The sequence below is a fragment of the Pedobacter aquatilis genome (assembly GCF_032678425.1).
GTDB lineage: Bacteria > Bacteroidota > Bacteroidia > Sphingobacteriales > Sphingobacteriaceae > Pedobacter > Pedobacter aquatilis_B.
On sequence record NZ_JAVTSG010000001.1, the window covers coordinates 1,095,758 to 1,153,428 of the forward strand.

The window sequence follows — 57,671 nt, forward strand, 5'->3', positions numbered from 1 at the left end:
CAAACCTTCCGGAAGACGAAATCCATTTAGGGTATTTTAAGCTGGATAAGTTGTAGGTATGGTTAATTTAAGGTTAAGGACATTTAATTTGCCGGCAGAAATAAGTAAAGCATCAATAACGCTGGAAGTATTGAATAGATAGCATAAAACATCCAGGGGTTGACAAGCTTTCGGTGATCAAGTTCTTTCAGAATAAGTTTGTATCGGTCAGCTCCAAAATATTTATAACTCAAATAAATATCATAGCCAATCAATAAAACCCAGAGCAAAATTTCGGCAAGGCTAATGGTGCTGGTGAGTTTTCTTATAACCAGAATTAATAGTAAAATATTAATGATAATAATACTATTTGTAATACGAGTGACTACATTTTTCTTTGCTTCCGCCCAAGCTAAGCCAAAGCCTTTTCCAAACATTTTAAAGATAGCGTAAAAGTAAAATTTACGAATTGTCAGCATTTGTTTTATCTATAGAGAAGAGTCGCGGCAAAACAATTCGCATAACGGGTCCAAATGATTTATTTATATTAAATGATACTTAGTTATAGTAAAAAAATCAAATTTAGTTCTACTAGCTATTCATGAAAGTATTTCAAAGTTTTTTTCTGAGGTTTATAATCCTTATGTTATCTCTAACCGCTCGAATCAGCCTGATTAATTTATCTCAGAATACAAATCTGTAAATTATTAAGTTTCGACATACCCACGCTAACCTTTCTAAAAGCCAAGCTTTATTAAAAAATATAAGTCTTAGGCAGAATAGAAAATAATAATCACGAAATCACCAGAAACAAAAAAGCCTCAACTTTTTCAAGTTAAGGCTTTTGTTGCGGAATGGACGGGACTCTGATTTGAGGCCATATCCGCCATTAATGCTATTTAAACGATGATTTCTGGCTTGAACTCACCGAATAACTCACCGACTTTTACCTTTTATATAGTTGCAAATGCTAATATCAAATATAGGCTATTTTCCTAATCAATGCAAAAATATCAATATCCGATTTTCACACCTATTGCTTGCCTTCTGTCCCGCGGTATGAAGCAGCATTAAATTAATAGATTTGAAACTTATAAACAAATATCACCAACAGGTATGTATACTTCTCTTGTTAAAAGTAGACAATAGCATTACATATAATTAGAAATGGAATAAGTTTTAAAAATTATACTCCGTATCTTTGCACCCGAAATGTTCAAAAGATTGTTGGCCATATTACTCTTAGTTTCCCTTATCGGTTCCAACCTCTCGGTATATTTTGTCTATGCGGGTTTTGTGGTGAACCAAAAAGAGATCGCTGCCACCCTTTGCGTAAATAAAAGCAGACCCTGGATGCATTGTAACGGAAAATGTTATCTAATGAGCAAATTGAAACAGGCAGAAGAGAAAGAGAAAAAACAGGAAAGGGAGAATCAGCGTACAGCGTTTATGCTCGCTATGCCTTGCCAACCGATTTCACTTGCATTCATTTCTTTTGCACCAGCAGAAGTTCACTATCCCATTGGAACGCAGAAACCAATAAGTGCTTTCTACGCTATTTTCCAGCCGCCCAAACTTACTTGATAAAAAATAGCTATGCAATTATCTCAATGTATAGCTTTTGATTTGTCTTCCGGATTAAGGTTTTCTGTAGAAAAAGAATTCGATTCCGGATTACACAATTAAATAATTTTAGTGTGGTTTATTTTTAATTTCCATCATGAAACCCTCGTTTTTTGTCGTGGTGATATTTCTGTTATCCCTCGGATTTACTTCCTGTACACAGCAAGAGGATTACAAGCAGGTGCGTGCTGAAGTTGTTGCTATTCACGACAAGGTGATGCAGGATGCAGACATGGCCTATATCCAACGCAAGGCCCTGGATTCGGTTATTCATCAGATGAAACCTGCTGAGGTCTTACGGGTTCAGGCTGTTTTATCAGAAATCGACAAAGCGAATCATGAAATGGAAGAATGGATGGAGCATTTCGAACCTGATGTAACAGGCAAGAGTAATGAACAGTCGGTAAGCTATTTTAAAGCTGAACTGGGCAAGGTGAAAAACCTGGACCAGCACTACAAGCGGGCGATGACCCGTGCTGACTACTATCTCGACAGCCTCCGACTGATCAAATAAAATAACCATACGAAATATTCTTTAACCCGGCGGGAGATTGGCTTGCCTCTTTTACCAGCTCAAACTGGTAAAGCAGGCTCAATTTTATACCTGCCTGTAACGGGATTCCGCAAGGTTCCCGAAAAACAATTATGAAGTTTCGTATTATATTAATAATGTTCTTATTCATCCAGGCTATAGCCTATGGTCAAACGATCAGTGGAAAGATCAGAACAAAAAATGGCACCCCGCTTGCGGGTGCAACTGTCAGCATATTAAACAATAACCAGGTTACGGCAAGTGATGCTGAAGGGTATTTTAAGTTTCAGCTGCCAGCAGGACATTATGAGGTGTCGGTAAATGTAATCGGTTTTGCCAGCCAATCCAAAATTGTAAGACTTACATCTGGAGGGGCCGCTGAATTAAACTTTGAACTGGCAACTGCCGAAAATCAACTGAGCCAGGTTGTCGTTACGGCAGAAAAAAGACAGCAGGACGTACAGAAAGTTCCTGCCGCAATTACTGTTCTCGATGCCAGGCAAATCAAAGAATACCGCCTTTGGGACATTACAAACCTAACGGCCATTTCCCCGGGCCTTTTTACTGTTGAGCATGGCAATAGTGCCAGCTCAAACTTTTTAAATATCCGTGGGGTGATGGGCTTTTCAAATGAACAGGCCGTTGCAACTTATGTTGATGGGGTATACCAGTTTGACTATTTTTCTGCACCTGTACAGTTCAACGATATCCAGAGCATCGAGATATTACGAGGGCCACAGGGCACCCTTTACGGCAGAAATGCATTTGGCGGGGTCCTCAACATCACGACCAAACAGCCGACAAACCGACCTTCCGGATATGCGGAAGTTACATTGGGAAATTATGGACAACAGCGTTATACCGCAAGCCTTGCAGGGCCAATTATCCCAAACAAACTTTTTGCCGGTGGTGCCTTTACCTACAATCACCGGGGGTCAGTTTATTATAATGAATTTACGCAGAGTGGCTTCGACCGGCGTGAAGATTATTCAGGGAACTTCAACCTGCGTTATTTGCCATCGGCAAGCTGGTCAATAGCTTTTAATGCTAAAGTAGAAAACGACAACGACCGCGGAAGTTTCCCATGGCTAGGTTCTTACCAAGAAGTGCTTGAGAAGCCTTATCAGGTCAACACCAACAACACCAATGTTGAGCGGAGAAAAAACTATAACACTTCTCTAGCGGCAAATTACTATGGACAGGACTTCAATTTTACGGCAGTATCATCCTATATCGACTGGCATGCCTATTACGAAGGTGCTGGCGTGGATTACGATTTCAGTCCACTCAACGCACTGAGTATAGCCCCTGATCAAAGGCAGCATATCTTTACGCAGGAAATCCGTTTCAGTTCACCTTCCAAAAATCAAAGCAGGCTGCAATGGGTGGCAGGAGCTTATGGCTTCACGCAGAGTACCAGGATGAATGCGCCAACATTTTTTGGACCGGATTACATTCTTTTCGATCCGTCCTCGGGCGCCCCGTTTACTTCGACAAGTGTCAGCAAGGGACGAAACAATGGCTATGCCTTTTTCGCACAGGCCACCTATTCACTTAGCGATCAGCTCAGTTTTACCGCAGGGCTGCGTTATGACCGGGAAAGACGCAAACTCGGTCAGCGGACGGATTTCCAGAAAGACCCTGACCCTGTAGTTATGGGAACACAGCAGGATTATCAGGCGAAATTTAATGCCTTTACGCCAAAATTTGTACTGAGCTACCAGGTGCAAAAGGATATGATGCTCTACACAAGCTATGCCAGGGGATTCCGGGCAGGCGGGCTCAATACGAATGCCACCGATCCTGCGCAGGTACCCTATGCACCCGAACATTCGGATAATTATGAGATCGGCTGGAAGAACATGCTTTTTGAAAAAAAGCTCAAACTCAACCTAACGGCCTTCTACCTCCAGCAACACAATCAGCAGATTAGTACTGCCATGGACGGCATCAATGCCCTTATCCTGAATGTTGGGGAAATGCGCAACAAAGGCATCGAGCTTGAAATGACAGCGCTACCAGTTAAGGGGCTACAGATCGACTGGAATGCAAGCTTTTCGCATGCCCGGTATGCTTCTTTGTTACTATACAGCGCTGAGGCTGATGCAGTAGTCAACTTTGAGGGCAATAGGCCAATCAATACACCACCAATAAGCTCCATGCTAGCCGCTCAATACACCTATGATTTTGCAAGAAGCAAACAACAGTTAGCCGCTTTTGCCAGGGCCGAATACCGCTACCTTGGCCGTTATTATTTTGATTTCATAAATGGACTTAACCAGCCAGGGTATAACCTTTTTAATTTTAAGGCGGGCATTTCGACCAGGCGTTTTGAACTCAGCGGATGGATGAGAAATGCTGGTGGGGCAAAATATATTGCCTATGGCTCGTTCGGCTCTTTCATGCTTGGCAGTCCAAGAACTTATGGTACAACGCTAACCGCTAAATTTTAAGCTAATGAAAAAACTTATCCTAATTGCCCTTACCGTTATTTCTGTGCTGGGCTGCAAAAATAAAAACAAGGAAGAATCAAACGAATTCCCAAAACCGAAAACAAACATCAAAACGGTTGGTATCCTGCTTTACGATAATTATGCAGTATTGGATGCGATGGGTCCATACCATGTTTTCAGTGAACTCATGGGCGCTAAAGTATTCTTTGTCGGTGTCAAAAAAGGAACAATTGCCACCGCCGGGATGAAAGTCTGGTGCGACACTTCTATCAATGAGGTTAAGCAGCTGGATATCCTCGTTATTCCGGGAGGCTTGAATGAAACCTATACCTTAACCAAGGATACCAAATTACTTAACTGGATCAGAGAAATAGATGCAGGCTCCAAATATACTACCAGCGTATGTACCGGTGCCTGGATACTGGCCGCAACCGGGCTGTTGAAAGATCGGGAAGCGACCACACACTGGTTTGGTAAACAGTTATTGAAAGATGAATTTGGGATTACCGGACAGAACAAACGCTATGTCCAGAGCGGAAAATATTTTACCAGCGCAGGTGTTTCGGCCGGTATTGACATGAGCCTTGCAGTAGTAAATGACATTATGGGCGAGAAATATACCAAAATGGTTATGCTCGACTTAGAATATGATCCACAGCCTCCGGTAAAAGGCGGCCGGGAAGACAATACCGATGCAAAGATCGTATCAGACATGCGAAGCATGTACAACGGTGCATTGGAAACAGTGCTGCACCCGGGCGCAAGTTCAACCGGTATAAAAATCGACAATAAGATCGACCCCGTGTGCCATATGGCAGTCTCCGCAGGCGTAAAAGATACCGTGCATCATGAGGGCAAGATTTTCGGCTTTTGCTCATCCAGTTGCAAATCACGTTTCAAGGATGAACCGAAGGCCTACCTTCCTGTAAAGTAAAAAAATAAGAATTCCAATAGCATTTTCCCGGAAGGCCGCTGCAGGCCTTCCTCCCTTTGTACATGAAAAAAATACTACTATTTACCTGCGCTGCGACGCTTATACATCTGGCGATCCAGGCGCAGGTCCGTCCCGAAAACAAGAAAGATTCGCTCAAAGCGGTAAAAGATACCACGGTTAAGGTCCTTGAGGAAGTGACGGTAAGTTCCAAATATTATCGCAGGTACAACCTCGGACAGTCTTCAGCGGGACTGAAACTGACCACGCCGCTGCTCCAGTTGCCGCAGAACATACAGGAAATTGATAAAAGTATTTTGCTTGACCAGCAGGCGATCAATATCAATGAAAGCGTAACCCGAAATGTGAGCGGGGCGATTCGCAACAATACTGCAGATTTTTACGGACCTTTTATCTTTATGCGTGGTGCGGGCGTGAATACCCTGCGCAATGGTGTAGATATTTCAATGATCTATTATGGCCCCATGCCAGAGGATGCCGCAATCATGGACAGGGTGGAATTCATCAAGGGGCCTGCCGGGTTTATGAATGCCATCGGTGATCCTGCTGGTTCTTTCAACGTTGTGACCAAGGGTCCGGACGGCACAAAAGCTAACAATGTCAGTTTCACAGCAGGCAGTTTTGACCTTTATCGCCTGAGCGGGGATTTTCAGGGAAGTTTTGACAGAAACAAAAGATGGCAATACCGGTTGAATGCAGTGGGACAAAAAGCAAATTCCTTTCAGAAATTTGCTTTCAATGATAAAGTGGTGATCAATCCTGTGCTCAAATTTGCGATATCAGAAAAATCCTCGATTACCGCAGAATACATCTACCAGAAGCAGCAGTTCCTGCAGTACCTGCTTACCGTGTTTACCCCGGATGGCTTTGGTTCGCTGCCCAGGGATTTCAGTATTGCAGACCCGGGCAAGGATCCGGTCAGTGCATCAGAAAACAATGGCTTTTTGACCTATCAAAATCAACTTGGCAAAAACTGGCACCTGACGGCCAAAGGCGTGTTTGCGAGAAGCCACCTGGACGGGAATTACTTTTTTGTTTCGAGTTATAATAAGTCAGCACCGAACCTATTGCCACGCAGGGTAACCTATGAACGGTTCAATACCGATGTTTATGCCTTTCAGGCATTTTTGAACGGGGAGGTAAAGACCGGAAAGATCAGCCACAAAATATTGGCCGGACTTGATGCCAACCGCAAGAACCTGCTGGCCTATTCGGGCTACAACGATAAAACATCAAACCAGACGCTTTACTATCTGGATACCAATAACCCAGTGTATGGAATCAATTTTGATTCAAATAGGAAAACCGGTGAGCTGAAGGATATAGCAACCAACAAGCAATCTGTGGAATACTACGCCGCTTACCTGCAGGATGAGCTCAATCTCTTGAAAGATAAACTTCGCCTTACGCTAGCCGCCAGAGTGACGGGATCTAAAAGTTCGGTCAAGGTTCCCACAGTAAGCGAAGTGAGGGACTGGGTAGTTACGCCCCGTGCAGGGATAAGCTATTCTATACTGAAGGATTTTGCCGCGTACGCGGTGTTTGATAACACCTATACCCCGCAAAGTGGCCTCAGCGCAACCGGCGGCGTATTCGAGCCCCTCAAAGGTCAGAATTTTGAAGCCGGACTGAAAAAAGACTGGTGGGGTGGCAAATGGAATACCACGCTATCTTTCTACAGGCTTACCAGGGACAATATTATTGTGACCGATCCAGCCACCTTACAGCAATCACAGATCGGACAAACCAGGGCAAAAGGAATAGAGTTTGACCTTAAGGGCGAGGTTATAAAAGGGCTGAATGTCGTAATCAACTATGCCTACACCGATGCTGAGGTTTCAAAAGATGCCAACTCAGCCCTGGTTGGCCTCCCAGTCCCGTACCTGACCAAACACATCCAGAATACCTGGCTAAATTACAGGCTTCCTTTCCAAAGCCTTGGTGGCCTTACCCTCTCTGGTGGTTACCAGTTGCAGACGGGTCGTTCGGGCAGGTATTCACTTGAAAACAACCTGGGGCTTGCGCCGGTTTTCCGTTTGGACGGTGGTTTGGGCTGGTCAAACAGCAGGGTCTCTGTCAATGCGATCGTAAACAATATACTCGACCGGAATAATTATGGCAGTGCCTGGATAACCCCCGTTTCCGCAAATCCCGTTGGCCTTAATGCCTATGTGCCATTTGCGCCTAGGGAATTCAGGTTGACCGTTGGCTATAACTTTTAGGAGAAAGGTATGAAAATAACGAGCAGACTCACCAAACTGGCTTTTTCCCTTCACGGCTGGCTTGGCCTTTTGGCCGGGCTGTTCTTTATCTTCTATGGGCTTACCGGCTCCATGCTCATGTTCCGCGGGGAGCTCGACCGCTATTTCAATCCGGAGCTGCATAACCTCACTCCACAGGGAAAGATGCGTGGTATCGACGGCATATACAGGCAGATCCTCCGCAGTCATTCTAACCTTAAAAAAATCGTGATGCATGATTTTCCGCTTAACGAGCGTGACAGCTATGAGTTTATGATCTACCGGAATGAGCAGTCCATTACTGAAAACTACCTCTACTATATCTGTGTTGACCCATATTCAGGGAAAATACTTAAAGAGGGCAGTTACGGCGACCTGCAGCCCTCGTTTTTCAGGTGGCTTTACTCCCTGCATTACAGCCTGCAACTGGGCATTCCCGGAAAGTTTTTCTCTGGGCTAGTTGGTCTCATCATGCTGTTTTCACTTATTACCGGGATGATCATCTACCGGAAACACTTCTGGGATGCGCTTCGCTTTAGGGCTGGGCTCAATTTCAAAAATACAAGGACTACAATCTCATCCATCCACCGGATCGTAGGTGTTTGGGCCATGCTGTTTACCGCATTGCTGTTCTTTACCGGATTTTGGATGGACAAGGAACATTTCTCTACTTCGAGCTGGAAAACAAACCCACCCATAATCAATATAGCCGTTAAAGTAAACATCGATTCCCTCGTAGACCGTTCCAAAAGACTTGTAAAAGGGTTTGAACCAATTGCGGTGAATATCCCCACAACGCCACACGTTCCTGTTCAAGTCCGAGGGCACATGCCCAGTAGCGGTTATGGGCTATACCGGGGTAAAGCCAGTGGATTTTCATTTGACGCACAAACCGGGGAAGTACTAAAGACCTCTTCGATCGAAAAGCAGCCATTTGCAGCAAGATTCGAGGCCTGGGTTTATCAGCTTCACATTGGGGCATTCGGAGGCATTGTTTTAAAATGGTTCTATGTTTTGCTGGGCTTGCTTCCGGGACTACTTTCGCTAAGCGGGGCACTACTCTGGATGAAAAGAAAGCGTTACGTTTAGCAAAACTTCTTCACAATATGAAATTTTGCGGTCCATGAAAATAATCTCTCGTAATAATCTAGCCACTTTATCAAAGACCTTTTTACTCAGCCCTTTCGGTAACCTTAGCAGAATGATCAAAATCTAGTCAACAAATCTTTAATGACTTTGGGCAGAGACTTGATGATACACTTTCACCAGAATATGCAGGCAAAAGCAACGGCTTGAGTTTATAAGTAATATTGGCAAAATCAATTCGTAGAGGCTAGACACAATAAAAGGGAAAAGGCCTGAGCCGTTCCCTTTTATTGTAGGCCGCAAATGAGCGTTGGGAAAATTATATCATTAAATTAATTACATTCCTAATTCAAATCCTCCATTTCTACCCCTGTCTTTTTTTTGCTTTGGCTGTTCCTGTACCTGCGAACGAATCTCTTGCTCATGTTTTTTATCGATTTCATTACAGAGGCGCATTACCCATTCCGGCAGGTTTTCTGCCTGGGCTGTTACGATTCCGTTTTTGATGGTGAGCAATGCGTTCATTTTAAAAGGAGATGATTGCTCCATTGTACTCTCGAAGACGTCCACCGAACTGAACTTGTCATAATAGTTTACCAGATTCTCCAATCCACCTGAAAAATTCTTACCAACGTTCTCCGCATCCACAAAGTGCCCGCCCGCTTTTACCCGCACGTCAACCCTGAAAAGAGAATCAGTCAAGGATGGAAGACCAATGAAAATCAGTCGGGTCTGGTACCCTGCCTTTTTAAATTGTTTGACACTGTCCATAACATCTGCAGTTCGAAAGTTTGTCTCAAATGCGAAATCGTTTCCCGTAGTGATGGCATGTTCTTTTCTTTTTTGAAAGACAATACCGTTTGCTGCATCATAAAGCGTTCCACTATCGGTCATTGGATATTGATGCCTCAGTGAGGCCATTTCTTTGTCGCCGTCAAAGATGTCTGTACCTGGAGAAACAAATGTCTCGGACAGCGTCGATTTGCCAGCTCCATTGGGGCCGGCCAAAACGTAAAGCTGTAAAGGATTCATGTTAGTGCAGTTTTTTGACTAGAATAATCTTACCTGTTTTTGCATCCATACTCACTAATTCCTTATGGTCTATATATTCGTTTATATAGAGTTCTGGTGAAGTGCAAAGTTCATTTTTGTATACCCGGTAAGAGCCCTTCTTCAGGTTCGCCTGTTCCACCTCCTGTAACTTGTCCTCTAGCAGAACTGATTTCTCTTTAAGGGGAAGTTCATGAAAGGGTACAAAAGTTAACGCGGCCATAAGCTTGTAAAGTGGACTTTCTGGATTTAATGCCGGTTTCAGTTTTAGCCAATCACTCAATGGCACCATGATGCCCTGAGGGATTTTGAAAGCATCTACAAAAATGCTTAATGCCAACGGCTGGAAATCCGGTATGATCAAATTTACATAATTTTTCATGCTTTTTCAAATTTTGGTTTTGCTTTAGTGTTTGTAGAAATAATATGCCAGCCAAATCGTAAAGGCCAGCAATAGACTCAGTACCGTAAAAGCGGTAACAACGCGCCGGGTGGGTTTTGCAAAATGATGGTGGTGCTCCACCTTAACGATATGTGGCATTCTGGAAACAAGTTCCCTTATTTTTTGCATAGATACCTCCATTTGCTTTTGGCATCCGCTGTCAAGGAAAGATTCAATCGCTTTCCTGGTTAATTTCAAATCGTTAGAGTAGTCTGGGATGCTGATTTTTGGGTAATCTGGGACATCTTGTTCCAGTTTTTTGATCCTTAACTCATGTAATCTTTGCGTGTCCAGTATGATATCTAATTTCTTATCCTGTGCATTCATAATCCGTTTATCTAATTAGTTGTTGAGAATGATCCTGATGCTGTCCTTTCTTTTTCTTCTTCTTTTTAAACATATGTCCGGGTTGGGGGTTGCTTGGCGAGGCTACCGGGTCCAGCATGATATCAAGGAACCCTGCTGTTGTGGAACCAACCTGCTTTAACATCATAGTGGTATTGTCAAATGCTGCTTCGGAGATTTGCCTGGCCAATATCGGAGCGACCTTGTTCAGATCATTATGAAACTTGATACCCGTTGAAAGTGCATCGAGTTGTTTGCGTTGTTCAATAGTTCCGTTTTTTAGGATATTTGCATAGTCTAAGGTATCCTTTAGACCCCTTTCAAAATTGAAGGCTTTGTCGAACAGCGCCTCTCCGCAACGCTTGAAAGCCAGCCGGTCAAATTGCCCCATCTTTTTGGAATGTTCTATATTTCTTCCACGTGAGGTATTCATTGGGCTGAGCTTGATTTTATTGGAAATATCCTTGCGGCTAACAATAACCTGGATGTGCCGTTGGTCCCCCGTTTTGAGCTCCCCCCGTTTTTTCTTCCCATCTTTTACCTCTTTGTCGCCGTGCCCATAATAGCGGTTGTGTTCTAATTTTGCAAACCACAATAAATCCTGGTTACTATTGATACCAGGCCTGTTAAAATTCCGGGCATATTCATCCATGACCATTTCTGTATAGGCTTTCAATGCAGCTGAAATGCCGTCCGGACCAAATTTTTCTTCCATGTGCTGCAGTTCTTTTAGGCTTGGACTGATATTGATCAGATAGAATTTGGCATCATTTCGACAAAGCTTTGCAACGTTGGCATCAATTTGTTGACGCACTTCAAAAGGTTCCAATCTTGGACTACTCTGATTGAACCACAGTTCAGGACTGTGGCTTAGGTGAACCCGGTTTTCTTTCTCAAGATAATTCACCAGGCTGGAGCTGCTACCTTTGTTGTCTGCATTTTGCTTGTCTGTAATATTGATATACATTTCTATAGCAATTTTATGTGTGTTATTGTAGAGGCTAGCAGTTGGTCCTTCTCCTTTCGAGAGCCAATAGCAGAAATATTATCCCGGGCAGAAGCATAACGTTCAATTATGCCCATGAAGAGTGTTTTAAGATGCTCTTTATTCTTTAATAACGTCGCCATCGCCCGGTGATGGGTTTCCAACTGGCTGAGGTATCGGTTTTGTCGTTCGATCAATCCCGGAATTTCTTCATTCTGTTTCGCCAGTACGTTAAATTCGTTGATTACTTTCCTTTGGGAATCAATCATGCGGCCCATTTCACGTTTTGTCGGTATCAGCAATTCATTTTCCTGCGTCTTTAGAAATCCGATGTAGTCCTTATGATTACGCATCATTGTGGATTTCAGCAGGTCGTCATTAATGTCTAAAGGGTCTTTTTTTGTCCGATAGAAATAATCTACCATTTGCAGGAACACCTGCCGCTTTGGTCTTCCAAGCTTCAGCGCAAGCTTCTCCAGTTTTGTCGCTTCAGCCGCTGAATATTTGATTGATCTTAATGTTTCAGTACCCATATTTTAATGATGCATTACAAGAATCAGCACCCCATATAAGGTGCGCAAATTGGTTTCATTGGCGCTTTGAATAAGGTAGCGCACCCCTGGAGGGTGCGCTAAACCCCCACGGCGATAGCCTGGGGCGAGAAAGGTAGGGCTCTGCCCAACCTCCGCTCGCTCCATTTTGAAGGAAAATGGACGACCTGCTGGAAGTCAAAAATGCCCCCCAAGAAAAGCCCCCCTTGGATAATCCTGATCATCCCATCCACCAAACTTCACTTCCAAGCTTGGGATGGTAACTTGGATTATAACGGATATAACCCTTCAGGCAAAGCTCTCGCATACACTTATGGTACGTCGCCTTCGAAGCAATTTTTGAATAGCCCATCAATAATTGCCTGCTCACCCGAAACGGACTACTATAATTACTGCGCTGCCAGCAAATAAATAGCGCTGTAAACAAACTTACATGCGTTACCAAAAGTGTTTTATCCTGGCCAATACTCTTCAAAGCATTCCGGAATTTAATTAACGGCGGGTAAGGATACGTCAGCTCATCAGTCACTTCCGTCCTCCTTCCAATAAAGCGTAGATATCTTGTTGTTTGTAAAAGATAATAGAACCGATTCTGGTGAACGGCAACGTTTTGTTAATGCGAAGATTCTGGAGCGTCCCGGGCGAAATATTAAGCAGCTTCCTTACTTCATTACCTTTAAGCCATTTTCTGGAAATCATATCCTCTGGCTTGAGCAGGTCTTTTAGGTCTGCTAATAATTCAGCTTTAAAATTTACAAGATCATCTTTGGTAATTAATTCAACTGCGGTCATAAATAAAAAAGGTTAAATGATTGGAAATATTTTATTTTGGTATGGCTGAAGGGAATTAAAAGAGGCAAAGAAAAGGTATTCACAACCAAACCATAAACAAAAATATATTTTTGTTTTGACAAATTAAAATTTATCAAAACATTTTTATAGCTTTGAAAATTATTATCTTTTTAGCTGGCATCTGAAATGATTCGATTTGTTGCAGATTGTCGTGGATAAAATTAGTTGATAAAAGAAAACCTTATTCAAGTCCCCCAAAGCGCGTCAAAAAAAATGGCAGAAAAAAAAGAAAGAAAAATCAGTCACAAGATATATTTCAACGATCGATTGAAGCAAGTGGATTTCCATGGGGTATCGACGCACCCACTATATATCCAAGTTACCTATGAACGAAAATCGATATTTTTCAAAAGCTATTATTTTACCTTGTTTGGCAAATCTAAATTCAGGCTCAAAATACCAGGCGTAGGTGAGAAAGGTCCGGCAATCAAAAATATCATCGAAAAGGAGACGGAGCTGATTAATCATATTATCGCAGAATCCAAGCAGGTTTTTTCACTGGAAGCGTTCAAAAAAGACTATGATGCTTATAGCACTGATCTTTGTGACATTCTTGAGGAAGGATTTATCGATTACCTGTATACATTTTTTTGGGACGAGGGCTTACCCGCCATCGGAGATTTATGCAAATATGGCCATAGCGAATTACAGGCATACGACTTGGTCAGAGACTTTAAACGAAGCCTAAAACCGGAGCTCTATAAATCCCTGATTGACAATTCGGTCCATTATGCCCCTCCATATTTTCAAATTTATGGTTACATGGAGTCAATACGACGCTGGCCTATGGTGATTTTAACTGCAATGGAAATGCAGGATGCTAAAATCGTGAACGGCTTCCAAACATACCTAGGTAAACATTACCTGCATGAGCAGGCCAAACAAATCACAGAAGAACTGAACCACTGGCTTAAAAGCCGTGGGTTGAAGCCGCTCGATGAAGTCGCTTAAGCTCCAATAACCTTGAGCGTCCAGACATACAAAAGCCAGCTTTTTTATTGGAAAGCTGGCCTTAATTTATTTAAAATTAATTAATGGACTTACTTAAGATTTAGCTTTAGTCTCACACGGGAAACAAAGTCCTCATTAATCTTTAAGATTTCGGCAATTTTTTTATCTGTAAACGAAGTCTGCTGAATGATATTTCCCACCGCGATTTCAATTCCCTCTTTCTTACCCTTCTCGACACCACTTGCCTCTCCTTTTCGATAAAAGATGTCGTCCTTCTCTTTAAAAAATGTACTTACTGATTGCATGGCTTTTTCAAATTGGGGTTCTAAATGTTTTCGCAGTTGCACAAATATACGCAATTGCTTAAAATATTTGTTTTTCAATAATTGTTCATCCACAGATGCATGGATTTCATTTACAATGCGTTGAATTACTTCCCCGCTAGATTGCTGATCGATATCGGCCAATAAGCCAAGCATTTTGATTTGAGGATTATCTGACTTTAGAAAAAGTTGGTAATTTACTTCTGAAATTCTGACAATATTGTATTGGTATCGATGGCACTCATAATCGAAGCTTGTCCGCATTTTGGGCATCACCGAGTTTAAGTAAATGACAAATTGCTTTACCGGCAATTTATATTTCCGCATTAGCATCACATTATATTCAGCCATCCTGTAAACCATATCCGTTTCATTCTTTATCTGAAATTCCAGATGCAGGACATAAACAGTACCTGAACTATCTGTAACCTTTTTCAACGCATCGGGTTTACGTTCCTTTGTATGCTGCAAATCATCCGGCAATTCCTCACTGCTTATAATTTTGAGCTCAAGCACCTCCTCTATAATCATCGGTAAGGTAACTTCCAGATTTTCCTTTATGATCTTATCATATTGGTTAGTTTGCCCTACTCGCTCCATGGATTATGAAAAGACATCCCTCAATGCTGACATATCATTTGCAACCTTAACATCCATCATTTTCGCATAAATCTGGGTTGTCCGGATGTCTGTATGTCCCAGCATTTTACTCACGCTTTCAATAGGAATACCTTTACTTAATGTCACCGTAGTCGCGAAAGTATGCCTGGCAATATGAAAGGTTAGGTGTTTTTTAATGCCGCACAAATCGGCTACTTCCTTTAGATAAGCATTCATTTTCTGATTGCTGGCAATTGGTAATACCCGGTCTCTGTCTTCAACCATTGGATGCTCCTTGTATTTCTCTATGATTTTGAGCGGTATCGGCAAAAGCGGTATGTGGGTTGCAACTTTAGTCTTCTGTCGTTTTTTCATTATCCATACACAGCCATCTACACCTTCACTGATTTCCGATTTCTTCAGCTGCTGAACATCAATAAAGCTTAATCCAGTATAACAGCAAAAAACGAAGGCATCTCTTACGACCTGCAAGCGTTCAATTGAAAATTCCCTAGTAGAAATTAGCAGAAGCTCATCCATATCTAGAGCTGCTCTTTCAACCCTTTTTATTTTATTTTTATGACTTAGGAAAGGGTCATGTCTAATCCAACGGTTAGCAAGGCAGATACGAATTACCTTTGCGAGGTTTTTTAGGTGTTTTACGGCGGTATTGTTAGCGCAGTGACACTCGGTACGCAAAAAGAAATCAAGATCGGTTATAAATGCGTAATCGACCTTAGACGCCAACACATCATTTAGCCTATACTTTCTTTTTATAAAGGCTTTGACATGCTTGAAGGTGGTATTGTACTTAACTAGGGTAGCCCTTGAAAAATCCTTCCCGACCAGCGCTTCAATCCTATCATTGTGGTCTTGGAAAGCGATAAGCAAATTATGCTGGATTTCCTCAACACCGAAAAATTTATTCTTAATCGCTTCCGCACTTACCTCCTTACCTTCTAATACCAGATCGGTTTGAATACGGTCTATCTTCTTCTCGATAGAAAACAGATAATTGTTGAAAGCTTTGATTTCCTCCTTGTAGCCGATCATCCGGTTAGCCTTGGCATCCCACTTAGCGGGTTCACAGGATTTACCCGAAGTAAAGTCTTTCCGGATGCCCTCGACTGTGATTCGCAGATAAACTGGCATCTCGCCACTGCTGTAATTTTTTGGTTTTTTTAAATAGAACAGGGTACTAACGTTGTTTCTCATCATTTTAGAGATTAAAAGTTAAACAAAATTAGCATTGCGAACTAAATCAGGCAAGATGTTCATCCACAGAACCAGTTCATAATCAAATGATTACAAGCGATTCGGTGAGTCAATGTCTTCCAAGAGGGTGACTCACCGAATTTTACACCGATGAATCCAGAAAAGGTGCATATTTTGGCACCCTCGGAAAACAAAAAAGCCTGCAATCATACGATTTGCAGGCTTTTTAAGGCTCTTGTTAAGCTAAGAGCGGAATGGACGGGACTCGAACCCGCGACCTCCTGCGTGACAGGCAGGCATTCTAACCAGCTGAACTACCACTCCTTTTTGTTTACTTTTTAAAAGTTTAAACCTCTTTCCCCTTTCGAGGTTGCAAATATAGGCACAAAATCTATACTTGCAAATTTTTTTTTAAAATAATTATAACGCCTTAATTCACAGCGCCTTCTTGCATCTTCTCTGCATTCTCTGCAAACTGCAATGCATCAATCACCTCTTGAATTGCACCATCCATGATGGTTGGAAGGTTATAAAGCGTCAATCCGATGCGATGTTCGGTAACTCTACCTTGCGGATAATTATAAGTTCTAATCTTCGCAGAACGGTCTCCTGTTGATACCATTGTTTTACGTTTTGCAGCAATATCACCATTTTTCTTCTGCACCTCAATATCGTAAAGTTTGCTACGGAGCATTTCCATCGCAATAATTCTGTTTCCTAACTGCGAACGTTCTTGCTGACAAACAACCACAATGCCTGAAGGTTTATGCGTTAATTGTACTTTAGTTTCAACCTTATTTACGTTTTGTCCACCAGCACCACCCGAACGCGAAGTTTGCAACTCAATATCCGCAGGGTTAATGTATAAATCAATTTCTTCAGCCTCTGGCAAAACCGCAACCGAAGCTGCCGAAGTATGCACCCTACCCTGAGTTTCGGTATCAGGCACACGTTGCACACGATGTACGCCACTTTCATACTTTAGCTGACCATAAACATCATCGCCGCTAACTTTTAAAATAACCTCCTTATAACCGCCGGCAGTTCCTTCAGTCACATCAACTGTTTCAACTTTCCAACCTTTGGTTTCAAAAAAGCGGGTGTACATTCTGTATAAATCGCCTGCAAAAAGCGCAGCCTCATCACCACCAGTACCACCTCTTATCTCAAATACAGCATTTTTAGCATCTTCAGGGTCTTTCGGTATTAACATTAAACGAATGTTGCTCTCCATCGATTCCTGTTGCTCTAACAATAAGTCAAGCTCTTCTTTAGCCATTTCACGCATTTCAGCATCTTTTTCAGTCGCTAAAATTTCCTTATTCGCCTCAATATTGCTCATTACATTCTTGTAGATTTTATACTCATCCACAATCTTGCCTAAATCTTTATATTCTTTATTTAAAGCCGCAAAACGTTTCATATCCTGAATCACATCCGGATTACTCAATTGCTCCTCTACATCTTCCCAACGCAGCTTTATTGCCTCTAATTTATCTAACATATTATTCTTCAATTTATAAAGAAATGCAAAAATAAGTAAAAAAAGCCGAATGGGCTAAGCAGATAAAATAAACGATGTTTTAAAATTATTTGAAAATAATCGGCATATCGTTTTGGCGGCAGGAAGTCCTGCTATTGCCAATAGTCCTCGTTTCGTTCCTCACTCCGGGCTATGCGGCGCTATCAGGTTTATTAACTATGGTTTGTGCTACCAAATAGCAAAACCAATAGCCCCGATTTAGCGGAAATACTTTTGGTTCTTCAAACTTACGAAGTCTCTAATGAAGATGCTTGATAGACTTCGTAAGTTTCACCAAAAGATTGAAGCGAGAGCGGGACTAGCATAAACGAAGCAACACAGGTTTTGCGCTTCAAAAAAATAATTAATTAATCTTCTTTAAAATATTTTAACTCCAAATTAACCCCATCAAAAACGCCATAAGAGTCGTACTTTAGCCACTCGCCTATATTTACATAGCGGCTGCTGTTCCCGAGATTAATATCCATTGGCAAATGCCTGTGGCCGTAAATGAAATAATCGAAATGTTCTTTCTTCAAAATTTCCTTTGAATATACGGCCAGCCATTCATAATTATCGCCGAAGAAGACATCATCCCCACCGGCACGTTTCTTACTGCTTCCGCTCCAGGCGTTAGCAATGCCAATACCTAAATTTGGGTGCAAGCGGGCAAAAAGCCATTGACAAAGCGGGCTTCTAAAAATCTTTCGCAAAAACTTATACTTTTTATCGCCCGGCCCTAATCCATCGCCATGGTGCAGGTAAAACTTTTTATTGTTTCTGGTGATTATCATTTCATCACTGATAATTTCCATGCCGATTTCTTCTGTAAAATAATTCCTTACCCACATATCGTGGTTGCCCTTAAAGAAATAGATTTTAATACCAGCATCGGCCATTGCTGCAAGTTTGCCTTGAAAGCGAATAAATCCCTTCGGAATTACCTTTTCATATTCAAACCAGAAATCGAAGATATCGCCCATTAGAATTAATTCGCTGCAGGTTGGTTCTATAAAGTTTAACCAGGCTACAATGCGGTCTTCGCGTTTACGGCTTTCGGCATAATTGGGTGAGCCTAAATGAAAATCAGATGCGAAATAAATATTCTTTGTCATGAGCATGCCAAAGGTAAGCAAAAAGACTAAAGCAGAAAGGCTAAAGCTTACAGCAGATTTAGCGTTATGATTTAGGATAGACACAAAACCACTTATACTCTACAAATTCCATAGAATAATTATAATTTGTTTTAAATATTAAAATACGATTAAGTTTTGCTTTATATTCGCACAAAACATATAAAATACTGAATACGTTTCGCTTACAGAATTATCTGGAATATTTCTAAATAAGGAGAAAGATTATGGTTTATTTTGTAACTTTGCGTCAAATTTTTTTCGAATGATCTCTACTGATATAGCCGTAATTGGCGCTGGTCCGGTTGGTTTATTTGCCATTTTCGAAGCCGGTTTGTTAAAAATGCGTTGTCATTTAATTGATTACCTTCCACAGGTTGGCGGTCAACTTTCTGAAATTTACCCAAAGAAGCCGATTTACGATATTCCGGGTTACCCGTCGGTATTGGCGCAGGAACTGATAGATAATTTGATGGAGCAGGCAAAACCTTTCCATCCTACTTTTACTTTAGGCGAACGTATTGAAGGTTTAGAAAAACGCGGCGAAGCCGATTTCGTTTTAACCACCAATATGGGAACGGTTATCGAAGCAAAAGTTGTGGTTATTGCTGGTGGTTTAGGCTGTTTTGAGCCTCGTAAACCTGCTGTTGAGAACCTTGAGAACTTTGAAAACGGTAAGGGTGTAAATTACATGATTCTTGATCCGGAGAAATACCGCGACCAGAAAATGGTTATCGCAGGCGGTGGCGATTCGGCTTTAGACTGGACAATTTACTTAGCTGAGGTTTGTTCTGAATTAACTTTGGTACACAGAAGCGAGAGTTTCCGTGGAGCGCCAGATTCGGTTGCAAAAGTAATGGCATTGGCTGAAAGCGGAAAAATCAATTTGATTTTAAATAGCAATCTACAAGCTGTACACGGTACGGATAAACTGGAGCAAGTTGAAATTGTACAAAATCGTACAATGGAAAAAACTGTAGTTGATGCCGATCATTTAATTCCTTTATTTGGTTTAAGCCCGAAATTAGGCCCAATTGAAGAATGGAACTTAAACATTAGCAAAAGTGCTATTGAAGTAAATGTTGATGATTACTCGACCAATATTCCTGGTATTTACGCAATTGGCGACATCAACACTTACACAAATAAACTAAAGTTAATCCTTTGTGGTTTCCATGAGGCAGCTTTGATGAGTCATAGCGCATATTCTTACATGAACCCGGGTGTTAAATACACTATGAAATATACAACTGTAAACGGAGTTTCTGAATTTTAAGCAATTATTTATATTTGCCAATAATATAAGTAAGCAGCGAAGAAATGGAGAACAACATTACAATATATATGCAAGAACCGGATGGTTCTGTAACACCTCACGAGGCGCCAACCGATATGGGGCTTAGTTTGATGGAGTTTTTAAAAGCATCTGAATACGACATTTTAGCGACTTGTGGCGGAATGGCATTATGTGCAACTTGCTGCGTGGATGTTTTGGAAGGCGAAGAAAAACTTAATGAAATGACGGATGATGAATATGCAATGTTAGATACCTTGCCAGATTTATTACCAAACTCTCGTTTAGCCTGCCAGTTACAGCTTAATAATAATATGGACGGATTGAAAGTTAAACTTCACGGTGTGAGTTAATTTAATCTTTTGATAAAACAATAAAGGCGATGCAAATGCATCGCCTTTATTGTTTTATCTATAATGAGATGCTAAAATGAAACCGCTAGTTTTTGAATCTTTTTCCGTCATTGCGAGGCACGAAGCAATCCTGCAACTATCGCTAAGCAAATAAATTATCGCTTTAAGATTGCTTCGTACCTCGCAATGACGAGTTGAACTAAAGACAATTGAACCTATCTAATTTCTACTCTTTTCGTTTCTACATTCCAGCCGTAAACTTCAATCGCATTCTTTTCATTGCCAGTATATTCTACTGTAACCGTTTTGCTTTCGCCCGGTAAAATGCTGATGTAATTATCAGAATAAAACGCTGGTAAAACTCTTTTGCCTGTTGCGCTATTGATTAACGCTACTCTGTTAAAAAATGCTACCGGATTTCCTTTTTCGTTACTCAAGGTTACCACAACTTTTCCTTTTGATCTTTGAGTTGCGATGATGCTTACCGGAGTTGTTTTCATTTTTTGCAAACCAGCGTATTCACCATCTTTGCCTGGTAGCCAATAAAAATTATCGCTCAATACTTTTTTATCTGCATTTAAGATTTGTAGAGATACAAAAACACCCTCTTTCTTTTCAAGCTTTTCTAAGAAAGTATTCATCGGAAAAAAGCGCCTAACAGATGATGGTCCGATGCTATTAAACACTTGCGAATAGAAATATTCTTTGCCTTCCATATCAAAAGCACTGGCTTTAATCATTAAATTATCCAGGTTTTTGAAGCCATTATTTACAACCGTAACCATGCTATCAATAGGATTCATCATAATTTGTAAAGGTTCGCTTCCCTTGCGTAAACCATATAAACAGGCATTTGGATCGAGGTAATAATCATACATCTGGCCGCGAAGTGCCGTCCATGGATTTTGCGTTTTCCAGATGATTGAACCTGTATACCAATCCCACATTTTATTTGAAAAACCTTCCATAAGCGAACGATATTGGTTGTAATTAACCAACTGCGCTTTCATTGCGAAATCTTCGGCATTTTTAGCTTTTCCATAAGGATTTATATGCTCATCATAACCGATATATTTATGATAATCCCAAACAGAATCGGGCTTGCTTTTAAATTGCGGCGCAACCATATTTTCCTTCGGAATGAACCTTTCTAAAGAAACATAGTCGCCTACACCAACAGAACCAACTTCTGAGTTATAAGGGAAAGTTTGATTTGCCCAAAAACTCTTCGTATCCTGAATACCATATGGACCATCGCCGTTTCCACCTAAAGCATTAAACGACATTTCATCGCTATTCGAGAAATCAAACAAAATTCTTGTACCATCCAAGCGAGGTAGAATATCATTTTTAAGCGGTTGTAAAATATCTTCAGGAGGGGTGATTTCATTTCCACCGCACCAAAACGCAAGTGATGCATGGTTACGCACCATTTTGATTTGATCTTCCATTGCGGTTAATACCAGATTATGGTTATCCGGGTATTGTCTTCTTGTCCATTGGTCTTCCTTTTTCATTGGGTCTACCCAGCGACCATTACAATCGCCGCTGAACCAAAAATCCTGAAATACCAATAATCCATATTTATCGCAGGCATTATAAAATTCTGGTCTTTCGATTAAAGCGCCGCCCCAAATACGAATAAGATTCAGGTTCATATCTTTATGGTAACGAACTTCTGCATCGTATCTGGCATCGCTGAACCGCAGCATTGCATCAGAGATTATCCAGTTACCACCTTTGATAAAAATCTTTTGTCCGTTAACATAAGCGCCCATACTTTTGGTATGCTCGTTCCAAATGTTATCAATCTGGCGAATGCCCACATTAAGGTTTTCCTGATCTAAAACTTGACCTGAAGCTAAAAACTTAACCTCCATATTGTATAGGTTTTGCGCTCCATAACCACTTGGCCACCAAAGTTTCGGATTCTCTAATTTTAAATCGGGTAATGCAACTTCACTTTTTTTATTTGCTGCAATAACCACTTGTTTTGAAACTGTTTTACCTCCGATTACATATTGTAACGTTCCGTTAATTGCTTTTTCTGTTGGGTTTTCGACTTCGATGGTTACTTTGATAGTAGCAGGCTGTTGTTTTCCTTCGGCTAATCTTTTACCTGGAACAAGTGTTACTACGTGCGGATTAGAAATATTAATTGCCTTTGTTTTCTCGATGGTTACTTTATCCCAAATACCGGTGTTACGGTCGCGAATGGGTTGAATCCAATCCCAGCCTGCCGTATATTGTGTGGTCAAACCTTTGGCAATTGTGCCATCGCCACCTTGCCCGCCGTTTGCATTGCCCGGGTTATCTGGTGGATAAACGATTACTGCCAACCTATTTTTGCCATTGGCGGCCAGTAGTTTTGTAATGTTAAATTGCTGACGAAGATGCATGCCTTCATAAACCTGTGCATTAACTTTTTTGCCATTTAGGTAAATCTCTGCTCTGTAGTTTATGCCACGAAATTGAAGCCAAACCTGTTCGCTACCTAAAGCTTTCTCGTTGAAATCTTTAACAAACCAATAAGTATAGTGGTCATTTCCTGTTTTATAGATGTCTGGAATTTTTTCGTTATTCATTCCATAAAATGGATCGGGCACTTTATTGTTATTGAGCAATGTGGTCAGTACCGTCCCTGGAACTGTTGCAGGCATCCAGCCTGAGGTAACGAAGTTTTCTTTGGAAATTTGCGTTCCATTTCCATTAACTTCTTTTACGTTAGCGCAAAACCAACCTGAGTTTAGTTCATAACGTTGTTGTGCTTTTAGCGTAAAAGCAACCAGAATTAAAAGACCTGTAAAAATTTTCTTCATAATTATTTATTTATTTTGTCTTAGCCAGACAGGCTTCTTTCTTTTTGACGTCAAAAAGAAACAAAAACCGCCGGCTTAAAATTTTTCTATTTAAGTCAGCGGATTGGATTTGACTGTGCTAACCGAAAAATTTGTTAGGCCGGAAATTAGGAAAACGAAGATTTTGTGCTTTGGCTTAGTTAAACGTTCATGCTTATTAAAAACTTATGCCCATTATAATTTAAATACATCAAAAACCCATTATTCTAATATTATATTTCTTTGAGCTTCTCACCCGATGAAATAGAAACTTTAATTATAAACCTGATAGAACGGAAATACTTTTTGTTTTTAGCCTGAGCGAAGCGAAAGGCGACAAAAAGATTGCAGTGATAGCAGGGCTGATGACCGCCAAAAGCTTTGACGGTCATTTTCTAAAATAAAAATTACTTACCCGAAACCGGTCTATCGGCAGGTTTTACCCCCCAAGTTTTCGATGGTTTGCTACCCATAAAGATTTCCATATTGCCGCCAGCCATAATGGTTTTGTGCAACAGGAAAGATTTAGTGTAAGCCTTACCGTTTAATACAATTTTTTGAATGTATTTATTTACAGCGCTATTATTAACCACTTTCACGTTAAATGCCTTATTGTTTCCGAGTTCGATTTTTGCGTTTTTTACCAGTGGTGTACCAAAAACATAAGCTCCATTTGCAGGGTTTACCGGGTAAAAGCCAAGCGAAGTGAAAATGTACCAGGCGCTCATTTGGCCTACATCTTCGTTTCCACACAAACCATCAGGCTTCGCCGTATAAAATTCGCGGTCAATTTTTCTGATTAAATCTGCTGTTTTCCAGGGCTGACCAGCGTAAGCATATAAATACGGAATGTGGTGGCCTGGCTCGTTACCTTGTGCGTAATTGCCAATTAAGCCAGAAATGTCTGGAGAACTGCCTGCATCTAAACCAGCTGGTACAATAAACAGCGAATCTAACTTATTCAAAAATGGTTTATCACCGCCAAAAAGTTTTATTAAACCTTCTACATCTTGCGGAACCAACCAAGTGTACTGCCATGCATTTCCTTCGGTATAATCATCACCGCGGTGTTTTGCAGCAACCGGACTAAAAGGCGAGCGCCACTTTCCATCGGCTGTTTTGCCACGCATAAATTGAACATCTTTATCGAAGTATTCTTTGTAGAGTTGTGCTCTTTTTGAAAAGTATTTATAATCTTCGGTTTTGTTTAAAGCTTTTGCCATCATGGCGATACAATAATCGTCGATAGCATATTCTAGTGCTTTTGCAACCGATTCTTCAACCTTATCTGACGGAATAAATTTTAACTGTTGTATGTATTCGATACCGTTAGTTTTTTGCAAAGCAGATTGTTTTACTGCCTGATAAGCCAGGTTTACATCAAAACCACGATAACCTTTAAGATATGCATCTACAATAACCGGAACGGCATGATAGCCAACCATGGTATTCGTTTCGCTTCCCATTAAATGCCAAACCGGAAGTTTGCCTTGCTGCTTGTAAATAGCCAACATTGTATTGACCACATCGCTAATTTTATCCTGGTGAATAATGGTAAACAATGGATTTGCAGCACGGTAAGTATCCCAAAGTGAAAAAGTTGTCAGGTTGTTAAACGAAGCATTCTTGTAAACCTGTTTATCTGTACCTAAGTAATCTTTATTTACATCGTTGTACAAAGAAGGCGCAACCATTGTGTGGTAAAGTGCCGTATAAAAAATCGTTTTTGTATTGTCAGATGCATCGATTTTAACCTTTGAAAGTTCCTTATTCCATTTAGCATCTGCAGTCTTAACGGTTGATGCAAAATCCCAGCCTGGTAATTCGGTTTTTAAGTTAAGTATGGCATTTTCTATGCTCACCGGAGATAGCGCAACCTTAATTTGAAGTTCATCATTATTTAATGAAGCAAATTCTACCGCAGCCTTAAGCTTAACGCCTTTTAAAGACTTTCCACTTTTAACGGCAGTACTATCGTAAAGAATTAAATTTTTAATGGGTTGAGATAACTTGATTACAAAGTATAAACGCTGGTCGTTTGCCCAACCCTTAGAATTTCTATGACCAACAATTGTGGTTTCATCAACTTGCTTTAATGATGATTCAACTGGTTTATCCCAACCGATGCCTTCAATTAAATCGATAATGATGTGGGGATTTTGTGCGTTTTTCTCAAATGAATATTTATGAAAGCCAACACGTTCAGTTGAGGTTAATTCTGCCTTGATTGCATACTTATCTAATAAAACACTGTAATAACCTGCTTTTGCAACTTCATTATTATGCGAAAACTTTGAAAGGTAACCATCACCATCTGGAGTTGTTCCTTTATCTACAATTAATTTGCCAGTGGCCGGCATTATCGAAACATCGCCTAAATCGCCAATACCAGTTCCGCTTAAATGTGTGTGGGCAAAGCCTGTAATTGTATTACTAACATAATTGTAGCCACTGCACCAATCCCAACCTTCCATAATATTGTTTGGCCCTAATTGTACTGCACCGAAAGGCACATTTGCACCTACAAAAACGTGTCCGTGTTTGGCTGAGCCTATTAATGGATCTACAAATTGTGTCAGGCTATTTTTTTGTTGGGCAAAAGTATTGAAGCCCAAAAGCATAAAGAGGATTAAGTGTAGTTTTTTTAATTGCATTATGGTATGATTTAGGTGGTTAAAAATCAGTTACTAAAACGTTTTACCGATTTTTATCCTATATTGATTTCTTGCCTAAGATATATATTTATTTAGAAATTTCTAAAACCACTACATTATCGATTTCCTGATTTGAAAAACCAGTGGTGATTTCTACATTACCTTTTTGGTTTACGAATTTTACTGGTGATTTATCTTTAAGCAAATAGGCCTTTTTGATTTTCTTAAATGGAAATTGGCTAAGCTTAACCGAAGTGGTTTTATCATCTAAAACATGAATGTAAACCCTACTGTCGGTTTGTGTAACACTACCCCAAGCTTGCGGCTTAACAAAGCCTGCTTTGGTACCATAAATGCTTTCGCCATAAATTTTTAGCCAATCGCCCATTGCACTTAGCCTATCCTGAAATTCGGGCTGTATTTTTCCGCTTGGCATTGGCCCGATGTTCAGTAGTAAGTTAGCGCCTAAACTAGATGCTTTAACCAGCATATTTACAAGTTGCTTCTTACTTTTATAAGTGGTATCACTTAAGTTATAGCCCCATGAATTTGAAATGGTTTCGCAGGTTTCTAATGGTAACTTATCTGATGCTTTTTGAAAACTTAAACCCGAACTGTTTTCTCCGGGTAAATCACGCTCAAACATTTGAAAATCCTCTCCGGCAAAGGGCGTTAAATGGTGGTTATTCCCAATCATACATTGGGGCTGGAGTTTATGAATTAAGCCGTAAATTTCATTGTACTTCCAATCCAATCGTGAAGACCTGTCGGCTGCACCTTCTGGTTGCGTTTGATCCCAATGCCCATCGAACCAAATCCCTCCTATTTCACCATAATTGGTTAACAGTTCGGTTAACTGATTCTTCATAAAAGCGAGGTAACTTGAGTAATCACTTTTGGCCTTTCTACCCGAATGCTGTCCGGTTCTTCCGGTTTCGTAAGGATAATCGTCTCTGCGCCAATCCAGCAAAGAATAGTAGAAATAAAGTTTAATGCCTTGTTTGTGGCATTCATCCGCAACCATTTTAACAATATCCTTTTTGTAAGGCGTATTCATAATGTTGAAGTCGGAATATTTTGTGTCCCATAAACTAAAACCATCGTGGTGCCTGGTAATTAAAGTAATGTATTTCATACCTGCGTTTTTTGCCAGGCTTACATAAGCAGCTGCATCAAAATCAACAGGGTTAAAAAAATCTTTCAGATTGGTATAGTTGTGAACGGTTAGCTTTCTATCGTTCATTACCCATTCGCCGCTACCGGGAATGCTAAATGGCCCCCAATGTATAAATAAGCCAAAACGGGCATCTGCAAACCATTTCCGCTGTGCTAAATTTGCCTGTGTTGGAACATAGTCTTGTGCAGATAAACAGCATCCACAGAGCAAAATAATTGCTGACAATAAAAGTTTTTTCATTGTTATTGGTCTAGATTTTATTGACTTGAAAGAAATTTTAATCTATACTGGCGGTTTCTTTAACCGGTTTTCCAATTACTTTGTAGTTTCCATCACCCTTTAAAATGGCAAGCATCTGGGTTTGGTTATTGAAAACAGATTTCGCCGCAGCTAACTCTTTATCATACTGGAAACTCTGTTCTATTCTGCCCTTTTCGTAAAAATAGCGACTGATAATCTGTGTTTCTAAAACCCTTTTAATTTCTGCTTTGTGGTTGGTTAAATCTGTTTTCTTAGCGGAAGTAAGTTTGCTTTTCAGGTTATCCAAATCTGCCTTTACTTCGGCGGTTTTATTTTCTTTATCAGCTTCGTAACGCAATTCGGTTAATAACCTTTCCGTACGACTTTGGTAACTTAGATCTTTTTCGGCTAAGCTTGCAGAAAAAGCGGTGTAATCCGCATCACTTATTTGAAAATTTTTAGCGGATTGAATGCTTGGCTTATCTCTTCTAAAATGATTGGCATAGTTAAAAAACAGGCTTTTATTTAACATAGTAATCGTTATCGGACTTAATTTCTCTGCACCGACAACAATATCAGGATATACGCCATTGCCACTATATACATTTCTACCACCTCTAGTTTGGTACATGGTAATTGTAGAATCTGCAAATCTATCTACAGAACCATCTGCATTTCTATGTGCGTAATCTAGTTTTTGGATGCATCTACCAGATGGTGTATAATATTTAGCAACCGTAACTTTAACCAAACTATTATAGGGCAAGTTAAAGGTTTGCTGAACCAAACCTTTGCCATAACTACGCTGACCAATTACAATGGCTCTGTCTAAGTCTTGTAACGAACCTGCAACGATTTCAGAAGCTGATGCAGAATTATTATTCACTAAAACAACCAATGCAACATTTGGCGAAATTGGCATATTCATGGTTTTATAGTTGATGGTTTTCTCTGCATTCTTTCCTTTTTGCGTAACCACCAATAAATCTTTATTAACGAAAAGATTTACAATTTTAACCGCTTCCTGTAAAATACCGCCTCCGTTATTACGCAAATCGAGTACAATACCCCTCGGGTTTTCCTTGTTGATATTAACCAAGGCATCTTTAACTTCCTGTCCGGAATTTTCTAAGAATTTATCCAATTTGATATAACCTATTCCATCGCCAACCATGCCTGCATAAGTAACGTTTGGTTGTTTTATCTCCTCCCGAACAAGTTTTTTAGAGATTTCCTTACCATCGCGAAGCAAAACTAAATCTACCGCTGTACCCTTTGGTCCACGGAGCAACTGACTAATTTGCGCCCTATCTTTGCCTTTGGTTTCGATACTATTGATTTTAATAACCTGGTCTCCAGCCCTAATATCTTGTTTGTTTGCAGGATAACCTTCGCTTACTTCATTTACAAAAAGCTTTCCATCAATGAATAAAGTACCCGCACCAATACCACCGTATTGTGTGCTTACGTACTTAAGTTTGTAATCTTCTATTTCAGATTCGGGAACATATTCTGTATAAGGGTCGAGGCTTTCTAACATCGCATCGATACCTGTTTTCATTAAGCCTGGCGCATTGGTTTCATCAACATAGTTGATGTTAATTTCCTTATATAAAGAGGCAAAAATATCCAGGTTTTTAGATACCAGAAACAAATCTTCTTTAAAAGAAAAGGATAAAATTGCGATACCAGATACGGCAGCAATGATTAAGTATTTGATTTTTTTCATCCCCTTATGATTGAAACTTTATGGGTAGTGCGAATTGTCAACTACCTAAAAGATTATTGATTTATACATTGTAAATGTACAAAAAGGGATAAAGATTAAAAACAGCTTAAAAGGCGAAAGCGTAATTTAATCGTTATTGAAATGTCGTTTTTATGGATATGAATTAAAGTCTGTTGCCTTTAGTATCAGCAAGTGCTTTTTGAATGGTAAATTCTACATAAGTGCGATCGCGTTTAACCAGCTGCATAATATCCTGCACCAACTTATCTTCATTACCCGGGGTAAAATCTAAAGGCGCATTAACAAGATCGCGATACTTTCTAAAGAACTTAATTTTTACTTTCTCTGCGTTATCTTTTGTAAGTTGAAAATTTGCCATTTCTATTTCGTTTGATGCAAAAGTAAAAAATATTTAGGCGTAGTCTAATTGTTTTCGCACATAAAATGTAAAATTTTTTATTGCCTGAAAATTTCTCGCATGATAATTGTGTTAAAAGTGCGTTATAGTTCAAAAAACCCAAAATATCGAAAAAATTAAACACAATTAAAATGAAAAAACTAATCTTCTCTATTGTTTTCCTAACCATTGGTTGGGCAACAGCACAGGCCCAAACATTCAATTTAGGTTTAAAGGCGGGTGTTAACCTTGCAAAAATGAATGCTGATTTTGCAAGCGATGAAAACCGTCTAGGTTACCAAGTTGGAGCCTGGGCCAGAATTGGTGGTGCAAGTTTTTATGTACAACCAGAGGCTTACATTGGCAGCAAAGGAAATAAATTTATCAGTTTTACAAACAATAACAATACTGAAGTTGCAGCAGAAGGTAAGGTTAAATTTACCACTTTAGATATCCCGGTATTATTGGGTACAAAGTTTGGCGCTAAAAACTTAAATTTTAGATTAATGGCTGGCCCGGTTTTATCATTAATTCTTGATGATAGCTCAACCTTTAGCTCAGCTTACCAACAAGCAACTGATTTTAACAATTACAAAAACCAAGCTTTTGGTTTACAAGCGGGTGCAGGTGTAGATGTTGGTGCAATTTCTGTTGATTTACGTTACGAAGCTGGTTTAACGAACATCAGTAAAAGTGAAAAATACAAACAAAACCCTAACTTATTTCAATTGAGTTTAGGTTTCAAAATTTTGTAATTAGAAATTACAGAGCAAATAAAAAAAGCGGCCAATGGCCGCTTTTTTTATTTAATTATTGTTAAACTGCCACTTAGTTTACCACATTCGGTTTTTAAATCAATTAAATAATAATAAATACCAATTGCTAATGACTTACCATTATTGGTGCCATCAAATTCTTTAATATATCCTTTTGAATTGAAAACCCGTTCACCGCTTCGGTTAAAAACAGAGAAATCAGCATTCGGATAATTTGCAGCTCCGGAAATTTTCCAAGTATCATTTATTCCATCTCCATTTGGTGTTATTGAATTCGGAATTTGTAATAGTTTATTTTCAAGCCGTGTAAAATCAATACTTTCTGAGTTAACGACACAGCCAAATTTATCAGTGACTATCAAAGTGTATTTATCAGGCTTTACATTTTCAATGTTTAATTCTTGCAAGACACTAATTCCCTCGGGATTTACCCAACTGTAAGAATATGGCTCAGTATTCCCAATAATTTTTAAACCTGATGCACTTATTGTTTTACCATCGCAACTAATAAATTGTTCCATTTTAGAAAGGTCAATTATTGGTGAGGTGGATATACCAACATTAAAAGTTCCTGCAACGTTTGTGCAACCGTTATTATTTGATGCCATTAGCGTGTAATCTCCTGCAGAAATATTTGAAAGTATTTGTGTATTACCAACAACATTTCCATTTTTATCTGTCCAAATATACTCAGTTGGTGATTCAGTTTCGAAGCTCAGAATCTCAATACTTCCATTTTTATTATTGCAACTTGCCGGATTAATTTTACTTGATTTTACTTTGTATGATACTGCCAGATTTTTAATTGTGTAACTTACAGACACTACTTCACAGCCACCAGGCTGACTAGCTTTTAGTTGATATGTACCTGCAGAAGCATTTTTTAAATCTCGTTCATTGCTAACAAATTCATTTGATGAGTTGTACCAATTGAATACACTAGCATCACTAACGTTTACGTTTAATATACTACCGTTGTTAGCTCCGCAAAAAACATCTTTTATGTTTTTAGAAGCATCATTAATTATAGGTTTAGAAAATGTAGAAGTTGCACCTTCAGTATTTGTCCCAGTACTAGTTATGCCGCCTGATATTAATCCAGAATACCTCCAAGCACCATTGTTGTCTGTTGCCAGTGTTGCTATCCAAGTTTTACCCTGGCAATCAGCACATTCATCATCATAAAATAGTTCTATAATCGAATTAGGCAAATAAATACCTGATGCAGAGTTGGCTGTTATTAAATCTATTTTGGATTGAGTGATCACTTTCCCACTTGGAAGATCTTTAAATTCAATTGCAGATTTCCGATTACAAAAAATGCTATTCTTTAATATCGAAACGGGATAGGAAAAATCGACCTGAATTGCTTGTTCGTTGTATGCAATAATGTTTTGCTCTGATAACGAAACTCCACCAATTACACCAGCCCCACAATTATAAAGTTCTATTCCATATTTAATATTGCCAAAATTTTGATTGAGCGAATTCGTACCGATGTAATTGTGTTGAATTTTATAACCACTATTTATATTATCAAGCACAATACCTTTTTGTTGAGCAACGATATAATTATCATTAACTTTCAAACTAACATCCCGTCCATTCATAAAAATCCCAGTTGATAGTTCCGAGGGGAAGCTTTTGGTTTTTGTTATATCAAAGCCAATTGTATTGAATGAGACATTAACATTACCCCTCATCCCTCCTAATGAAATTGCATTAGAATTAGCGCTAACAACATTCCCAAATCTATCATCAGCACCTCCAATTGTTGAATTTTGTAAATAACTTAAATCAATCCCTACAACATTCCCTGCCGCAATAGTTCCAGATGGGTCTAAACCTATAATATTGGCGGAGATAATGATATTCTCTAAGTTATTCGGAGTAGTTGGAGATATAACTGAGGTGTAATTTCCACCGAAACAATTCTGTTTATTAGGTGCTCCAACAATTACGTTTTTAGAATTTTTCAAAAATATTCCCGCTTTACGATCATCCGCAGGCACACCAATTTCAGAAAGAAAGTTACTAAAATATAAACCGTAAATATTTATATTCTCAATGCCATCTATAACTAATCCATGGTAAAAAGGGCTAGAAGCTCTAACCAATTTCACCTTAATGTTTTGGCTACCAAAAAATGCTGATGACTGAGTTGTAGCATCGATTGTGATATTTGAAGTTAATGCTGGAAGTTCTTCAGTCAAACTGATTGTAACATCATCAATATTAAAAGTGGGGAGATTAAAAAAAATATTGTCTGGAACGGCTGAACCATTTGCATTCGCATCTAAAATCGCTTGACGCAATGAACCTATTCCGGCATTTGCATTATTGTAAACCGTAAATATTGCGGCATTTGTTTGAATATGAATAAAAAGTAATGCCAAATAAATCCTAACAAACTTCATGACACAACAAGATACAACATTTGAAATTCGCTTTAACAAAAAAAGGTCTCGATTAAACCGAGACCTTTAAAAATTATTCAATTTATTATTGATTAGCCGTATTATCAAGCAGTGGCCTGTTAGCTGCTGTTGCCGAAGTAACAGTCATATCGCCTCTAGCACCAACTGTGTAAGTTCTTCCGCCTAAAAAAGCAACAACTCCATTAGTTGTACCATTTCTTGAAATGATATTTGTTGCTGATGATGGATATCTAACATACAATTCATAACTACCTATCGGAACGGGTACAAATGAAGAACCGGTTTTATAGCCAATATTTGTCGCTACGACAGTTTCTACAGCTGTTACTGAGTTTTTTATAACCAGATTCATTCCCGATGTACCATTCGGAATTGCATTAACAAAACGAACATAAGAAACAGTATTTAGGGCCGTTGCATTAGGTAATATATCCTCTAACACAAAAGATTCAGCAGTTTTAGTAGTGCTATTGTAAACTCCACTAGTATAAAAAGAATAGTATTTACCGTTAGTTAATGACGGGCTAACTTCTGATATAGATACATTTGGATTTGTCGTTGCAGTTGAAGAAACAATTCCATTAATTTTATATGTACCACCAGTTATAGCACTGTAATTAGATGCTGGATATACACCTCCGTAAGCAGTACCAGCTGCGTTTTCTGCACCAGTAGCACTTAGAATACCTGAAACCTTTACACCGTTTGCATAAAAATTAACAGAAGGGGCACCTGCTGCAAAATTGAAATATTTTATTCTTGCATTGTTGGCTGCATCTAAAGGCAAATCTATCACTTGAATTGAATTATCTTTTTTACAAGACAAGCTAAAAACTGAAGCAAGTGCAACTGTCAGTAAGCCAATATATTTAATTTTCATAATGAACGATTTAAGGTTGAATAATCCAAGTTGGCTTGGTATGATAATCAGTGGCTAACCCACCAATAACTCCTAATGCAGTACGGTTCCAAACATATTCTGAGTTGTAACGAGGTCTAATTCTGTACGCTGGTTTACCTGCATTTTCAGAATAAAGCGTTACTGGAAATACATATCCTAAATAAATTTGCTTGCCAGTTTCAGGATCAGCATCAGTATAATGATATCTTCTCATGTCCATCCAAGTTTCTAAATGCCCCCAACCCCATTGCGCAATATATTTCTGACACATAATTTGTGTTAATGTTAAACTAGCCGAGGAAGTTGGAACAATTAAAGGTGAGCTTAAGTAAGCTGTTTTCTCAGCACTTGTAATTTGAGTAGGTGTTTGATTATCTTCAATATTTCTAGCATTAACAAAATCAATGTGTGTTGAAATACCGTTAGTGTATGCAGTTAAAGCGGTTGCTTTATCACCCTTTTTAAAGGCAGCTTCGGCTTTAATAAATTGTAACTGAGAATAAGTCATTATTGGTAGCTTACATTTATCAGAAAAAATGTATCTGCCTTGTGTATTTGCCGCTGGTGCAGATACTGAGGCAATATTCCAAAAATTATTAGGAAGTTGTGATGCAGTAAATGCTCCCGTTCCGGCTGCTGTAACAATTCCTCTATATACGCCATCTGGTGATGGTGCTAACATTCTGCTCATACGAGGATCGTTTACACCTGTAAATTGCGTTCCGTTCATCAAATTCACAATGAAAGGTGTTTGTCTGTAGGTTTGCATATTACCTCTAGTTGGACCTAGGAAATTCCTATCATCATTACCTGTAATACCGGGATAAGCCATCAAAGCATCATCAGCACTACTTGTAAATGATTTATCAACTGCCGCAATTACATCATCTGGTTTGTAAGAAGCCTTATTACTGTAGTGATTTAAATTAAGTGCCAGCATACCATAAGCTAATTTTAGCCATTTGTTGCGATCACCTTTGTAAATCAAATCAGTTTTACCTAAAAATGCAGCATCAACAGCACCATCAGTTCTTTGCAAATTTGCAATAGCTGATGTTAACAGGCGTTGAACTTCTTGATAAGCATACTCTTGACTGTCGTAATCAAACACATATTTTGTCGGATCGATAGCTTGCTTAACAATGATTTCTCCATGAATATCAGTTAATGTTTGCCATCCCCAGGCTTTTAGAATCTGTCCAACACCTAATAAATCCCAGCGCTGCTCAGCCTCAGCCTTGGTGTTCATATCCACTAAGTTTTGGCCAAAACTCCAATAAACATCTCTCCATAATTGAGCTCCGTTATCTGATGCAGGATCATACCCTTGTAAGTCCCAAGTTGTACCAGCAGTTGTTGAGGTCCAGTTTTGTGTATATCTACCGATAAATCTTCCATCGTATTGTGGCGCAGTAACCATCCAATGTAACATTGGCGATAAATATAAGTTAGCCGTAACCGTTTGAGGGGCATTTGGATTAGTATTTACATCCAGATATTTTTTACAACTACTAACAGTGAATAAAAGTCCGGTTAGTAGTATTAAATATATTTTTTTCATAATCTTTTCTATTATAATCCGATCTTAATTCCAAAGTTTAAACCAATTGGCATTGGGAAGTTTCCATAATCGATACCTGCTGCTCCAGAACCGCCAACCGCAGCAGTATTACCATTAACTACTGGATCTAAACCTGTATAATTTGTAAGTAAGAATAAATCGGTACCCGTAACGAAAACACTGGCACTTTTAACAAATTTTTGCTTACGGAGTAAGGTTTGTGGCAATCTGTAATTAAATGTTACATCACGGAGTCTTATCCAATTGATGTCTTTTTCGATGAATAATTCTTCACTTACGGTTGAGTAAAAACCATTTTGATAATATGGCACGAAAGAAATATTGTTAGCAGTAGGCGTAGCAGTATTTTCTCTTCCATCTTGTAAAACACCAGGGATAATTCTTGGTGTCATTCTATCTAGTGTATTTGTACTTAAACCAAGTGTGGTTAGAAAATGCTGGGTAGCATTTAGAACATCACCACCTTTTCTAATATCTAATAAGAAAGAAAGTGACATGTTTTTGTAAGTAAAAGTGTTTGTTAAACCGATAGAGAAATCAGGTTGTCTATCGTAACCACCTTCAATAAAAGTTGTAGAGCGTACCGGAATTCCAGTTGTTGGGTTAATTAATAGTTGCCCGTCCTTATTTCGAAGATAGAATAAACCAGTTAATGAGCGTGTTGAAAAACCAGGTGTATTTCCATTACGAACGTTTGCATATAACCATGTATCAGACACATAAGATTCTGGCAAATCATTAGGTAATGATAAAACCCTACCCTTTGCAGATTCAAAATTGGCCAAAACATCCCAGTTAAAATCTTTCGATTTTACTGGCGTTCCACGCAAAGTAATCTCAATACCTTGATTTCGTGTTGAACCACCATTTAAGTTTAATAAAATAAATCCTGTTGCATAACTACTTCTAATATCATTTACAATTTGATCTGTCGTTTCCTTACGGTAAACTGTTACATCCAAACCTAAACGATTATTTAAAAATCCAAGTTCTGCTCCGAATTCGTAAGATTTAGCAAATTCAGGCTTTAATCCAGGATTTGGTCCCGTAAAACCATATCCATAACCACCACCAGCTGTAGTTTTATTTTCTAATGTTGGCACGTAGGCGTATGGTCTTGCATCTTTACCAACATTTGCATATGCCGCTCTTAATTTACCATAGTAGAAGATATTTTTTAGACCCTTAAAGGCAGGAACATCTGTAAAGACAAAACTTCCCTGTACTGAAGGATACCAAAATGAGTAACGATCAATCGGGATAGTTGAGGTACGGTCATTTCTAATTGTTCCTGTTAAGAACAAATAGTTTTTATAATCGAAAGTAGCTCTTGCAAAGAAACTCACCAAACGGCGTTGACTGATTGATGTTCTATTTAACTTAGTTGCAACATTATTTAGTGAGTTAAAATTTGGATCAAGGAAATTTTCTCCATAACCAGCATCCACATTTGATTTTAAATTTTGCAATGAGTTACCAATTGTTGCATCAAATGAGATCGCATCAGTAAGTTTTTGCTTATCAAAATTTATTAAGTTTTGTAAGTTGATATTTCTCGTAACATCATTAGCAATATCAATAGTTCCACCTCTGCTAAATGCTGAAGCACTCTCCGGATGACGAACAATTAAATTTTGGTTCGTGTAAGAATCTACACCGATATTAGTTTTAATGTTTACCCAACTGAAAGGTGTAATCGTTAATCCTAAATTTGAAAGGATTCTATTCGTTTTTGAGTTAATAATATTCTTATTTATATTGAAATAAGGATTATCAATCTCAGCATTTCCTGCAGAACCAAATGCTAATAACTTTCTTGTACCTGCAGGAGTTAAATAATTTGTTGCATCATCGGTTTGCGGCCAAACCAATAAACCTAATAAAGGACCAATGCTTCCTTTTAATGGCTGATCGTTTACTGAATAACTATAGTTCATCGATAAGTCAGTTTTCAGCCAGCTATTTATAATACCTTGCGAAGCTCCAGTTAAGTTAATTCTTTGATATGCAGAATTAGGAACAACACCTTCTTGATCTGTATAGGATGTTGAAATACGGTAATTAACCTTTTCTGTGCCACCCTCAAAAGCTAAATTATGTCTTTGAGTAAAACCCGTTTGAAAAAAGTCTTTAACATTATCAAAAAATTGAGTTCCTGCAGCATACTCAGGACCAAAATATTGATAAATATTATTTAGAGTTGATACGGAATTAGGTACACCACCCCCACCTAAACCATACTGTTTTTGTATTTCTGGATATTTTCTAGTTGTTTCAACTCTAAAACTGTTACTGTAATTAATAGCACCTGCACCTGCTTTTGCTCTTTTTGTTGTGATAACGATAGCACCATTAGCTGCATCAATACCATATAAAGCAGCAGCTTCTGGCCCCTTCAAAACCACTAAGCTTTCTATGTCTTCAGGGTTAATATCTGCAGAACGGTTTGTGAAATCAACTCCTCTGTTGCTAAATGCTGTATTTGAACTTGCATCTGATACAAACGCCGAAGTGTTTAAGGTCTTATTATCAATTGGTAAACCATCCACAATCATTAAAGGCTGATTACTTCCACTGATAGAACTCACACCACGTATCGTGATTGATGAGGATGCACCCGGCACACCTGATGAGCTAGTAACTTCGACACCAGCAACTCGCCCTTGTAAAGCATTAATAAAGTTTTCACGTTGCGTTTCAGCAATTGCTGCGCCACTTACCGTTTGCTGCGAAGTACCTAATTCGCGTTTTTTAACCGTGTTACCTAGTGCCGTGATTACAACTTCATCCAAGCCTTTTGAATCGGTTTGCATCGAAACGTTGATAGTCGTATTTGTGCCGACTGTTCTTTCGGTAGTTGCATACCCAACATAAGTAAATATTAAAACGTCGGTTTTGGAGGCTCTAATTGAATAGTTTCCGTCTCCATTGGTTTGTGTTACCAAGGTGCCACCTTTTATTTTAATGGAAACACCAGGTATTGGTCCGTCGGCAGACGTAACCTTACCAGTAACTGTTATTTGTGCAAAAGCATGAGCCAGCAACAAAAACGTACCAATAAAAGTTAATAGTAGTTTTTTTTTCATAAACTGCCTTTAAAGAATAAATAAATTTGATTAGTTGTTTAGCTTGTTAGTCAATTTAAAACACGCACAATACCGCATGTTTATCAATATTTTAGCTAATATCATAAATGTTTTTCAATAAGTGAGCAAACATTATTAATTATTATTTACAACCAGCAACACATAATTGCATAAAACCGCAAAAACACGCAATTATTCAATATTTTTTTTACATTAGTAGAAACCAAACCTATATGCTCAAAAAAGAACGACATGATTTTATTATGCGCCAAATCAATCTGCACAACAGGGTGCTTACATCAGATTTGGTTCAGTTACTAAATGTATCAGAAGATACCATTCGAAGAGATTTGCAAGAGCTTGTTGATTTGGGCAAACTGTATAAGGTTCATGGGGGTGCGCTATCTAAATCTTATCATTCTTCATTTGACGATAGCACGGTGTATGCCCGGGACAGCAAAATTATTATCGCCAAGAAAGCTACAAGTTTAATAAAAGATGGCATGGTTGTTTTAACCGGAGGCGGAACAACTGTACTGGAATTTGTAAAGCAATTACCAGAGAATTTAGAGGCCACATTTTTTACGATTAGTCCATTGGTGGCGGTTGAACTAGCCAAATACAACAATATTGAAGTGATTTTAATTGGGGGTTCTTTTTCTAAAAATTCTCAGGTTTCTTACGGCGGAAGCGTTATTAATCAATTATCAGAGATAAAGGTTGATTTATGCTTAATGGGAACAAGTGCGCTCCATCCAGATGAGGGTATGACCGATACAGATTGGGAAATTAATCAGTTGAAAAAAGCAATGCTTGCTGCTTCAAGAAAGTCGGCGGTATTGTGCATTTCTGAAAAATTAGACATCTCGCTCCGATTAAAAGTTTGTCCTATAGAAAGCATTAGCTATTTAGTTACAGAATTAAATGATGATGATGAATTACTTCAACCTTATCTATCTAAAAGCGATGTAAACATTTTATAACAAAAGCCCCGAAAATATTCGGGGCTTTCTACTTTATAATAGACGAAACTTAATTTACAGCTATATCTTTAGCTGGCATGTTGGTTTCGGGATTTTTAGGAAGTGATATCTTTAAAATTCCATCGGTATAATTAGCCGAAATATTCTCGCTAATTACTTTTCCATTTAAGGCAAAAGCTCTTTCGAAAGCACCGTTGCTGTATTCTCTTCGACTAAACTTTCGCTCCGATTCACTATCCTCCTTCGGCGTGTAAGAAATGGTTAGAACATCATCTTTGGTTACTACTTTTAAATGTTCCTTAACCAATGCCGGGGCATAAAGATGAATGATAAATTCCTCATCCGTTTCTTCAATATCTGCCGCTACACTTCTAAGCTTGCTAAAAAAATGTTCTGCATGGCGGGCAAATCTACCATGATGATTAAATCTTCCACCCCTTGCTGCCCAACCTCTATTCATTTTGCCGTTACGGCATCTATCTTCGTTATACATTTTGTTATTTTTTTAATTTTTTAAATCTGTTAATTAATCTGAAATTCCATATTGTGTTTTCGGAATCCCTAATAATTGGGTTATGATACTTGCGTATGGATAAGCCGGCGAAAAAACAGCATAATCAAATTTTAGTCCTTTGATTTGACCAACGATATTGTCGATAAACTTCATTGGCTCTAATAAAGCCGTTATCAAACCTGATTTTTGGCTTTCATTATTGCGCTTGCTAAACACATCCAAATCTGTGGCATAAGCTTTAAAGTCTGCACCGATGTTTTCTATAGGCTGTTTAAATTCATCCGAACTAAAAAATGTAACCTGCTCGCCACGGGTAATCATTTCGCTGGCTAAGTTTAAAATCGGTTTAACCTCATTCTGCAACGGATTGCTTAAAAATAAAACTTGTGCCATATGATTACTTTTTTAAACTGTCAATCGGTGTAATTACATTTTCGTTAGTCTTTCTGTTATGATGACTAAAACCATGATGTCTGTTGTATTCCTGGCAGCAATCGTGTTCGCGATAATGTCTGTTTTTAAAATCTAATCTATCCCGATATCCATTTTGAACAGCCAAAACATTTAAGCTGTAAAACGTTGCGCCTGCAACTGCCAACGCTAATAATATTCTAAATGCTTTCATTGCTTAATAATTTATGTTAATGTTTTGAGCCTGACCACTTCCCTGTATTGTAGGTTTGTACCATTGATTATCAATCGGAACGATGTTAGAATAATGGTTTTCAAAACCTTTAAAATGCTCCATAAAATGCCTGCGTTTTCGGTGGGCAAACACCCGTATCACCATGCCAATTACCATTGCAATTAATATAAATTTAAATATGAATGGTATGAAGAATGCGGCTGTACCAAGTACAATCCCGAATCCTATTGCTTTTAATATCTTCTTCATTTTCTTATTTCCTGTTATTTAAATAGGTAGACGATAGAAGTTTATTTTTACTTTAAATAATTTGATTTTTTTTCACCACCTAAGAAAGTCTCGCCCTATGAATTTGCCATAGAATTGAGTTTCTGCAATCACATTCTCCTTGAAGAGCGGGAAGTTTATGATTGTGGGTTTAACCTTGAGCCTGTGTAATGGAGAAAAAACACCACCAACTTCGATAGTTGCGAGGACTGGCATAGCAGATATTTGTAGTAAAAAACGAAAAACTGTGTACAGTTTCGATCATAAACCACTAAACAAAATAATTTTCAGCTGTGTGGAGGTTTTGTGAAGTGGAAAGCGCCTAACAAATTATTTTCGAAAACAGTTTATCGAATTTTTACACAAATAGATGCAAGCCTTGAACTTTTGCTTCTTTTGGTTCAAGCCAAAAGAAGATCGCCAGTCTGGCTAAGGCAAAAGACAACGAAAACCAAAAAAGCCAGCTTTTCAGCTGGCTTTTAAATTATTCCTTATTACGATGTCCCCATCCTCCACACCTGCGTTTATATTCTTCTTTAAACTTTGCCCGTTGCTCCTCATCCATACTATCCCATTTTGAACGTAAATCCCAGGCTTTTTCTCTAAAACGGTTTCCCGGACCGCCGCCGCCTTTGTTAAAATTACCAAATAGCAACCTGCATAAAACCAATAAACCCAGAGCCTGCCAAAAATTCAATCTTCCGGCATGTACAACTTCAGGCAAAATCCAGTTCCACAAATACATTACAATAAAGCCTAAAGCAGTTGCGATTAAAGCCACCACAGGTAAAAAGAAAATAAATTTCTTGCCCTTACTAAACTTTCTGTTTCTCATCTCCCACTAATTAATAGTTTATAAATTCTTGATATAAATTTTGTAATCGACTCCGTAAATGCTTTACAGCATAGCCTTTTCTCGATATTAAAGTCTTAATGTTCTCTCCTGTTTCATCGGCCAATTCCTGAAAAGTCCGGTCTTCCAGTTCATTTTGCACAAAAACGTAACGTTGATTTTCCGGAAGCTCTGCCAAAGCCGTAAATAATTGATCCCAAAAGAGCTTTTTTAAACTTTCTTCTTCTGGCGAAAATGATTCGGCTAGTAAAATCTCCCTGAAGTTGATTTCGCCCTCATCATCTTCATAACTCAAATCCTCAATTAGAACATCTTTTTGCTTTCGGTAACGGTCGGTAATCTTGTTTCTGGCTACACGATAAAGCCAACCACCAATCTGCTCAATTGCTCCGGCCTCTGGCTGGTTGCTCAATTGGTACCACACATCCTGCAAAATATCTTCCGCATCCTCATCCGTATTCACCCGACCACGGATGAAACTAAACAAGCGCTTGCCATAATCGGCAACCGTAGAAATTATATTTTGGGGTTCGTTTGTTGGCACTAAATTCTCTTTGTTAAACCAGTAAACGGATGAAAGCCAATATTACTTTAAATTATTTTGTTTTTTTTGAAGGAAAAAATAAATTTCAGAGTTAAAATTTAGAAAATGAATGGAAGCGGTTCTTGGCGGCTCGCGGCCCTGCTTTTCATTACAATCTTTTTTAAACTTCTGTAACGCTCCTCTTGTCGTCATTGCGAGGAGGAACGACATGGCAATCTTTTTCGTAAGCTGCTAAAAAAGTATTTCCATTGCAATCAGGTTTAAGAAACAATGGTAAAGCGCCATGGCTAGACTTACGAAGTTTAAACCCGCCAAAACGCAGAAAAACTTCGTAAGTCTAACCCGTAAGCAGCGCTATAAATCTTACTTCAAAGCAGCAGTTGGATAAGTGCCTTTATCAACAAGCAATTTAGTGTCACCTTTTAAATCAGAAACATAGATTTTACTAGCTGCAGATTTTTCCGAACCGCTGTAAAAAACTCTGTTATCAGCAGTTACAAAAACATAAGTTACATTCATACCAGCAGGTGAAATTTGCTTCACCTTTCTGTTTGCTAAATCCAAAATATAAACGGCTTCGTTTTGTTCGTCTTTTTTATCAATTGCATTAAAAATAAGATTTTCCCCGTCCTTTGTATAAAAGAAACGACTTCCGCTCGACACGCCATAATCGCCGCCAATTAAGGTTGAAATTGCTTCGGTATTTAAAACTTTTCCAGAAATATTAAATGTATAAAGGTTTGTCAAATCGTGGCCTATTAACTCATTTTCGCTTTTCCAGGTTGGTGAGTAAACATTAATTTGCGAAGCAGCATCTAAAATTAACAAGCCTTTATTATCAGGTTTAACGATACCTATTTTCCAAATATTTTGCTCATTAAAAATGTTAAAGGCAATTAAACCTCCACTTGGCGACCACATGGGCTGGTAGTAATTGCCACTATTTGCCAAAATCTGCAGTTGGCTTTTGCTTTCCATATCGGCAACCCAAATGCTTCTATGCCCGGCACTATCGGTAACGGTATAAGCCAGTTTATTTCCATCAGGAGAAATGGCAGGATTCGTGGCACCACCAAACGAAATCTGTTTCATGGTATCAATACTCGTTGCCACAATTTTATTTTCATCCTGATAAGCCAGCGCAAAATTTTTATTGCTCAATGAAACAGTATCTAAAATAGCTTTTGAAGTTGCTTCGTTAGATTGATTATTACAAGAAATAAATGCCGTTGCAAATGGAATTAAAAAGATTGCAAATCTGCCTGAAATTTTAGTCATGCACAATTTTACAAATAGTTTTTAAACAATAAAGATTCAGACTTCAAAAGCACGTAAATCTTATTATTTTATGATGTTCATGTAACACTAAGACTTGAATTAATAAGCTAAAACGTTCATATAAAAAAAGCTTAATCTTTTAATTTTTCTCTCCATCTTTTCATTTTAATAAAACGAGCTTTCTTCGCACCTTGTAGGGACCTTGTTCGAGACTTCTTCGAAAAACAGGTACTTTTTTCGAACAAGCTTCGAAGGAGCTCCGAACAAAGTGCATCCTTTTACTCTTCTTATTAATGTTATTTTTCTTTTATGCCTTAACTCTTTTTCTTATCCGCGTAACCGAAAACTTTTTGAAGCAGTGTTGTGCTTCTCGAACTGAAGTTATCCCTAATTTTTAACTCTTCTTTTGCTACTTCAATAAATAAACCTTCAATGGCTTTTTGAGTTACATACTCCGTTAAATTGGTATTTACGGGTTTTACCAAAGGCAATCTGTTGTATTGAGTAGTTAAATCGCTATAATATTTCGTAGCATTCACTTTATTTAAGCTTGTGGTTACAATCGGACTAAATTTTTGCATCAATTGTGCTGTAGTAACACGCTTAAAATACTCAGTTGCAGCATCTTTGTTTCCTAAGAGAATATTTGTCGCATCTGTTAAAGTCATTTGCTTAATTGCCGAAATGAAAATTGGTTTAGCTTCAGTTGCAGCATCTTCTGCTGCTCTGTTTAAACTTGTAATTACATTATCGCAAAGTTTGTTTAAGCCAATTCCTCTAAGTGTTCTTTCAACTTTTTGCGCTTCGGGCGGCATTAATATTTTCACAGCAAGGTTTCCAAGAAAGCCATCCTTTACCGAAAGCCTATCGGCACCTGCAGAAACACCAATTTGCAAGGCCTCTTTAATTCCTTGTCCAATTTCTAAAGTACTTGGCGTTCCATTTGCGTTGATAGTCGTGTTTTTTTCGGTTACTTTTTTAAAAATATCGCTAAGCTTGAACTGAGCATTGGCATTCAGATTTGTAAATAATATTAATGCCAGGGATGCAGATAGAATATTAATTTTTTTCATTTGTGTGTGTGTTTGGTTTTGCTATGCAAAATAACTGCCATAAAATTTATTCGTTATCAAAGATAGGGCTTTGCGGAAAATCGAAATGTCAAATTTTGCTTTCTAGTGATGCGATTAGCCCTTGAATATTTAGGAGAAATGCGCCTACTAAACCCGAATAGAGTGGAAATACTTTTAATATTGCAGCAACCCTGAATATACCGTCCTGCTGAAACCAAAGCGTACTGAAACTGCTTTTCAAATAATTACAAGCAATTAATCCCTAAATTATTAGTTTATAACCGAGCACTCAAAAATATTTTTTATACTTGAAAGATAATTTGCCTTAGCTACCCATTATTTGAAGTTTATAAAAAATACAGCTGGAAATAACCAGAAAGAAGATGCAGAATTAATTGCGGAGTATAAAAACACCGGCAATTTAGATGCTTTGGGTTCGCTTTATAACAAGTACATGCATTTGGTTTTTGGGGTTTGCTTAAATTATTTCAAAGATGAGGAGTTAAGCAAAGATGCTGTAATGCAAATTTTTGAAGAGCTGGTAAGCAAATTATTGGTGCACGAGGTTCAGAATTTTAAAAGCTGGCTGCATGTATTAACCCGAAACCATTGTTTAATGGCCTTGAGAAAATCTTCAAAGCAAAATAACGTTTCAATTGATGAGACTTTTGTGGAAAACACGGAGTTTGTGCATCTGGATATTGACAACACAAAAGAAACGCAGCTTACCATAATGGAAAAGTGCATGGAAACATTGCCCGAAGAACAGCGAAAAAGCGTAGATTTATTTTATTTACAAGAGAAATGCTATAAAGAAGTAGCTGATATTACAGGCTACGATATGCTTAAGGTTAAAAGTTACATCCAAAACGGAAAGCGGAATTTAAAGATTTGTATAGAGAAAAATAGTAGTGAATAACGATTGGTTAGATATTGATGTGCTGGAAGATTACCTTGATGGTAAGCTTGATGCTAAAGCTATGCACTTTGTAGAGCGCCAGGCATTGGAAGATCCTTTCGTAGCGGAGGCTTTGGAAGGCTTGAAGCAATCGCCAAAACGCAAACAAACTTTATCTATACTTCAGAAACAGCTTTACGATAGGGTTTCGGAAAAACCAATTAGACGAAAAATGTGGGGCATTACCACACAACGTTTAAGTATTGCTGCAACCGCAACTGTTGCCTTTATTGCCGTTAGCATTTTGTTTTTCATGCGAGAAACCAATCGCAAGAATGCTGAAATTGCATCAAGAAAATCGAACGGCGTGATGGTTGATGTTGCTCCAAAATCTGATTTAGCAGTAATAAAGCCTAAAGAGGCAGATAAAAAAGTTGGTGATGGTGTAAACACAGCCGTAATTGATAAAGCAATTGCTGATGCTAAATCCGGAGATTTAGCAAAGGACAACAAGGCGGCGGCAGTTTCTAAAAATGCTGTAGTGGCTGCACCAGTAACACAAAGCTTACCGATTAAAGCGGAAAGTGCGGCGCTTTTTGCAGAAAAGAAAGTTGCTGCTGCAGAACAAGTTGCAAATACCGACGCTGTAGCTTATTCGTCAGGATCACTTTCTGACCGTGGTTTGGTGTATAGCGGCAATGTGATTTCGCAAAGCGGGCAACCCGTATCTGGTGCTGTTATAAAGGTAGCCGGAACAAAAGCGGCAACAATAACTGATAATAAAGGATATTTTTCGCTTCCGGTAGATAGTGTGGATAAAAACAAAGAAATACTGGTAAAAGCGCAGGGTTTTGATGATAAAACGGTTACAACAGACCCCAATGCAATACGAATGGCTTTAAGCGGAAACTATTCATTAAATGAAATTTCGGTGTTAACCCGTTCAAGTGCTAAACGAAATGTAGCACCGCCTGCCGCTCCTAAAATTGTACTTAAGGCTGTAGAGAATTTAGATAAGACTTCTGGAGAAATTACAAAACCTGTTCCGGTATCGGCTGTAAACTACACTCAATATTTAGAAACCAACAATAAACTTTTCAACCCGAAAGGACCTGAGCAATTTGTTACTTTAAGCTTTAGGGTAAAAAAGAACGGACGGCCTTCGAACGTAACCGTTGTAAAATCGCTCAACAAAAAAGCTGATGCTGAAGCTAAAAGACTTGTATTAACCGGACCGGATTGGGTTTTACCTAAAAACGGAGTTGATAAGGTTGAGTTAAGTATTAAGTTCTAAAATTAAATCGCTGCGTTCGGATAAGAAAGCTCGTTATTGCGAGGCTCGAATCAATTTTAAAACAAGTGAATATTACGACCAGCGAAAGCATAAAGATTGCTTCGTACCTCGCCATGACGACAAGCCTAAATCATGTATAAACTCCCATACTTTACCGCAGAAAATCAGGACGAAGTGCTTGAATTTATGCATAAGAATACTTTCATAACTTTAGTTGGTTTTGATGGAGATTTTCCTGTTGCCACTCAAATCCCGGTTAAAACTGTTGTGGATGGTGATGTAATTAAATTAATTGGTCATATCATGACTAAAACCGATCATTGCAGGGCATTTGCGCAGAACCCAAATGTCCTCGCCATTTTTACCGGAGCACATGCTTATGTAAGCGCATCGGTTTATGAAGAACCTGCATCAGCATCGACCTGGAATTACAAAACCGTACAAGCTAAAGGAACAATTAAGTTATTGAATACAGAAGAAACTTATCAGGTAATTAAAGATTTAACCGATAAATACGAAAATCCAGATTCAAGTCCTGCAGCTTTTAATAAAATGAGTGATGATTACATCAAAAAACACTTAAAGGCAATTACAGGTTTTGAGATTTCGGTTAACAATATTGACCATGTTTTTAAAATGAGTCAGAACTACTCTGTCAATAACAAGGCTAAAATTGTAGAATACTTAGAAAAGAGTGATGATACTATGGCGCAAGAAGTGGCGAATGATATGAAAGGTAAGTTATAGGCTCTTCATTGAGCGTTCGTTAATCAGCTCTTCGAGATATTCTGTAAGGCATCTCGAAGTTTAAATAAAGAGTATTTCAAATCCTCCCTTTATTATTCATTCAGGATGCGCTTCGCTAACATCCAGAATAGCAATCATAGCAATCTCTATTAAAAGCCCAGAAAATTGCTTTCCAAATCCTTCTTTAAACAAAAAAGACTAAAGCAATTTGCCTTAGTCTTAATAGGAATGATTTTTATAATATTTTATTTGAAGTAGTAAATTGCTGCATAAATAATCGCAGCAAGTGTTGCAGAAACCGGGATGGTTAAAATCCATGCCCAGATTAAGTTGATGGTTACCCCCCAACGTACTGCCGAAACACTTTTTACTACACCCACACCTACAATTGAACCTGTAATGGTGTGCGTGGTCGATACCGGAATACCGAAATGTTCTGTAATACCTAATGTTACTGCACCAGCACCTTCGGCGGCAACGCCTTCAAGAGCGGTAACTTTAGTGATTTTAGAACCCATTGTTTTCACAATTTTCCAACCCCCACTCATTGTACCTAATGAAATTGCAGAGTAACAAGCAATTGGCACCCAAGCTGGCATCGCTTCAAAATCTGGAATAACTTTAGCAGCAATTAATGCGGTAGCAATAATACCCATAACTTTCTGCGCATCGTTACCACCATGGAAGAAACTCAATGCAGCTGATGATAATAACTGCAAACGTTTAAACCACTTTTCTGCGGTTGCCGGTTTAGCATAGCGGCAAATGTTAATGATGATTAAGGTCAACACAACAGATATCACCATACCAATTATCGGCGCTAAAACAATAAAGGAAACGATTTTAACTACGTAACCCATGTTTACAGCATCCATCGGACTTGCACCCGTTAGCAATGCATGTGTCATACCTGCACCTGCAAAACCACCAATTAAAGTGTGTGATGAACTTGAAGGAATACCATACCACCAGGTTAAAAGATTCCAGATAATTGCGGCTACTAAACCTGCAAGAATAACTTCTAAAGTGATGTAATTCTCAATTACAGTTTTAGCAACTGTGTTGGCAACTTTGTGATCGGTAAAATAAAAGTAGGCGGCAAAATTAAATAATGCAGCCCATAAAACGGCTTGAAAAGGTGTTAGAACTTTTGTAGAAACAACTGTTGCAATCGAGTTAGCGGCATCGTGGAAACCATTTATGTAATCGAAAGCAATAGCTAGAATTACAACAACAACCAATAAGGTAGTTACCATGTTTGTGTTTTATTAAGCGTTTTTAACTAAAATAGTTTCAAGCACATTTGCTACATCTTCGCATTTGTCTGTCGCTTTCTCTATCGTTTGTAAAACCTCTTTTTGTTTAATTAATTCAATTGCATTGGTTTCGTACTCAAATAAGCGGGCAACCGCTAGTGTAAATACATAATCAGCTTGGTTTTCGCCGCTGTTAATGCGGATACAAGCATCAGCAATAACACGAATGTTTTTAAAGCTGCGTAACTCTTTAATTGCTTTATCAATATCTGTACACATTTCTACCAAAAGCTCAGCAATTTTAACAATTGGTTCGCTAATCGCGTTCATATTATACATCTGCATCCTGTTGGCTGTGCCGTAAATGTAGTCGGCTACATCATCAACAGCAGTTGCCAAAGCATGTATGTCTTCTCTATCAAATGGCGTAATAAAATTTCTGCTTAATTCTAAAAAGATTGAGTGTGTAATATCATCACCCACATGTTCTAAACGCTCAATTTCCTTAAAAATGGTTTTTCTGCTTTCTGCATCTGCAGTGCTAACCATTTCTAAAAGTGCCTCTGCTATTTTTAAAGCATTGCTTCCGGCTTGCTCAAATAGAGGATGAAATTTTCTGTCTTGAGGTGTAAAGAACTTAAAAATATTGTTCATGTTAATTCTTAATATGCTGCAAAGCTAAGCGACCAATGTTAACTTAATGTTAAGTTGAGAAATATATTAAGAAAGTAAATTGATGTCTGGCCGATATCAGTAAGTTGATAATGAATGAATAAGCTTTTGTAAATGAAAGCAAGCACTTCTTCGGCAACCACAATCCCGCTAAACGCTATAGCCCTCATTGCATTTCGGGGCTGCCGCTTATATCGGGTTTAATAAGTCGGGTCAACTTATTATCGGGAAATTTAAGTCGCAAGACCTAGCCCACTTTCTGTAACGTAAACGCAAAGGTAGTTCCAATTCCAGGCGTACTTCTAACCGAAATGGTTTGCTGGTGAGCTTCTAAAATGTGTTTAACAATGGCTAAACCTAAACCTGTTCCGCCAACTTCGCGAGAGCGATGTGTATCGATACGATAAAATCTTTCGAATAAACGAAGTAAATGCTTTTCTTCAATTCCGATTCCATTATCAGTAACTTCAACTAAAAACTGATCATGAAGTTCAAAAATCTTAATTGCAGTTTCTCCCCCATCAATACCATATTTAATGCTGTTTACCATCAAATTAATTAAAACCTGACGGATTTTTTCTCTATCTGCCGAAACAGCAGTTAGTGCAGTATATTTATCCTTAAAGAAAAGCTTAATATTTTTTCGCTTTGCACGGTCTTCAAGGTTTTCCATAACCTCTTTAGCCAATTGTACAAAGTCAAATTTCTGATAATTTATAGGTGCTTCTCCGGTTTCGAGCTTCGCAATTGCATCTAGATCGTTAATTAAATAACTTAAACGCTCAACGTTATTTTCAGCTTTTTTTAAAAACAGGACAGCCTGATCGGGATCGTCTACAATACAATCTTGCAAAGTTTCTATGTAACCTTGTATGGCAAAAAGGGGCGTCTTAAACTCATGCGAAACATTTGAAAGAAATTCTCTTCTAAATTGCTCTTGCTTTTTAAGCAAATCAATTTCCTTTTTCTTCGCTCCTGCCCATTCCTTTACTTCCTGTTCAACATCATTTATCGGGTCAGAACTTACATATTCTCCCAAAGCATCTTTTAAATCTTTACCCAGTTTTAGATTATGAATAAGTTTGTAAATCAGCTTTATCTTGGTATATATATATTTTTCTAAAAGGTAATAAAAAACAAGAAAACTGCTTAGAAAAGAAACACCAAATGAGATGGCCAGATAATACCAACTATGCTGGAAGTAAAAATTAACCATGCCGATAGAAAGGGCAACGGCAAGAGCAGTAAATAAAACCAGCACGCTTAATTTCATGGTGCAATTTAGGCTTTTTGTGTTAATAGAAGATTAACTCAATTGCTTTTCGGTTAAATATTTCCAGTATCTTTTTGGAACATGCTGCACATGGAGCTTTGTATTTTTACGGGCTACGATATTTGTACTCTTAAAATAATCCTTCCATAAAATTGAATAAAGTTCCTCCTTTTCATCCATTAAAATGATTGATGGATTAGCTTTATTAATGTTTTTATCAAAAGAGATTGTGATTTCTTCAACGGTGTTTAAATTATAATGCAAGCCATATTTACGTTTCAAATCGTAAATTATCCATTGCTGGTCGGCATATCTATTTTTAAAGTGATTAGAAATTAAGGGCAAAACATTAAAATCAGGATCAACACCTGCATAAAACATTCCATCGCCAGTTTTTTGGAAACGGATAAAAGCTTCCATCCGATGTTTCTCTCGCTCTACACTTTTGGCAAATTTAGAAAGTGCAATAACATGCTCATTTCCAAAGTTACTTTCTGCACCAGCTTGATTTTGAAAAATATACAGCGTGAACTGAAAAAGATGATTATAAGCTTCGGGTAATTCGGATAAATAACTGCAGTAAAATTTCCGTAACCAATCTTTTTTTATTTTTTTTTGCAAACCTGCCCAAACCCGGTCTGATTTTGATGCATCGGTTTCTATTGTAAAACTTTCAGTAAATGCTTCAGGCTGAAAAATTGCATCTGGTTTTAGCACAACTTTCCCTGGTTTTCGTTCAAACCATTCGAAAACCGCAGTTAATAATCCCGGTAAAGAACCATCAAAAATATAAGTCATCAATTCCGTATTTTCTGTGTTTCGGTGGTATAAGCCTAAAACAACAGCATTTGATTATTGTCTGTTTTTAAATATTTACTCTGGCTTTCTGCTAAAATAAAGGCCTTAATTTGCGTTCCCTGATAATCTTTTAATTGATAGGGAGAATCTGCACAAACTATAAAGTGCTTAGCTCGATTGTATGCGACTCCAATTTTTTTCAGCTGATCAATTCTCAGTTTTCCAAATTTTCGGGCTTGAACAATCTTTTGGGCCGACATAACCCCTATTCCGGGAATTCTTAAAATCATTTTATAATCGGCCTTATTAATATCAACAGGAAAATGCTGCATATTTCTAATCGCCCAACTTAGCTTTGGGTCAATATCAACATCAAGATTTGGATTCGCATCATTCAAAATTTCTTGAACTTTGAAGCCATAAAAACGCATCAACCAGTCGGTTTGATAAAGTCTGTTTTCTCGTAAAAGCGGCGGCTGTGTACCTAAAACTGGCATTCGGCTGTCATTACTTATCGGTACATAACCAGAATAATAAACCCTTTTTAAAGCGAAGTTTTTATAAAACGCATTGGCCGTGTACATGATATCTTTATCACTTTCTGGCGTGGCACCAATAACCATTTGAGTGCTTTGCCCGGCAGGCACAAATTTTGGCGTATGTTTTATTAATTTCTTTTCTTCAACCAATTGAATCATTTGCTTATTTACAAATTCAAGTGGTTTAATTACATCTTCGTGGTTTTTTTCAGGAGCAAGTAGTTTTAAACCAGCCTCGGTTGGCATTTCAAGGTTAATGCTCATTCTATCGGCATACAAACCTGCCTCTTTTATTAACTCTTCACTTGCGCCGGGAATAGTTTTTAAATGAATATAACCGTTATAACGTTGTTCCAATCTTAGTTTTTTACAAACTAAAAGCAAACGTTCCATTGTAAAATCAGCGTTTTTAAAAATGCCAGAACTCAAAAACAAACCTTCAATATAATTTCTGCGATAGAAATTCATGGTTAAATCTACGACTTCATCAACTGTAAAAGCTGCTCTTTTGATGTCATTACTTTTTCTGGAAACACAAAATAAGCAATCGTAAATGCAATGATTGGTGAGGAGAATTTTTAATAGCGAAACGCAACGACCATCTTCAGTATAGGTATGGCAGATGCCTGATGTGTGCCCATTGCCCAAACCTTTATTATCGTTTTTACGATTACTTCCGCTTGAAGAGCATGAAACATCATATTTTGCTGCATCGGCGAGAATGCTAAGTTTTTCACGAATTTTATCAGACATCACAAATTATTTTACTAACAAATATAGCTAAAAAGCTAATTATATTAGTAAATTCATGTGAAAATGAAACGCAAAACAGGAATGTTAAACCTGGGCGAGTTTTTGAGCTGATTGTTTTCGGAAAACGGTTTTAGCTTGAGGAATAGAAAAGGTATCCTGATAATAATCTATTTCAGCAAAAACAGCTTCTGCATCAGATTCATTATTTTTTGACGGACTTAAATTGACGGTGATTTTGGGGTTTTGAAATTTTAATCTATAAAAATACTTTCCTGTTGTTGTACAAAATACTTCAGAAATTCCTGTAACATTTTCCCATCCGGCATAAAAATCTTTGTTTTTGTAAAATAAGCTTTTTTTAAGGAATTTATAGCCAATTCCTTTTTCATTAAGCACAACATTACAGGGAATGTTGATTTCTTTGTTTACTCCCCAATAAAAAATTCCTGCCATTAAAATTACAGAAGAAACAATGACAACAACGCTTATTGTACCAAATAAATCTTTTGGAATTGAAAGCAAGGCTATTAACAATAGTAGCGCCCCTAAAAGTGGAATGGTTATCATGAATACAAGCAATAGCGAGTTTTTATGATAGTTTAAGGTATGGTTTTTCATGGCGTAGGAATTTATATAAATCTAACGCAATGCCATTTATCAAAAAATACCCAAAAAGAGGTATTTTAAAAGGGTGATTTTACCCTAGTTTCCTTCCCATTCACTATAGAATTGCTCAAGATAAGTATTCATAAAATCATGCCTTTTTTGAGCAATCGCTTTTCCGCTGTCGGTATTCATCAAATCCTTTAACAGCAAAAGTTTTTCGTAAAAATGGTTTATGGTAGGCGCAGTTGTATTTTTATAACTCTCTTTAGAATGATGAAGCTCTGGCTTAATTTCCGGATCATATAATACACGATTTTTATAACCACCGTATGTAAATGCCCTTGCGATACCAATGGCGCCAATCGCATCTAATCTATCGGCATCTTGTACAATTTGCAATTCCTTTGATGAAAAACCAGGATTATCAAAACTATTTTTAAAAGACATATGTTGAATAATCAATTTTACTTGCGTAATAATATCGTCATCAACATGAATTGATTTTAAAAAATCTGCGGCTACATTTGGCCCCAATTCTTCATCACCATTATTAAATTTAGGGTCAGCAATATCATGCAAAAGCGCAGCAAAAGAAACAATTAATTCGTTGCCGTGTTCGGCCCTATTAATATTTAGAGCAGTTTTAAAAACCCTTTCAATGTGAAACCAGTCGTGTCCGGCTTCTGCATTTTCAAGGGTTTTTTTAACGAAGTTGATAGTTTTTTCTATGTAATTCTGCATGCCTCAAAGGTATCAGAATTTAAATGTGAAAGAAAAATCGGATGGTTAATTTATAACCTGAGTTGCATTATTTTGCACTCGAAGCTTCCAATTGGTTTTCGGAAGAAAGACTTTTTATTAACTCAGCGTGGTCTAATGTTAGAACTTGTGTAACATCAATATCTAAAATTGCCGAAATTTGAAATAACCTTTCAATTGTTAATTTGCTATAGCCAAGCTCTATTTTACTGTATGCGTTTTGCGAAATCTTGAGTTTTGCTGCAAGATAATCTTGAGTATAATCACGGTATTCTCTGATTTTTCTAATGTTCCCTGCAACATTTTTCGTCTTCAAAGCCATCTGATCTTCCATAGGGGTGAGGATTTTTTTATTATCTAATACGGATATAAACGAAAATTGTTCCAAAAAGGATCTCAAATAATTACAATTTGCAACAAAATAGCCTCCTTAAAGCTTAAATACACATTTTGTCTATATGTTTTTTACATTTCAAAAAACAAGTTAAAACAAAAATTGCAAATTTTTAAAAAATAATTAGTTGTATTTCAGAAAAATTTTGGTGGAGCGTTTAATCTAAATTTAGGCCTTAAGATTCAGCCTGTGGTATTCTTCGCGTGCCATCATACAATTCATATTCAAGCAATCTACAATCAAGCTTTCCATTGTAAAACTCTACCTTTTTAGAGGCTTTTAGTCCGATTTTTTTAGCTAAGTCAGGATTTCCCGTAAAAATATAGCCCGAGTAACCTTTACAATGCTGCTTCATATAGTCACCCATTCTTTTATAGGTTAATTCCAACTTGCTGTGTACACCTAAACGTTCGCCATATTCCGGGTTGAAAACCACCGCCCCTTTTCCACCTTCAGGCACTGGCGTTTGTTCAAAATCACAAACTTCAAAATCAATAAGCGAATCTACGCCCGCTGTTTTTGCATTACGCCTGGTGACTTCCACCGCATCCTCAGAAATGTCAGAAGCAATGATTTTAATATCAACATTTTTAATTACCTGATCTTTTAGCAACCTGCGCTCCGCAAAAAACACCTCTTCATTGTAACCAATAATGTGCATGAAACCATAATTCATTCGATATAAACCAGGTGCACGATTTGTAGCAATTAATGCTGCTTCGATAGCCAAAGTACCAGAACCACACATTGGATTGATGAAAGGTGATTTTTTGTCCCATTGGGTAGCATAAATTACACCCGAAGCCAAAGCTTCTAACATTGGTGCTTTTCCAGGTATTTTGCGATAACCGTGTTTGGCTAAAGTTTCGCCCGATGTATCTAAGAAAACATCAGCTTCGGCATCTTTCCAGTATAAATGGACAACTGTTTTATTGGCATCTGAACCAGAATTTGGTCTGATGCCTTTAATCTCTTTTAACCTGTCTACAATTGCATCTTTAACCTTAAGATTTGCAAAAAGTGGCGTGGTAATATTCGGATTATCAACATTGGATGTTACCGAAAAATATCCTGTAAAATCAATCAGTTCTTCCCACTCAATTGCCTTGATATTTTCATACAAATCATCAGGCGTTATTGCTTTAAAAGCTTTAATAGAATATAAAATCTGACTTGCGCATCGTAAATTCAGGTTAAGCTTAATACATTCCGTTAGGGTTATATTAAGTTCAACACCTGTTGAAAAGGCCCTTTCAATTGTGTAACCTAAAGCCAAAACTTCTTCTTGTAAATAGGGAGAAAGTCGTTTATTGCAGGTGATTATAACCTTGCTTTTATTGTGGAAAACTTGCATCATATTATATGCGAAGTTATCAATAAAATTATAGAGATTTGATCTTTCTAGTACAATAAAGTAGTATTTAATATGGAAATTAAGGGAAAAGTACACGAAGTGGGTGCCACACAGCAAGTAAGTGAAACTTTTAAGAAACGTGATTTAATAGTAGAATATGCAGAGAACCCAACATATCCGGAGTATATCCGTTTTGAGGCTTTGCAAGATAAAACCGGATTATTAGACACATTTAAAGCTGGAGATGAGGTTGAGGTTTTCTTTAATTTACGTGGTCGTCCGTGGACAGATAAAACTGGTAAAACATCTTATTTTAATAGCCTTGTAATCTGGCGTATTAACGCGATTGCAGCTGGTGCACCTGCTGCCGCAGCTCCAGCTTATGCGGCTCCGGCTGATGTGAGTAACACAGCAGGCGAAGATGATGATTTGCCATTCTAAATAAAGAATCTTTTTTAAGCAAACAATTTTGAACCATGCCGAGGCTTTAGTCTCGGCATTTTTTGTTTATAATCGGCTGTTAAAATATGTTAAAAACAAACACTTAACTTCGCTATTGATTATTTTTGATGTTGAAACTGGTTTTATTAAATATCATTTCCTAATCTTTTAGTCTTCCACTACACACAAATAAATGAAGAAAAGGAGTTTTTGGTTAATTACTGTTTTAATGACAGTAGCTTTGCTTGGCGTATTTGTAATGCAATTGTATTACATCAGGGAAGCTTATAACCTAAAATCTCAGCTATTTGATGAGCAGGTTAACCAAACGCTAACATCAGTTGTTAATAAAGTACAACGATTAAATGCCGCCGATAGAATTACCAGAAAAGATTTCGAGAATAAAGTAAAGCGTAGTCAGGATTTAAGGCAACGCGAACTTGATATTAAAGATTTGAGGCAGCAGTTTACTGAGGCTTCGGAAATACGCCAGGCTGAACGGGAAAATGAAATTGAAAATTACCTTAACCAACAAGATAGTTTAATCAGAAACCGTTTTTCAGCGCCAAAAGTAATTTCAGAATTAGAATACGTTTCTCTATCTCCTGGAGGCGGTGCTAAGCTCGATTTGCAAATGGACGCTTACATCGACATAAAAAATTATGCGCTTAGAGGTTTAAGTTTACGTTCAAAACCTTATGCAAACAATAGCAAAACTTTTGATTTCAGGGGTGCACAAACATTACCTGATACCATTCGCTACCAGGTTTTTGAACCCAGTACAGGAAAACCATTATTGGTAACACTTCCAAAAATTTCTGATGATTTAGAGAAGAAATTTAATCGTGAAGATGCGATTGCAAGAAGACAGTTAAAATTTAAAATTGCTGCCTTAGGCAAAGATACAATGCCTTATAAAAATGGTTATAATTTGCTTGAGGATGTTGCAAAGGAAATGACCGAAAAAGATGTTCCGCTAAATAAAAGGATAAATTTTATTTCGCTTGACAGACGTTTGAAACAGGAATTTTTAAATCACAACATCAATCAAAATTATAATTTCAGGGTTAAACTCGCACAAAAAGATTCGGTTTTATACCTTCAGGCATCAAATACAAGTGGAGATTTCTTACCAAAAAATACTTATAGAACAACTCTTTTTGGCAACGATTTATTTCGCGACCCAGGAATTTTGGAAGTGACTTTCCCAAATAAAAATTCAGCAATTATTGGCAATTTAAGTGCTACATTGGCATCATCTGTTGGTTTATTATTGGTACTGGTTTTCATTTTCAGCTACACGCTTTATGCCATCCTGAAACAGAAAAAAATATCAGAGATGAAAACAGATTTCATCAACAATATGACGCACGAGTTTAAAACGCCCGTTGCAACAATTATGATTGCTAGTGAAGCGCTTAAAGACCCCGA

Annotated in this window: 55 protein-coding genes and 1 tRNA gene (2 of these 56 running past the window's edge); 17 read left to right on the forward strand and 39 right to left on the reverse strand. The window is 38.1% G+C overall.

Annotation, left to right across the window (positions count from 1 at the left end; genetic code table 11):
* Positions 1 to 56: the 3' end of a DUF1543 domain-containing protein gene (locus R2Q16_RS04615; protein ID WP_316735448.1), read on the forward strand. It extends 514 nt beyond the left edge of the window; the window shows 56 of its 570 coding nt (coding positions 515–570); the start codon falls outside the window, past its left edge; it ends in the stop codon at positions 54 to 56.
* 27 nt (positions 57 to 83) lie between these two features.
* Here the strand turns inward: R2Q16_RS04615 and R2Q16_RS04620 are convergent, their stop codons facing one another.
* Positions 84 to 416: a hypothetical protein gene (locus tag R2Q16_RS04620; protein ID WP_316735449.1), complete on the reverse strand. Its 333-nt coding sequence runs from the start codon at positions 414 to 416 to the stop codon at positions 84 to 86.
* Between the two features lie 943 nt (positions 417 to 1,359).
* On the opposite strand from R2Q16_RS04620, the gene R2Q16_RS04625 reads away from it, so the two are divergent.
* The 6 genes from R2Q16_RS04625 (at position 1,360) to R2Q16_RS04650 (ending at position 8,868) form a co-directional block, all read left to right on the forward strand.
* Positions 1,360 to 1,563: a hypothetical protein gene (locus R2Q16_RS04625; RefSeq protein WP_316735450.1), complete on the forward strand. Its 204-nt coding sequence runs from the start codon at positions 1,360 to 1,362 to the stop codon at positions 1,561 to 1,563.
* Positions 1,564 to 1,699: 136 nt separating this feature from the next.
* Complete coding sequence (locus tag R2Q16_RS04630; protein ID WP_316735451.1) at positions 1,700 to 2,116, forward strand: hypothetical protein; 417 nt, start codon at positions 1,700 to 1,702, stop codon at positions 2,114 to 2,116.
* A 131-nt stretch (positions 2,117 to 2,247) separates the two neighbouring features.
* Complete coding sequence (locus tag R2Q16_RS04635; RefSeq protein WP_316735452.1) at positions 2,248 to 4,587, forward strand: TonB-dependent receptor; 2,340 nt, start codon at positions 2,248 to 2,250, stop codon at positions 4,585 to 4,587.
* 4 nt (positions 4,588 to 4,591) lie between these two features.
* Positions 4,592 to 5,521 carry a DJ-1/PfpI family protein gene (locus tag R2Q16_RS04640; protein ID WP_316735453.1) on the forward strand — a complete coding sequence of 310 codons (930 nt, stop codon included), beginning with the start codon at positions 4,592 to 4,594 and terminating at the stop codon, positions 5,519 to 5,521.
* A gap of 62 nt (positions 5,522 to 5,583) precedes the next feature.
* On the forward strand, positions 5,584 to 7,761 hold the full coding sequence (locus R2Q16_RS04645; RefSeq protein WP_316735454.1) for a TonB-dependent siderophore receptor: 2,178 nt from the start codon (positions 5,584 to 5,586) through the stop codon (positions 7,759 to 7,761).
* A 9-nt stretch (positions 7,762 to 7,770) separates the two neighbouring features.
* Positions 7,771 to 8,868 (forward strand): PepSY-associated TM helix domain-containing protein, encoded by a 1,098-nt coding sequence (locus R2Q16_RS04650; RefSeq protein WP_316735455.1) that lies wholly within the window; start codon positions 7,771 to 7,773, stop codon positions 8,866 to 8,868.
* Positions 8,869 to 9,201: 333 nt separating this feature from the next.
* On the opposite strand, the gene R2Q16_RS04655 is transcribed toward R2Q16_RS04650, so the two are convergent.
* The 7 genes from R2Q16_RS04655 to R2Q16_RS04685 form a co-directional block, all read right to left on the reverse strand.
* The gene (locus R2Q16_RS04655) at positions 9,202 to 9,897 is read right to left on the reverse strand and encodes a zeta toxin family protein (protein WP_316735456.1); all 696 of its coding nucleotides are present in this window, start codon (positions 9,895 to 9,897) and stop codon (positions 9,202 to 9,204) included.
* Between the two features lies 1 nt (position 9,898).
* Positions 9,899 to 10,297 (reverse strand): hypothetical protein, encoded by a 399-nt coding sequence (locus R2Q16_RS04660; protein WP_316735457.1) that lies wholly within the window; start codon positions 10,295 to 10,297, stop codon positions 9,899 to 9,901.
* Positions 10,298 to 10,321: 24 nt separating this feature from the next.
* Positions 10,322 to 10,684, reverse strand: a complete 363-nt coding sequence (locus tag R2Q16_RS04665; RefSeq protein WP_316735458.1) for a hypothetical protein — start codon at positions 10,682 to 10,684, stop codon at positions 10,322 to 10,324.
* A gap of 7 nt (positions 10,685 to 10,691) precedes the next feature.
* A complete protein-coding gene (locus R2Q16_RS04670; protein WP_316735459.1) occupies positions 10,692 to 11,669 on the reverse strand; it encodes a DUF5712 family protein in 978 nt (325 codons plus the stop codon).
* 2 nt (positions 11,670 to 11,671) lie between these two features.
* Positions 11,672 to 12,220 (reverse strand): BfmA/BtgA family mobilization protein, encoded by a 549-nt coding sequence (locus R2Q16_RS04675; RefSeq protein WP_316735460.1) that lies wholly within the window; start codon positions 12,218 to 12,220, stop codon positions 11,672 to 11,674.
* 238 nt (positions 12,221 to 12,458) lie between these two features.
* Positions 12,459 to 12,713, reverse strand: coding sequence for a hypothetical protein (locus tag R2Q16_RS04680; protein ID WP_316735461.1), 255 nt, complete (start codon positions 12,711 to 12,713; stop codon positions 12,459 to 12,461).
* 50 nt (positions 12,714 to 12,763) lie between these two features.
* Positions 12,764 to 13,030, reverse strand: a complete 267-nt coding sequence (locus R2Q16_RS04685) for a helix-turn-helix domain-containing protein (RefSeq protein ID WP_316735462.1) — start codon at positions 13,028 to 13,030, stop codon at positions 12,764 to 12,766.
* Positions 13,031 to 13,303: 273 nt separating this feature from the next.
* Here R2Q16_RS04685 and R2Q16_RS04690 point away from each other — a divergent pair, with 273 nt between their 5' ends.
* Positions 13,304 to 14,041, forward strand: coding sequence for a hypothetical protein (locus R2Q16_RS04690; RefSeq protein WP_316735463.1), 738 nt, complete (start codon positions 13,304 to 13,306; stop codon positions 14,039 to 14,041).
* Positions 14,042 to 14,130: 89 nt separating this feature from the next.
* Here the strand turns inward: R2Q16_RS04690 and R2Q16_RS04695 are convergent, their stop codons facing one another.
* The 5 genes from R2Q16_RS04695 to R2Q16_RS04715 form a co-directional block, all read right to left on the reverse strand.
* A complete protein-coding gene (locus R2Q16_RS04695; protein WP_316735464.1) occupies positions 14,131 to 14,964 on the reverse strand; it encodes a hypothetical protein in 834 nt (277 codons plus the stop codon).
* Positions 14,965 to 14,967: 3 nt separating this feature from the next.
* Positions 14,968 to 16,182, reverse strand: a complete 1,215-nt coding sequence (locus R2Q16_RS04700; RefSeq protein ID WP_316735465.1) for a site-specific integrase — start codon at positions 16,180 to 16,182, stop codon at positions 14,968 to 14,970.
* Positions 16,183 to 16,429: 247 nt separating this feature from the next.
* A tRNA-Asp gene (locus R2Q16_RS04705) sits at positions 16,430 to 16,503 on the reverse strand.
* A 106-nt stretch (positions 16,504 to 16,609) separates the two neighbouring features.
* A complete protein-coding gene (prfA, locus tag R2Q16_RS04710) occupies positions 16,610 to 17,683 on the reverse strand; it encodes a peptide chain release factor 1 (protein WP_316735466.1) in 1,074 nt (357 codons plus the stop codon).
* 386 nt (positions 17,684 to 18,069) lie between these two features.
* Entirely contained in the window at positions 18,070 to 18,816 is a 747-nt protein-coding gene (locus tag R2Q16_RS04715) for a UDP-2,3-diacylglucosamine diphosphatase (RefSeq protein WP_316735467.1), read from the reverse strand.
* Positions 18,817 to 19,099: 283 nt separating this feature from the next.
* Between R2Q16_RS04715 and R2Q16_RS04720 the strand changes: the two genes are divergently transcribed.
* On the forward strand, positions 19,100 to 20,110 hold the full coding sequence (locus R2Q16_RS04720; protein ID WP_316735468.1) for an NAD(P)/FAD-dependent oxidoreductase: 1,011 nt from the start codon (positions 19,100 to 19,102) through the stop codon (positions 20,108 to 20,110).
* Between the two features lie 44 nt (positions 20,111 to 20,154).
* Positions 20,155 to 20,481, forward strand: coding sequence for a 2Fe-2S iron-sulfur cluster-binding protein (locus tag R2Q16_RS04725; protein WP_029204033.1), 327 nt, complete (start codon positions 20,155 to 20,157; stop codon positions 20,479 to 20,481).
* 215 nt (positions 20,482 to 20,696) lie between these two features.
* On the opposite strand, the gene R2Q16_RS04730 is transcribed toward R2Q16_RS04725, so the two are convergent.
* The 5 genes from R2Q16_RS04730 to R2Q16_RS04750 all read right to left on the reverse strand — a co-directional run bounded on the left by R2Q16_RS04730 (position 20,697) and on the right by R2Q16_RS04750 (position 29,497).
* On the reverse strand, positions 20,697 to 23,300 hold the full coding sequence (locus tag R2Q16_RS04730; protein ID WP_316735469.1) for a glycoside hydrolase family 2 protein: 2,604 nt from the start codon (positions 23,298 to 23,300) through the stop codon (positions 20,697 to 20,699).
* A 425-nt stretch (positions 23,301 to 23,725) separates the two neighbouring features.
* Positions 23,726 to 25,972, reverse strand: coding sequence for a GH92 family glycosyl hydrolase (locus R2Q16_RS04735; RefSeq protein WP_316735470.1), 2,247 nt, complete (start codon positions 25,970 to 25,972; stop codon positions 23,726 to 23,728).
* Positions 25,973 to 26,060: 88 nt separating this feature from the next.
* Entirely contained in the window at positions 26,061 to 27,389 is a 1,329-nt protein-coding gene (locus R2Q16_RS04740; RefSeq protein ID WP_316735471.1) for an alpha-L-fucosidase, read from the reverse strand.
* A 37-nt stretch (positions 27,390 to 27,426) separates the two neighbouring features.
* A complete protein-coding gene (locus R2Q16_RS04745; protein WP_316735472.1) occupies positions 27,427 to 29,118 on the reverse strand; it encodes a S41 family peptidase in 1,692 nt (563 codons plus the stop codon).
* 163 nt (positions 29,119 to 29,281) lie between these two features.
* Positions 29,282 to 29,497 (reverse strand): hypothetical protein, encoded by a 216-nt coding sequence (locus R2Q16_RS04750; protein WP_290240432.1) that lies wholly within the window; start codon positions 29,495 to 29,497, stop codon positions 29,282 to 29,284.
* Positions 29,498 to 29,667: 170 nt separating this feature from the next.
* On the opposite strand from R2Q16_RS04750, the gene R2Q16_RS04755 reads away from it, so the two are divergent.
* A complete protein-coding gene (locus tag R2Q16_RS04755) occupies positions 29,668 to 30,270 on the forward strand; it encodes a porin family protein (RefSeq protein ID WP_316735473.1) in 603 nt (200 codons plus the stop codon).
* Positions 30,271 to 30,317: 47 nt separating this feature from the next.
* On the opposite strand, the gene R2Q16_RS04760 is transcribed toward R2Q16_RS04755, so the two are convergent.
* The 4 genes from R2Q16_RS04760 to R2Q16_RS04775 form a co-directional block, all read right to left on the reverse strand.
* Positions 30,318 to 32,708 (reverse strand): gliding motility-associated C-terminal domain-containing protein, encoded by a 2,391-nt coding sequence (locus R2Q16_RS04760; protein WP_316735474.1) that lies wholly within the window; start codon positions 32,706 to 32,708, stop codon positions 30,318 to 30,320.
* 85 nt (positions 32,709 to 32,793) lie between these two features.
* On the reverse strand, positions 32,794 to 33,609 hold the full coding sequence (locus R2Q16_RS04765; protein ID WP_316735475.1) for a DUF4397 domain-containing protein: 816 nt from the start codon (positions 33,607 to 33,609) through the stop codon (positions 32,794 to 32,796).
* A gap of 10 nt (positions 33,610 to 33,619) precedes the next feature.
* Positions 33,620 to 35,191 carry a RagB/SusD family nutrient uptake outer membrane protein gene (locus R2Q16_RS04770; protein WP_316735476.1) on the reverse strand — a complete coding sequence of 524 codons (1,572 nt, stop codon included), beginning with the start codon at positions 35,189 to 35,191 and terminating at the stop codon, positions 33,620 to 33,622.
* 11 nt (positions 35,192 to 35,202) lie between these two features.
* On the reverse strand, positions 35,203 to 38,298 hold the full coding sequence (locus R2Q16_RS04775; protein ID WP_316735477.1) for a SusC/RagA family TonB-linked outer membrane protein: 3,096 nt from the start codon (positions 38,296 to 38,298) through the stop codon (positions 35,203 to 35,205).
* Between the two features lie 233 nt (positions 38,299 to 38,531).
* Here R2Q16_RS04775 and R2Q16_RS04780 point away from each other — a divergent pair, with 233 nt between their 5' ends.
* Entirely contained in the window at positions 38,532 to 39,281 is a 750-nt protein-coding gene (locus R2Q16_RS04780) for a DeoR/GlpR family DNA-binding transcription regulator (protein ID WP_316735478.1), read from the forward strand.
* Positions 39,282 to 39,330: 49 nt separating this feature from the next.
* On the opposite strand, the gene R2Q16_RS04785 is transcribed toward R2Q16_RS04780, so the two are convergent.
* The 8 genes from R2Q16_RS04785 to R2Q16_RS04820 form a co-directional block, all read right to left on the reverse strand.
* A complete protein-coding gene (locus R2Q16_RS04785) occupies positions 39,331 to 39,774 on the reverse strand; it encodes an Hsp20/alpha crystallin family protein (protein WP_316735479.1) in 444 nt (147 codons plus the stop codon).
* Positions 39,775 to 39,807: 33 nt separating this feature from the next.
* Positions 39,808 to 40,188: a hypothetical protein gene (locus R2Q16_RS04790; protein WP_316735480.1), complete on the reverse strand. Its 381-nt coding sequence runs from the start codon at positions 40,186 to 40,188 to the stop codon at positions 39,808 to 39,810.
* A 4-nt stretch (positions 40,189 to 40,192) separates the two neighbouring features.
* Positions 40,193 to 40,420 (reverse strand): hypothetical protein, encoded by a 228-nt coding sequence (locus R2Q16_RS04795; RefSeq protein WP_316735482.1) that lies wholly within the window; start codon positions 40,418 to 40,420, stop codon positions 40,193 to 40,195.
* Positions 40,421 to 40,423: 3 nt separating this feature from the next.
* Complete coding sequence (locus R2Q16_RS04800; protein WP_316735483.1) at positions 40,424 to 40,690, reverse strand: hypothetical protein; 267 nt, start codon at positions 40,688 to 40,690, stop codon at positions 40,424 to 40,426.
* A 502-nt stretch (positions 40,691 to 41,192) separates the two neighbouring features.
* Positions 41,193 to 41,543 carry a hypothetical protein gene (locus tag R2Q16_RS04805; protein WP_316735484.1) on the reverse strand — a complete coding sequence of 117 codons (351 nt, stop codon included), beginning with the start codon at positions 41,541 to 41,543 and terminating at the stop codon, positions 41,193 to 41,195.
* A 10-nt stretch (positions 41,544 to 41,553) separates the two neighbouring features.
* Entirely contained in the window at positions 41,554 to 42,105 is a 552-nt protein-coding gene (locus tag R2Q16_RS04810; RefSeq protein WP_316735485.1) for an RNA polymerase sigma factor, read from the reverse strand.
* 363 nt (positions 42,106 to 42,468) lie between these two features.
* Positions 42,469 to 43,383: a hypothetical protein gene (locus tag R2Q16_RS04815; RefSeq protein WP_316735486.1), complete on the reverse strand. Its 915-nt coding sequence runs from the start codon at positions 43,381 to 43,383 to the stop codon at positions 42,469 to 42,471.
* A gap of 314 nt (positions 43,384 to 43,697) precedes the next feature.
* Complete coding sequence (locus tag R2Q16_RS04820; protein ID WP_316735487.1) at positions 43,698 to 44,456, reverse strand: DUF4197 domain-containing protein; 759 nt, start codon at positions 44,454 to 44,456, stop codon at positions 43,698 to 43,700.
* A gap of 340 nt (positions 44,457 to 44,796) precedes the next feature.
* On the opposite strand from R2Q16_RS04820, the gene R2Q16_RS04825 reads away from it, so the two are divergent.
* From R2Q16_RS04825 to R2Q16_RS04835, 3 genes are all read left to right on the forward strand, one after another.
* A complete protein-coding gene (locus R2Q16_RS04825) occupies positions 44,797 to 45,375 on the forward strand; it encodes a sigma-70 family RNA polymerase sigma factor (protein WP_316735488.1) in 579 nt (192 codons plus the stop codon).
* The gene (locus tag R2Q16_RS04830; protein WP_316735489.1) at positions 45,368 to 46,648 is read left to right on the forward strand and encodes an energy transducer TonB; all 1,281 of its coding nucleotides are present in this window, start codon (positions 45,368 to 45,370) and stop codon (positions 46,646 to 46,648) included. The genes R2Q16_RS04825 and R2Q16_RS04830 overlap by 8 nt, the downstream gene beginning before the upstream one ends.
* A gap of 132 nt (positions 46,649 to 46,780) precedes the next feature.
* Positions 46,781 to 47,395, forward strand: a complete 615-nt coding sequence (locus tag R2Q16_RS04835; RefSeq protein ID WP_316735490.1) for an FMN-binding negative transcriptional regulator — start codon at positions 46,781 to 46,783, stop codon at positions 47,393 to 47,395.
* 245 nt (positions 47,396 to 47,640) lie between these two features.
* On the opposite strand, the gene R2Q16_RS04840 is transcribed toward R2Q16_RS04835, so the two are convergent.
* From R2Q16_RS04840 to R2Q16_RS04880, 9 genes are all read right to left on the reverse strand, one after another.
* Positions 47,641 to 48,651: an inorganic phosphate transporter gene (locus tag R2Q16_RS04840; RefSeq protein WP_316735491.1), complete on the reverse strand. Its 1,011-nt coding sequence runs from the start codon at positions 48,649 to 48,651 to the stop codon at positions 47,641 to 47,643.
* Positions 48,652 to 48,663: 12 nt separating this feature from the next.
* Complete coding sequence (locus R2Q16_RS04845; RefSeq protein ID WP_290240470.1) at positions 48,664 to 49,305, reverse strand: DUF47 domain-containing protein; 642 nt, start codon at positions 49,303 to 49,305, stop codon at positions 48,664 to 48,666.
* Positions 49,306 to 49,570: 265 nt separating this feature from the next.
* Complete coding sequence (locus R2Q16_RS04850) at positions 49,571 to 50,596, reverse strand: sensor histidine kinase (RefSeq protein WP_316735492.1); 1,026 nt, start codon at positions 50,594 to 50,596, stop codon at positions 49,571 to 49,573.
* A gap of 33 nt (positions 50,597 to 50,629) precedes the next feature.
* Positions 50,630 to 51,394 (reverse strand): TIGR03915 family putative DNA repair protein, encoded by a 765-nt coding sequence (locus tag R2Q16_RS04855; RefSeq protein ID WP_316735493.1) that lies wholly within the window; start codon positions 51,392 to 51,394, stop codon positions 50,630 to 50,632.
* A 35-nt stretch (positions 51,395 to 51,429) separates the two neighbouring features.
* Complete coding sequence (locus R2Q16_RS04860) at positions 51,430 to 52,686, reverse strand: putative DNA modification/repair radical SAM protein (RefSeq protein WP_316735494.1); 1,257 nt, start codon at positions 52,684 to 52,686, stop codon at positions 51,430 to 51,432.
* Positions 52,687 to 52,770: 84 nt separating this feature from the next.
* Entirely contained in the window at positions 52,771 to 53,304 is a 534-nt protein-coding gene (locus tag R2Q16_RS04865) for a hypothetical protein (protein WP_316735495.1), read from the reverse strand.
* A gap of 84 nt (positions 53,305 to 53,388) precedes the next feature.
* Positions 53,389 to 54,033: an HD domain-containing protein gene (locus R2Q16_RS04870; protein ID WP_316735496.1), complete on the reverse strand. Its 645-nt coding sequence runs from the start codon at positions 54,031 to 54,033 to the stop codon at positions 53,389 to 53,391.
* 67 nt (positions 54,034 to 54,100) lie between these two features.
* Complete coding sequence (locus R2Q16_RS04875; protein ID WP_316735497.1) at positions 54,101 to 54,385, reverse strand: helix-turn-helix transcriptional regulator; 285 nt, start codon at positions 54,383 to 54,385, stop codon at positions 54,101 to 54,103.
* Positions 54,386 to 54,620: 235 nt separating this feature from the next.
* Positions 54,621 to 55,799, reverse strand: a complete 1,179-nt coding sequence (locus tag R2Q16_RS04880; protein ID WP_316735778.1) for a class I SAM-dependent RNA methyltransferase — start codon at positions 55,797 to 55,799, stop codon at positions 54,621 to 54,623.
* Positions 55,800 to 55,871: 72 nt separating this feature from the next.
* Between R2Q16_RS04880 and R2Q16_RS04885 the strand changes: the two genes are divergently transcribed.
* A complete protein-coding gene (locus R2Q16_RS04885) occupies positions 55,872 to 56,240 on the forward strand; it encodes a DUF3127 domain-containing protein (RefSeq protein WP_316735498.1) in 369 nt (122 codons plus the stop codon).
* Positions 56,241 to 56,433: 193 nt separating this feature from the next.
* Positions 56,434 to 57,671, forward strand: the 5' portion of a protein-coding gene (locus tag R2Q16_RS04890) for a HAMP domain-containing sensor histidine kinase (RefSeq protein WP_316735499.1). 592 nt of this gene lie beyond the right edge of the window; only the first 1,238 of its 1,830 coding nucleotides appear in the window; the start codon lies at positions 56,434 to 56,436; the stop codon falls past the right edge of the window.

Bases quoted from the DNA above. Each gene is read 5' to 3' on its own strand.
- R2Q16_RS04620 (WP_316735449.1), bottom strand. From the start codon at position 416: ATGTTTGGAAAAGGCTTTGGCTTAGCTTGGGCGGAAGCAAAGAAAAAT.
- R2Q16_RS04625 (WP_316735450.1), top strand. From the start codon at position 1,360: ATGAGCAAATTGAAACAGGCAGAAGAGAAAGAGAAAAAACAGGAAAGG.
- R2Q16_RS04630 (WP_316735451.1), top strand. From the start codon at position 1,700: ATGAAACCCTCGTTTTTTGTCGTGGTGATATTTCTGTTATCCCTCGGA.
- R2Q16_RS04635 (WP_316735452.1), top strand. From the start codon at position 2,248: ATGAAGTTTCGTATTATATTAATAATGTTCTTATTCATCCAGGCTATA.
- R2Q16_RS04640 (WP_316735453.1), top strand. From the start codon at position 4,592: ATGAAAAAACTTATCCTAATTGCCCTTACCGTTATTTCTGTGCTGGGC.
- R2Q16_RS04645 (WP_316735454.1), top strand. From the start codon at position 5,584: ATGAAAAAAATACTACTATTTACCTGCGCTGCGACGCTTATACATCTG.
- R2Q16_RS04650 (WP_316735455.1), top strand. From the start codon at position 7,771: ATGAAAATAACGAGCAGACTCACCAAACTGGCTTTTTCCCTTCACGGC.
- R2Q16_RS04655 (WP_316735456.1), bottom strand. From the start codon at position 9,897: ATGAATCCTTTACAGCTTTACGTTTTGGCCGGCCCCAATGGAGCTGGC.
- R2Q16_RS04660 (WP_316735457.1), bottom strand. From the start codon at position 10,297: ATGAAAAATTATGTAAATTTGATCATACCGGATTTCCAGCCGTTGGCA.
- R2Q16_RS04665 (WP_316735458.1), bottom strand. From the start codon at position 10,684: ATGAATGCACAGGATAAGAAATTAGATATCATACTGGACACGCAAAGA.
- R2Q16_RS04670 (WP_316735459.1), bottom strand. From the start codon at position 11,669: ATGTATATCAATATTACAGACAAGCAAAATGCAGACAACAAAGGTAGC.
- R2Q16_RS04675 (WP_316735460.1), bottom strand. From the start codon at position 12,220: ATGGGTACTGAAACATTAAGATCAATCAAATATTCAGCGGCTGAAGCG.
- R2Q16_RS04685 (WP_316735462.1), bottom strand. From the start codon at position 13,030: ATGACCGCAGTTGAATTAATTACCAAAGATGATCTTGTAAATTTTAAA.
- R2Q16_RS04690 (WP_316735463.1), top strand. From the start codon at position 13,304: ATGGCAGAAAAAAAAGAAAGAAAAATCAGTCACAAGATATATTTCAAC.
- R2Q16_RS04695 (WP_316735464.1), bottom strand. From the start codon at position 14,964: ATGGAGCGAGTAGGGCAAACTAACCAATATGATAAGATCATAAAGGAA.
- R2Q16_RS04700 (WP_316735465.1), bottom strand. From the start codon at position 16,182: ATGATGAGAAACAACGTTAGTACCCTGTTCTATTTAAAAAAACCAAAA.
- prfA (WP_316735466.1), bottom strand. From the start codon at position 17,683: ATGTTAGATAAATTAGAGGCAATAAAGCTGCGTTGGGAAGATGTAGAG.
- R2Q16_RS04715 (WP_316735467.1), bottom strand. From the start codon at position 18,816: ATGACAAAGAATATTTATTTCGCATCTGATTTTCATTTAGGCTCACCC.
- R2Q16_RS04720 (WP_316735468.1), top strand. From the start codon at position 19,100: ATGATCTCTACTGATATAGCCGTAATTGGCGCTGGTCCGGTTGGTTTA.
- R2Q16_RS04725 (WP_029204033.1), top strand. From the start codon at position 20,155: ATGGAGAACAACATTACAATATATATGCAAGAACCGGATGGTTCTGTA.
- R2Q16_RS04730 (WP_316735469.1), bottom strand. From the start codon at position 23,300: ATGAAGAAAATTTTTACAGGTCTTTTAATTCTGGTTGCTTTTACGCTA.
- R2Q16_RS04735 (WP_316735470.1), bottom strand. From the start codon at position 25,972: ATGCAATTAAAAAAACTACACTTAATCCTCTTTATGCTTTTGGGCTTC.
- R2Q16_RS04740 (WP_316735471.1), bottom strand. From the start codon at position 27,389: ATGAAAAAACTTTTATTGTCAGCAATTATTTTGCTCTGTGGATGCTGT.
- R2Q16_RS04745 (WP_316735472.1), bottom strand. From the start codon at position 29,118: ATGAAAAAAATCAAATACTTAATCATTGCTGCCGTATCTGGTATCGCA.
- R2Q16_RS04750 (WP_290240432.1), bottom strand. From the start codon at position 29,497: ATGGCAAATTTTCAACTTACAAAAGATAACGCAGAGAAAGTAAAAATT.
- R2Q16_RS04755 (WP_316735473.1), top strand. From the start codon at position 29,668: ATGAAAAAACTAATCTTCTCTATTGTTTTCCTAACCATTGGTTGGGCA.
- R2Q16_RS04760 (WP_316735474.1), bottom strand. From the start codon at position 32,708: ATGAAGTTTGTTAGGATTTATTTGGCATTACTTTTTATTCATATTCAA.
- R2Q16_RS04765 (WP_316735475.1), bottom strand. From the start codon at position 33,609: ATGAAAATTAAATATATTGGCTTACTGACAGTTGCACTTGCTTCAGTT.
- R2Q16_RS04770 (WP_316735476.1), bottom strand. From the start codon at position 35,191: ATGAAAAAAATATATTTAATACTACTAACCGGACTTTTATTCACTGTT.
- R2Q16_RS04775 (WP_316735477.1), bottom strand. From the start codon at position 38,298: ATGAAAAAAAAACTACTATTAACTTTTATTGGTACGTTTTTGTTGCTG.
- R2Q16_RS04780 (WP_316735478.1), top strand. From the start codon at position 38,532: ATGCTCAAAAAAGAACGACATGATTTTATTATGCGCCAAATCAATCTG.
- R2Q16_RS04785 (WP_316735479.1), bottom strand. From the start codon at position 39,774: ATGTATAACGAAGATAGATGCCGTAACGGCAAAATGAATAGAGGTTGG.
- R2Q16_RS04790 (WP_316735480.1), bottom strand. From the start codon at position 40,188: ATGGCACAAGTTTTATTTTTAAGCAATCCGTTGCAGAATGAGGTTAAA.
- R2Q16_RS04795 (WP_316735482.1), bottom strand. From the start codon at position 40,420: ATGAAAGCATTTAGAATATTATTAGCGTTGGCAGTTGCAGGCGCAACG.
- R2Q16_RS04800 (WP_316735483.1), bottom strand. From the start codon at position 40,690: ATGAAGAAGATATTAAAAGCAATAGGATTCGGGATTGTACTTGGTACA.
- R2Q16_RS04805 (WP_316735484.1), bottom strand. From the start codon at position 41,543: ATGAGAAACAGAAAGTTTAGTAAGGGCAAGAAATTTATTTTCTTTTTA.
- R2Q16_RS04815 (WP_316735486.1), bottom strand. From the start codon at position 43,383: ATGACTAAAATTTCAGGCAGATTTGCAATCTTTTTAATTCCATTTGCA.
- R2Q16_RS04820 (WP_316735487.1), bottom strand. From the start codon at position 44,456: ATGAAAAAAATTAATATTCTATCTGCATCCCTGGCATTAATATTATTT.
- R2Q16_RS04835 (WP_316735490.1), top strand. From the start codon at position 46,781: ATGTATAAACTCCCATACTTTACCGCAGAAAATCAGGACGAAGTGCTT.
- R2Q16_RS04840 (WP_316735491.1), bottom strand. From the start codon at position 48,651: ATGGTAACTACCTTATTGGTTGTTGTTGTAATTCTAGCTATTGCTTTC.
- R2Q16_RS04845 (WP_290240470.1), bottom strand. From the start codon at position 49,305: ATGAACAATATTTTTAAGTTCTTTACACCTCAAGACAGAAAATTTCAT.
- R2Q16_RS04850 (WP_316735492.1), bottom strand. From the start codon at position 50,596: ATGAAATTAAGCGTGCTGGTTTTATTTACTGCTCTTGCCGTTGCCCTT.
- R2Q16_RS04855 (WP_316735493.1), bottom strand. From the start codon at position 51,394: ATGACTTATATTTTTGATGGTTCTTTACCGGGATTATTAACTGCGGTT.
- R2Q16_RS04860 (WP_316735494.1), bottom strand. From the start codon at position 52,686: ATGTCTGATAAAATTCGTGAAAAACTTAGCATTCTCGCCGATGCAGCA.
- R2Q16_RS04865 (WP_316735495.1), bottom strand. From the start codon at position 53,304: ATGAAAAACCATACCTTAAACTATCATAAAAACTCGCTATTGCTTGTA.
- R2Q16_RS04870 (WP_316735496.1), bottom strand. From the start codon at position 54,033: ATGCAGAATTACATAGAAAAAACTATCAACTTCGTTAAAAAAACCCTT.
- R2Q16_RS04875 (WP_316735497.1), bottom strand. From the start codon at position 54,385: ATGGAAGATCAGATGGCTTTGAAGACGAAAAATGTTGCAGGGAACATT.
- R2Q16_RS04880 (WP_316735778.1), bottom strand. From the start codon at position 55,799: ATGCAAGTTTTCCACAATAAAAGCAAGGTTATAATCACCTGCAATAAA.
- R2Q16_RS04885 (WP_316735498.1), top strand. From the start codon at position 55,872: ATGGAAATTAAGGGAAAAGTACACGAAGTGGGTGCCACACAGCAAGTA.